This is a genomic window from Mariniphaga sediminis (assembly GCF_003573545.1).
Taxonomy (GTDB): domain Bacteria; phylum Bacteroidota; class Bacteroidia; order Bacteroidales; family Prolixibacteraceae; genus Mariniphaga; species Mariniphaga sediminis.
Genome location: NZ_QWET01000014.1, coordinates 1 through 57,671, shown reverse-complemented (window position 1 = coordinate 57,671; position 57,671 = coordinate 1). Strand labels below are relative to the sequence as shown.

The following is a 57,671-nucleotide window of genomic DNA, read 5'->3' as shown; positions in this document are numbered from 1 at the left end:
AACTGGTTGTATTACTCGAAAGAGAATACGGTGTTGATATTGAGGTAGATGACTTGCGTATTTTAAAATATCATTATACGGGAACCATCAAAAATGAAACAATCATTGAAATTCTTGAGATAATCAAAAATACCCTGCCTATTGAATACAATATTGAGGGACAAACAATTCACATTCAAAACAAGGGGGTAAAATGATTTTAACTTGACCAAAAAAGCCGGAAAATGCTGTCACATCAACCGGCTTATACGATTTAATAAATGGTGCTGATACACCAAATGTTTAATTTAAAAAACGCTTAAATGTATGAAAAAAAATGAACATGGCCGAATCCCGGTTGATCGGGATTGGCGAAAAATTGGACGAGTAATGAAACTAACGACGATTATTTATTTTGTCTGTCTGATGCAGGTTTCTGCAACGGTTTATTCCCAGTCTACCAAATTTACTTTTCATGTGGAAAACATGAAAGTGGTGGACGTCCTCAAAAGGATAGAAGATAGCAGCAAGTTCCGTTTTTTTTATCAGAACGAGCAGGTAGATGTAAATCGCAGCGTAAGCATTAAAGTCAATGATGCTACTGTAGAACAAATCCTGGATGAAATGTTTGCAGGCAAGGATATTGGCTACAAAGTTATGCGCGACTTTTTGATACTGCTTAGTCCCAAAGATTTACAGGCGGGGCCGTTAGGAGCAGATGCTGTTCGTGCATTCCAGCAAAAATCGGTTTCCGGCAAAGTTACAGATTCTGATGGGCAGCCGCTGCCTGGTGTAACAGTAGTGGTTCAAGGCACCACCCAGGGAACGGTAACGAATGCGGATGGAGAATACTCTCTGGCCAATATTCCGGATAATGCTGCGATGGTGTTTTCTTTTGTAGGGATGAGAACTCGGGAAATACTGGTTGCAGGTAAAACCAATATTAATGTAATAATGGTCGAGGAATCCATTGGTTTAGAAGAGGTTGTGGCTATTGGTTATGGTGTGCAGAAAAAAGCAAACCTTACAGGGTCTGTTTCATCAGTAGGTATTACGGCAATAGAATCGAGAGCTGCGACGACCAGTGCTGCGAATATATTGCAGGGCAGGGTTGCAGGGTTGCGGGTTACTCAACCGGGAGGACAACCCGGAAGGGATGATGGTGCAATGGAAATAAGGGGTATGGGCTCTTTTGGCGCCTCTTCAAGCCCCTTGGTTCTGGTAGATGGTGTGACAGGTTCGATTACCAACCTCTCTCCAAATGATATTGAAAACATAACCGTACTGAAAGATGCTGCATCTGCTTCAATATACGGTGCCAGGGCTGCCAACGGGGTTATTCTGGTAACTACAAAAAAAGCCAAGACAAAAGGGTTTGTTATTGAATATAAATTGGATATGGGATCTCAATCTGCTACGAGATTGCCAGATCTTATTTATAATTCAGCAGAGTATATGGAAATGTATAATACTGCCTATGAGAGGGTTGGACTAACTCCTTTATATACTCAGGATATGATTGATGCATATGCCAATGCTAACAATGACCCTGAATATCCGAATTTTAACTGGATGGATTATTACTTCCATTCAGCTCCTACTATTAATAACTATCTGAGCATTTCCAATGTAACAGATAAAACCTCCTATAAGTTCTCGTTGAACTATTTAAATACAGATGGTATCGTTACAAATAACATCAATTACAAAAGATACAACGCTCAGTTAAATTTTGACAGCCAGTTAAACAAAGCAATTAAAATAGGAACCAACATAGGTATGGTGTTTAAGGATAATCATGAGCCTCCTGGCTGGGAGGAGTCATCCATCCTTGCCGTTATTAGGCTAGCTCCTAATTTTAGCCCGTTCTTGCCTGACGGTAGTGGTAGGAAAGCCGGAATGGCTTATCCTAACGAACCGCATTACGCTGCGGGACCATATTTTGACAATGGTGCAAGGTATACAAAAAACTATGGGCTTAATGCACAGGCATATGCAGATGTGGAAATATTTAAAGGATTGGTATGGTCTTCAAAATTCGCGGTTGACTATTCAGATAATACCGTGAAAGACTGGGGGTATAATACACAGGAGCACTATTATTTCCATAAGCTTCCCGGTGAGACAGATTATACTATAAGCCTTGGTGATGATGGTCCAACAAAAACCGGAGTTACGGATAATTACTGGAAATCCATTACACCAACGATTTATTCTACGCTGGCGTATAATACTACAATTGCTTCGAATCATAACATAAATGCCCTTTTGGGTTACGAGCAACAATCCGGGAAGACACAAATACTTCAGGGAAGCAAAAATGTATTTCCTATTACATACCTTAAGGAACTTGATGCAGGAGGTACTAGTGGTCAGACGACTGCGGGAACAGCTTATGAATGGGCACTGAGATCGTATTTTTGTCGATTGTCATATAATTACAAAGGCAAGTATTTACTTGAAGCTAATGCCCGTTATGACGGAACTTCACGCGTGTCGGAGGATAACAGATGGGGGGTTTTTCCTTCTGTTTCTGGTGGCTGGAGAATATCAGAAGAAAGTTTTATAAAGAATATCTCCTGGATAGATAATTTGAAGTTACGCGGTTCGTGGGGTATACTGGGAAATTCGGAGATTGGCAACTATCCCTACCAAAGTATTTATTCGCTTAGCCAATATGCATTTGGATCCAGCCCAACGGTAGGTGTGAGATCGACACGTTTGACGGATAAAAATCTAAGTTGGGAATCTACTAAGGTCATAAATTTCGGTATGGATGTGGATCTTTTTAAGAACCTGTTCGGCCTGACTTTCGACGTATTCAAGAAAAACACCTATGATATACTGGCCACATTACCTGTCCCAAATAGTCTGGGTTTAAAAGGACCAGTAACCAATGACGGAGAATTACAAAATACGGGATGGGAATTAGAACTCAGACATGCAAATAAAGTGGACGATTTTTCATATAATGCCAATTTTATAATTTCTGCGTTTAAAAATGAACTTTTGTCTATTGTAACTCCGACAAAAGGGATTAGAGAAGTAGGATTACCTTATAATTCATTTTACCTCTATGAAATGATTGGCATTTTCCAGAGTCAGGAAGAAATTGACAATTCTCCTACCCAAACACTGTATCCGCCATTTCCTGGATCTATCAAATTGAAGGATCAGGATGGAAATGGTGTTGTGGATGCGGATGACCGGGTGTCATATTCCCCGTTCCCGGATTTTACCTATTCATTTTTCTTTAATGCCGGATGGAAGGGATTTAATCTTTCTGTTTTTTTGCAAGGAGTTGAGGGGATGAATACAAGGATATCGAGTTGGGGATGGGACCCATTTAACCAAGGGGATCCGCCCAGTACCAGGTTTAGGGATGCCTGGACTCCTACAAATCCAAGCAATACCATTCCGGCAATCTATTACGGAGGTAATAACGGAGGTGCAGGTCAGAGTACTTATGATCTACAGGACGCCTCGTACATGCGTATTAAGAGTGTAAAATTATCCTATACACTTCCCCAAAGTGTAACCGACAGGATTAAGTCAAAAGGCATCACTGTATATATTTCTGGTGACAACCTGTTCACATTTACAGATTATCCGGGGATGGATCCTGAAAGAAGATCAACTGGTCCAGATGCCCAGCGGGCATTTGTCTATCCTCAAGTACGTACTTTGGGTGCCGGGATTGATGTTAAATTTTAAAATAAAAAAATATGAAAAAATATAATGTAATTAAAATTTCAGGGGCCATATTTATTTTATTGCTGTTCTTTTCCTGTGAAAAAGATTTCTTGGACAGGCAACCTCTGGACAAGGTTTCGAGTGAAACATTTTGGAATACTGAAAGTGATTTGCTAATGGCATTGGCAGGTTGTTATGATATGTTGAACAATGATGGTTGGGGTGGTGGACCTCTAAATTATCAAAGGGGGTATTCGGAGGGATTGACCGATATCGGCTTTGTTTATTGGAGTTTGTTTTCCATCCAGCCTATGAGCAGAGGCATTATTGAGGCTAGTGACGAAGGTAATTGGGCAGCAAATATCTATCGTGGATGTTATAAAGGAATTGCACAATGCAACCAGTTTCTTGACAATGTAGATAACGCTACAAGTGTGCCTGAAAGTAAAAGAAATGCATATAAAGGGGAAATTAAATTCCTTAGGGCAATGTTCTATTTTGAGCTAACTAAGATGTTTGGAGGCATTCCTCTCTACAAGGATACACCTGCAAACCCGGATGCATCAAAGGTTGCTAAAAGTTCCCAGGAAGAGGTATATGCATTTATTCTTGAAGACCTGGATTTTGCCATTGCAAATTTGCCTGATGAATCTTATACCGGACATGCGGTGAAAGGCAGTGCACAGGGAATAAAAGCAAGAGTACTATTAACTCAGGAGAAGTGGTCTGATGCAGCAAATCTGTTGCAGCAAATCATGGACTCAGGTAATTTTAGCCTTTACAGTGATTTCCCGAATATATTTCTTAATGCGGGACAAAATGATGCTAATAATACGGAAATAATGTTTTCATGCAATTATATTACTCCTTATGCAGCATTTCCATATGGTTATAATATTGAATATTGCGCCCATATATTTATAAGGTCAAATTATCTGGATTATTTTGAATGTACAGATGGATTACCTATTTCTGAATCGCCTTTGTATGATCCTTCAGATCCCTGGTCAAATCGCGATCCCCGGTTTTATCACACCATTAGGCAACCAGGTGAAGAATGGGAAGGATTTTATAGTCAAACCCAATTCGATCCTACAGGGGTAATGAATAGAAAGTATCTTGATGTTACTATCCCTGGTAATTATGCTAATGTTTATTTGAACGACTGGAATTTTGTACTCCTTCGTTATGCCGACATATTGTTGATGTATGCAGAAGCCAAAAATGAGGCAAGTGGTCCGGATGCAAGTGTTTATGCAGCAATTGATGAAGTTCGGGCGAGGCCAGGAGTGAATATGCCTCCGGTAGATCAGTCAAAATACAATTCCAAGGAGTTGGTAAGGGATTATATCCGTAACGAAAGGGCTGTTGAACTGGGAATAGAAGGTGTAAGGTTCGATGATTTAAAACGCTGGAAGATTGCTCATACTTTATTACCGACAATAAATGACATTGACGGTACACCTTTAGTATTCGAGGACAGGCAGTATCTGTGGCCATTCCCACAAAGCGAACTGGATAAAAATCCTAACCTTGTTCAAAATCCTGGTTATTAATTCATAAAGTACCCTGTGATCTAAGAAAATAGTAATCCACACCTACCCGGTTTGGGTGTGGATTATTGTTTTGTGTGACTGCCACCAGGCAAAGCTTTTCAATGAGGAGGGTGCTCCGGGATGGAAGGATACAATTTGCATAAAGATGATGGACTAACAGTTCAAATGAAACGATAATCTTTAGGCGTTTCCCCAATGGAGTAAAAAAGTATTCAAAACAGATGGCTTCCATGAAATACAAATCAGAACATCTGCCATTTTCAATCATAATTATCCTGATAATTATTGAATTCGTTTTTTTCCTTTCAAACGATTGGGGTAAAAATTGCAGGAATACGGTAAGAGGCATCACATCTATGCAGGCTGCAACAAGTAATTATGCAGCTTCCAAAAGGTACTGTCTTACTTTAAATCTAAAGGATGATCCTGATCTGATTTCTGAATATAAAAAATTGCATGAACATGTCTGGCCTGAAATTACAGCCGGCTTTGCAGAGGTTGGGATAGTCGATATGGAAATCTATATTCAAGGGAATAAATTATTTATGATTCTGGAAACAGTCAAGAATTTCGATCTAAAGAAAGATTTTGAGAGGATGGGGAAACTTCCCAGTCAAAAAGAATGGGAAAATCTTGTTTCCAAATTTCAGGATACAGATAATCCAGAGTCCATCGAAAAGTGGCAAACAATAGAACGAATCTTTAGGTATAAAAAATAAACCATGCTAACACGCTTTTAAAAACAAGAAAAATATTGAAACCCTAATGTAGTCGGATAATATGAAGGAAACAAAAAGGAGAACATTTTTGAAAAGAGTAACAGCAGTATCAGCGATTACGATCCTGAACCCAAATATAACACTTGGGACGATTAAAAAAGAGCTGCAAGGACATCCTTCTGGACAGATTATTCTAGACTCCAACCATCTTTCAGTAGCCCAACGCTCCCGTCGTATTGTAGTCAATCTGGATACAGGTTGGGGATTACCCGGAGTAGAGGGATTAGAGCCGAAAGAGTTTGTTGATGCATATATGGAATATCTTACAGGTATAGATGGAAGCCAAGTAGATAGTATCTGGTGGTGTTGGGGTGAAATGAATTACGCTCCATATCCCAGTAAGATATTACCGGCCAACCTGCAATATCAAAAATGGTTACAACAAGGCAAGGATCCTCTACCTATTGTAATTGAAAGTAGTAAGAAAAAGGGGATAGAAGCGTTTTATTCTTTCCGGATCAACGATTCCGGACTGGGAGGAGCAGGAACTGTCCTACCTTCGGAAGGTTGGATAAAGTGGTCTATGATCGAAAAGAATCCTCATTGGGGGCAACCATCACCGTTTTGGCCTTCACCATTCTATCACTACAATTTTGCTGTACCAGAGGTTAGGGAGTATAAACTAGCAATAATAAGGGAAGTAGTTGAAAATTATGATTTTGACGGTATTGAAATAGATTGGCGTTGCGGGTACGGGTGTTTGCCGTTTTATCATAAGTGGGAGAACCGGGAGCATCTCACTGAATTTATGCACTCAGTTAGAGAGATGCTACAGGAGAGAGCCCGGAAAAGAGGACGACCATTTCTGCTCGCAGTGCGGATACCGGAAAATATTGAAGGTTGTCATTATGATGGAATTCACGTTGAAAGATGGGTAGAAGAAAACCTGGTTGATATACTTGTCCTTGGGTGTAAAAACTTTGACGTTGATTTGGATGCTTTCAAACGTTTGACAGCAGGAACGCATATTAAACTCTATCCCTCTATGGACGATCACCATCGTGCCAGTGGCTATGAGCAACCTTCAATTGAATTGTATCGTGGTGTAGCTTCTACGTTTATACAACAGGGAGCGGACGGGATTTATGCTTTCAACTGGTATCCGGTTCCAATAATCCTGGACTCAAGAGCCAATCCGGAACAGGAGCAATTACGCCGTACTGCTCTTTGTGAAATGGGCAGTACAGAAACATTAAAATTCAAGGATAAAATATTTGTAACAGGACGACGTGGCGGTGGTGGTTGGCCTGAGACTGCTGAGTACTTTTATAAAAATACATGTGCTTTCGCCCAACTACCCAAAGAATTATCAAATAATCAGTCTGAGGAAGCATATATTTTCCTGAGGATAGGCGATGATATAGATACCTCTGCAGATAAGATTGAACAGATAAGTTTAAGGATACTTCTTTCAGATGTTACTGCAATTGACTTGCCATGGGAAAAGCGGATTAGTAAACCAGTCTGCATCGCCAGGCTTAGCAGCCGGGATTTTAACGAACCACCAACCATAGATCTTATTAGCCAACTCCGAATAAGAATTAACGGGGTAATTCTGGAACAACCGATTATTAACGATGGCTGGATAATATACCCAATCAAGGCAGTTCTGCTAGCACAGGGTAGCAATGTTATTGCATTTAGATTGAATGACAGAAATCCACTGGAAAAAGGACGAGTTACTATTGAAAAATTGGAATTAGATGTACGATACACAAATTGATAAATATGAAGAGGTAATGCGCACTTTTTCAAAAGAGCAAAGAAACTAGGAAAAAATGGATTTGGGACACATATGACCAGAGTCCATAGATAAATGGAATGAGATGGAGTGTATTTATAGGTTTAACCGAAAGGATATTAGCAGATAAAAAAATGGTATTAGGCTTGCCGGACATTATTGTTGTAGTTGTATTCCTTGCTGTAATACTCGGTACCGGGGTATATGTAGCTACAAGGGAAAAGATGACATCGGGCAACTACTTTCTTGCAGGACGTTCGCTATCGTGGCCGCTAATCGGCGCTTCATTGTTTGCCGCCAACATCTCGACAATCCATTTGGTAGGGCTTGCGGCTTCAGGCTATACCGATGGTTTGGTATGGGGCAATTTTGAATGGGGTGCTCCCTTTATTCTTATTATCCTGGGCCTGGTATTCGCCCCTTTTTACTTTAAAAACAAAATCTCCACTTTGCCTGAATTTCTCGAACGGCGTTATAGTGGCGCATCCAGAACATTTTTGGCAGTAATGGGGCTTTTTACCGCCCTGATGGTGCATATTGGATTAAGCCTTTATGCAGGGGCTGTTGTCCTTGAGCAGTTTTTTGGGATCAATATTTTCCTGTCCCTTTTGGTTATTTCGGTTATTGTTGTGATTTATACTGTCCTTGGGGGGCTAAAATCAGTCGTTATGCTCGATGCCATACAGTCAAGTATTCTTTTAGTGGGCGCTGTTATCATGACCGTTTTTGCCCTGTTGGAACTTCCCAAACACGGCATTCATAAATATACCGATTTGGTACATGCTGTACGCCCCGGGCAACTGGATATGCTTCAGTCCGGCGATCAGGCCAGCGGAGGTCTTACCTGGTATGCTGTTTTATTGGGGTATCCCATCCTCGGCATTTGGTACTGGTGCGGGGACCAGACTATTGTCCAAAGGGTGTTGGGGGCAAAATCGAAACGTGATGCTATGACAGGGCCTGTTTTTGCCGGTTTCCTTAAAATACTCCCGGTCTTTATAATGGTTTTCCCCGGAGTGTTGGGATATGTCCTGTTTAAAGATATTATTGGGGAGAACAGCAACGATACCCTCCCTGTTTTAATCAATCAGTTATTGCCGGCGGGACTTAGGGGTTTAGTCGCAGCTGCTCTCCTTGCCGCAGTGATGAGTACGGTATCATCTGCCCTGAACAGTTCCGGTACTCTTGTGGCTATCGATATATTCAAGCGAATAAAGCCAAATCTTTCCGGGCGTAGTCAATTACTTATTGGAAGGGTTAGTACCTTGTTTGTTATGGTCCTGGCAATGCTTTGGTCCACGCAGGGTGGTAAATTCACCAGTATCTTTGAGGCCATTAACACTGTTTTGTCCATGGTTTCTCCCCCTATTGCCACGGTCTTTATTCTCGGCGTATTCTGGAAGCGTGGCACCCGGCAGGCGGCATTCTCTACCCTGGTCCTCGGTTTTGTTTTGGGGGTTGTCGTGTTTTGTATTAACTTTTTCAAAACATCAGGAGACGGTATATATTTAATCCAACTCATCCGCGACATTCATTTTCTGATGCAGGCAGTATTCCTTTTTATAATATGTACAGCAAACTTTGTTGTTGTGAGCTTTCTTACACCGCCACCTTCCCCTAAAGCCATTTCAACATTAACTTTAGAAAAGCCCATGTCATTTATTACAAAGGGAAAACTGACTGGTTATACAGACCCGCGGTTACTGGCGGGTTTATTAGTGGTTGTAATGGCAATATTGTACTTGATATTTGGATAAAAAGATAAGGAAATGAAATTGAAGAATGATAAAAAAACAGCTTTGGTAACAGGCGCGGCACAAGGGCTTGGCAAGGCAATTGCTCTTGCCCTTGCTTCTTCCGGAATCACGGTTGTTGCAGCGGATATTAATATGCCGGCGTTGAAAGACCTGGAAAAGCAATTAACAGGCTATACACCGGGAAGTATGGTTTTCGGGTTAGATGTTTCAAAAATTCAGGAAGTAAAAAAGAGTGTAGAATCCCTGATATCCAGGTATGGACATGTGGATATTCTGGTTAACAATGCCGGAATCTGCCCCCGGACTGAGTTTGATAAAATTGAAGAAGAAGAGTGGGATCGAGTCCTTGCCGTCAACCTTAAAAGTGTCTTTTTTCTTTCACAATCAGTGATGCATTACATGAAACAGAACCGGTATGGCAGGATTGTCAACATCAGTTCAGCAGCCGGAAAAACAGGAGGCCTCCAGGTAGGCGCCCATTACGCTGCATCAAAAGCAGCCATTATATGCCTGACAAAAACCATAGCACGGCAGGGAGCAAAGTACGGTATTCTCTGCAATGCAATATGCCCGGGGGTAATTAATACAGAAATGACAACTGCTATATCGGGGCCGATGAGCAGTAATTATTTGGATAAGATACCCCTTGGAAGAGTGGGAAGTGCCGAAGATGTTGCAGGGGCAGTAAACTTTCTTGTTTCCGGTACCGGGGACTACATTACCGGTGAGATTCTGGATATAAACGGTGGGTTTGTAATGGATTAAAAAGGGAAAAGGACATGATTATTGATGCACATATTCATTTATGGGACAAGATCAAAGGCCGGTTGGGAGGAGAGGAAGTCTGTCCTGTTAGGGACGGGATAATCCGCGTAGGTGAAAAAGAAGTACAGGGAATGCCCACATGGTTTACCAATTGCCGTAATCCGGTAGAACTGGTTATTGCGGCACAGGAGGATGCAGGTGTCGATAAAGCAGTTGTCACGCAGGAATACCTTGACGGAAACCAGAATAAATACCTTTTACAAGTCATCCAAAAATACCCTGATCACTTTTTTGTCCACGGCCTCCTCGATTTTACCTATCCGGGGAACCTTAAGCAGGAGTTTAATGAAGTTGTTACAATGGGCTTTAAAGGGATAAAATGCCCGGCGATGTCTCTCCCTTTTTTAGAAAAGCCGGTCAGGCTTGATCAACCTGAGTTACAGTTTGTATGGGAGCAAATGTATGAAAGGGAGATGGTGCTATCCATCGACCTTGCCGAAGGTAGTATCCAGGTTCCTGAAATGAAACGGGTATTAAAAAGGCTACCTGGACTGAAGGTTGCAGTCGGCCATTTTGGGATGGCGGGCAGAAAAGACTGGATGCATCAGGTGCGGTTGGCGAAGTATAAAAATGTGTATATCGAATGTGGGGGCATTATTTGGTTATTCCGCCGGGAGGGTCCTCCTTTCCACACCGCACAGTTAAAAATCAAACAGGCAGTAAAAGCTGTAGGTGCCGATAAGATTATGTGGGGGTCAGACTACCCCAGGACGATGGTAGATTTCACCTACCGTCAAAGCCTGGATTTTGCCCGGTACGGGTGTGATTTTTTTTCACAGGAAGAAAGGAACCTGTTTTTAGGAGGGAATGCCGCCCGGCTTTACAGGTTCAGCTATTCAGCCAGGAAAAAAAAGCCGGCAACGCTGATAACGGAATTTTAATGCATAGAAATTAAAACAAAGGAATAATGAGGTTAAAAGGAAAGGTCGTAATTATCACGGGTTCGAGCAAGGGAATAGGAGAAGGTATAGCAAAAGTTTTCCACAAGGAAGGGGCAAAGGTCGTAATTGTTTGCCGGGACGAAAAAGCCGGAAGCAGGATGGCCCATGAATTAGGTACAGAAGAAGGCCGGTCACTATTTATTAAAACAGATATGACTAACAGCTCGGAGATCCGCAGAATGATAAATAAAACAGTTGAAGCTTTTGGGAAAATCGATATTCTTGTAAACAATGTAGGTTATCACCTCTCAAAAGATGCGCTTGCCACATCCGAAGATGAGTGGGAATTTATTCAGAACACCAACCTCAGGAGTACTTTCCTGTGCTCAAAATATGCCATCCCGCACCTGCAGAAAACAAAAGGTAACATCATAAACATCAGTAGCATGGTGGGTTTGGTCGGCCAGCCCAATGCAGTGGCTTATTCTGCTACAAAAGGGGGGCAGATTGCCATGACAAAGAATATGGCCATTGATTTTGCACCGGACGGTATCCGGGTTAATGTGATTTGTCCCGGATGGATACAAACTCCGTTGGTAGATGACTGGTTCAATCAGCAACAAGACCCTGAGGGTGCAAGGAAATATATATTTGGACAGCATCCCCTTGGCCGGATTGGTACAATAGAGGAATGCGGTTACCTGGCTGCATTCCTTGCCAGTGACGAGGCTGCTTTTATAACAGGTTCCGTCTTTAATATAGATGGAGGTGTGACTCTTGGTTATTAGGTTGAATTTAAAAAGAGATTGGATGATTTACGGATTACATTGCGCTGTCAGCGTATCAGATATGCAAAAGTCCCTGGAATTTTACAGGGATTTACTGGGGATGGAAGTAATAATGGAGCTTGACATGGAAGATGACCGGATTGGTCTTGTCATAGGAGAAACCGAAGCGAAGTGCCGGATAGTCCACCTGTCATCAGGCAGTGCGTTCCTCGAGTTGTTTCAGTACGTTCAGCCCCCGGGTAAAAATAGTGCATGGGAAATGAAACAGTATGATGTTGGAATAACCCATATAGGTCTTGAAGTGACAGGCTTTCATGAACTGCTAAAAAAATTAGAACAACATAATATCACGTTTCTGGGAAAACCTGTTGAGTTTCGTCCAGGTGTCTGGGTTGCCTATTTCAGGGGGCCGGATGGTGAAGTTTGTGAGATAAGGGAGCGTAATAATTTTAAAAAGTAAGAGCATGGATATACATAATAATTTTATAAACGGAAGATGGGTGCCCTCTGTTGAAGGGAAAACCTATCCACAGAAGAACCCGGCTGATTTGACCATTGTAACAGGGATATGGCAGGAATCCGGTGTCAAAGATGTTAAGAATGCAGTTGATTCGGCACAACAGGCTTTTAAAAACTGGAGCAGCCTTACCATTTATAAGCGGGCTGAGTATTTAAAAGTTGCCTTGACACTGATGCGTGAGAGGGCAAACAAAATTGCTGAAATTTTAACGGCAGAAAACGGGAAAACCCTGGCAGAGTCCAAAACAGAAATTAACTCAGCCATTAAGGAAATGGATTTCCAGATAAATGAGGGGCTTTACCGTCCGGGAGAAGTCGTTCCTTCGGCACAGGAAGGAGTAATGGCCTACAGCATAAGAAGGCCTTTGGGCGTTGTCGGTGTAATTGCCCCCTGGAATTTTCCATTCAATGTACCGGCCAGGAAATGTGTTCCGGCCCTGATTTCCGGAAATACCTGTGTGCTAAAGCCGGCATACCTCACTCCCGGGACAGGGGCAGCGTTTGTCAGGTTGTTTGAAGATGCCGGTTTACCTGAAGGGGTGTTGAATTTTGTTACAGGAAATGGTTCCGTTGCAGGGAATGCCCTTGTAACTTCCCCAAATGTAAAGGCAATTAGTTTTACGGGATCCACTAATGTCGGTATGGGTATTCAAAAAGCTGTTGCAGAAAACCTTGTCAGGACACAGCTGGAAATGGGAGGGAAAAATGCCATGGTCGTATTAAGCGACGCTGCCTTGAAAAAAGCTGCCAAAGAAGCTTCCCGGGCTGCATTTGCCTGTTCCGGGCAATGGTGTACTTCCACAAGCAGGGTCATTGTTGAGCAGTCTGTTTTAGAAGAATTCTTGTCAATGTTGATGGAGAATGTGAAAAAAATCAGAGTCGGGAACGGGGCCGTTTCAAATGCAGGGATGGGACCCGTTTGCGGAGAAGCTCAATTGAAAAGTGTATTGGAGGATATTGAAAAAGGGAAGTCAGAAGGGGCAAAAATACTCTACGGAGGAAACCGGTTGGAAACTGGTGATTATAAAAACGGTTGTTTCATTGAGCCTACAATCTTCACGGAGGTAACACCGGATATGTATATTGCCCGGGAAGAGATTTTTGGTCCGGTGCTTTCTGTCATGGCTGTTGCTGATTTTGAACAGGCCATTGCCGTTGCCAATAGTGTTAAATACGGTCTTTCCTCTTCCATATTTACCAACGACCTGCAAAAAGCCCACATGTTCATTGAACAAACAGATGTTGGGATGACCCATGTGAATATGTCAACAGCCTATAAAGAACCGCAGCTTAGTTTCGGAGGAGTGAAATTATCCGGTTTCGGTATCCCGGAAGCCGGGCACACAGGGATAGAATTTTTTACAGAGCATAAAGTCATTTATATAAAAAATAATCCGTAAGCAGGATGAAATTTTTAAAAGTAACACCAGAACTGGATTACAAAAAGATAATTGTTTCCCAAAATGATTATGAAGGGACAGACTCAAACCTTCTTGCAGGCATGGCCTTTGAAATCTTTCTTATCAGGGAATTTGAGAATATGTTGCTAACCCTTGCAGATGGTGGGTGTATTCACGGTCCTGTCCATACCAGTATTGGACAGGAAGCCTGTGCTGCCGGGGCAATGTCTGTTTTAAACCCAACAGACAAGATAGCTTCTACACACAGGGCCCATCATCATTACCTGGCAAAATTAATTGGTTCTTATTTTTCTGCCGGTTTTAATATTTTAAAGGATAAAATTCCTGAAACATTAACTGAAGGGGTAACACAACTTCTGGGAGAAGTAATGGGCTTGTCTGTTGGGTGCTGTGGAGGACGTGGAGGTTCCATGCATTTAAGGAATAAGGAAATTGGGTTTATTGGGAGTAATGCTATCGTGGCAGGAGGTGTCCCTCTGGCAACGGGCGCTGCATTTGCCTCTAAATTTAATAAAAAAAAGGAGGTAACCGTCTGTTTTCTGGGCGATGGCGCGGTACATCAGGGGGCATTCCATGAAGCGATAAACCTTGCAGGGATATGGGAGTTACCCATTATTTATGTTATCGAAAACAACCAATATGCTGTAGGGACTTCTGTAAAAGCAGCAGCAGGAATGGATGACCTGGCCCAAAAAGGAAGTGCCTACCGGTGTGTCAGCAGGATTGTTGACGGAATGGATCCTTTAGCCGTAATGCTTGCGGTAAATGAAGCAAAAGAAATAATCGAAAAAGTAAAAAAGCCCGTTCTGATAGAGGCAAAGTGTTACCGGTTTCCACACCATGCCGGACCAGTCTCAGGAAGCAATTTCGGATACCGGACCAAAGAGGAAGAAGAGAAGTGGAGAAAAAAAGACCCCTACACTGCTTATCCTGATAAACTGGCAGAGTATAACCTTCTCAGTGATGAGCAAATAGAACAAATCAAAGAAAAATCAAATGGAATTGTACAAGCCGCTGTGGATCATTGTACTATTCTGGAAGGCAAAAACTTTATTGTAAAAGACGGGCTTTGGCCAGACATAAAGAAAGTAGAAGACGGACTAAGAAGTGAAGGGACAGAATTTAATGATATTCTTTTTAGAGAAAAGGAGGATTTTAAAACGTTTGAAGAAATAATTTATTCGGATGCCATTGCTGCCGTAACGGGCAGAAATATGGAAAAAGACAATAATGTTTTTGTCCTGGGCGAAGAAGTCGCCCATTTTGGTGGAGGTCCGTACGGGGCAACCAAAGGGTTATTTCAGAAATATCCGGACAGGGTATTGAATACCCCCATTTCAGAGGCGGGTTTCACCGGTCTTGCCGGTGGGGCGGCAATGGATGGCCTGTATCCTGTTGTCGAGATTATGTTTGCGGATTTTACACTGGTCGCTGCAGATCAGTTATTTAACCAGATTGGTAAGTTGCGGCATATGTATGGCAATACAACCCACATGCCCGTTGTAGTGAGGATTAGAATTGCCACCGGCTGTGGTTATGGAGGGCAACACTCCATGGATCCGGTGGGTCTTTATTCCCTGTTCAGTGGATGGCGTATTATTGCCCCTTCCAATGCATTTGATTATGTCGGGCTTTTCAATTCTGCCATAAGATCTACCGACCCGGTTTTGTTGCTGGAACACAACAAACTTTACCCGCAAAAATTTGATATTCCTGCAGGTAACCTGGATTACTTCGTAAAGATGGGGAAAGCTAATGTAATCCGTTCTGGGAGCGATGTAACTGTTTTAAGTTATTCTTCCGGAATAAAATTATGTGCGGAAGCAGCAGAAGAGCTGGTAAAAGAGGGAATTGAGACAGAAATTATTGATTTGCGAACGGTAAGTCCCGCGGATATTGATTATGAACTGATAGGACAATCGCTGAAGAAGACCGGTGCTATCCTTGTTGTGGAACAGGCAGCTAAAAGCCTGGGAATAGGAAAGGCGATTGCATACGAATGCCAAATGCGTTTTTTTGACTATCTGGACAGTCCCATCGCATTGGTCAATGGCCTGGATATTCCTCCTCCTGTTTCGAAACCGCTTGAAGAAGAATGTCTTCCTGGTATAACCCAGGTCCGGAATATGATTTTTAGAGTAGCACGGAGGCAGGTGTAAAATGCACTTTACCCTGAATAGAAATGTGATTTTCAGGATTTGTTGAACAAAAAATTAGACAGAAAAAAAGATAGTATGGCAGTACCGGTAATTATGCCCCGCCAGGGGCAATCAGTGGAGAGTTGCATATTGGGAGAATGGTACAGGCAGGTTGGTGAGCAGGTGAAAACAGGCGACATCCTGTTTTCGTATGAAACAGATAAAGCCACTTTTGAAGAAGAAGCAAAAGCAGATGGTGAATTACTGGCTGTTTTTTACAGGGAGGGGGATGAAGTCCCTGTGCTGACCAATATTGCTGTTATCGGAAAGAAAGGCGAAAATACAGATGAATTTCGCCCGGCTGGGGAAACTCGTGAGGCCCGGAATAAAAATGAATCATTTCAAGCAGAAGTTAATGAAGCTGAAACGCAGGAGAATAAAGCTCTAAAGGGAACCATGGAAAACGATGAATTTCTTTTTCCCGGAGAGGAAGTACGAATAAAAATATCCCCTCTTGCCAAAGCAATTGCCAAAAAGTCGGGAGTTTCTTATGAAAAGATAAATGGTACAGGACCCAATGGCCGCATTATAGCAAAAGACATTGAAGCAATTATGAAATCCGGACCTAAACAATCCAGGAAACAGGCACATACAACACCGGAAAGTTTTGTCCCGGAACCCGGAAACAGGGAAGCTGAGATGAGCATTGGCCGGGGGAAAGATTCTGTTCCGTATAATCTGTTTTACGGAAATGACTATGAAGAGAAAAAGATTAGCCGGGTCCGCGGATTGATAGCTAAAACAATGCATACGTCCTTACAAAACTCGGCACAACTAACCCACCACATGAGTGCAGATGCAAGGAATATATTGTCTGTTCGCAAACAATTGAAAAAAGATTTCGTAGACGGAAGGAACCCGGAAAATATTACCATCAATGACCTGGTTTGTTATGCTGTTATCAGGGCTTTGGGAAAATGGCCGCAGGTCAATACCCACTTTCTGGGTGAAAGTATGCGTTGGTTTAAAAAAATCCATTTGGGAATTGCTGTTGATACGGAACGCGGGTTAATGGTACCTGTTGTCCGGAATGCAGACGACCTCTCCGTTAGGGGACTTTCATCCAGAATAAGTACGCTGGCCGCACAATGCCGGAAAGGAAGTATTAATCCGGAACTGTTGGAACCTGAAGCTGCAACATTTACCGTTTCAAACCTTGGCAATTACGGCGTGGAAATGTTTACTCCCATTATCAATCTGCCCCAATCGGCTATTCTGGGAGTGTGCGCTGTAACGCTGCGTCCCGGGGATTTGGGAGAGGGTGTCTATGGTTTTGTTCCCATGGTGGGTTTGTCGCTCACATACAACCATCAGGCTTTGGATGGTGGCGAGGCAACTTTATTCCTGCGTGAGATGAAAGAACAGATTGAAAATATAAACGATTATTTGCTTTAAGGAATATAGTTCTGTTAATAGTGTGAGCTACAATAATTAAGTGTAAATTAATACTAAATATCTATGAACATGAATAAAATGCTAATTATAGCTTTTCTTGTTTTATTGAGTTGTTCCCCGGGGACAGAGAAACAAAGTAAGAAACACAATCATGAAAGCAGGAAGGCCGGTGAAGTAAGAGGTAAAAGTGAATTTGAAGGGTATTTCCCCAATTCCCGGATATGGTCAGAAGCATTTGCTTCCGAATGGTCGGAAGGATACCCGGTAGGGAACGGAAGGATTGGAGGGATGGTACTTGGCGTGCCTCATCGTGAACGAATAGCATTAAACCATGACTTGCTGTGGAGGCAATACTGGACATACCAGAAACATAACACAGCCGAAGATATTGAAAAAATAAGGGATCATTGCCTTCAAAATGAATGGAATGAGGCTGAGGCCCTGGCGACACAAAAAATTGCTGTTACAGGGAAGCCCATTTATGTAAACCCTTACGTCCCTGCAGGGGATATGTATATCCATATGAATAATCAGGGAAGCAAGGTCTCAGATTATGTCCGGATGTTGGATATGGACAAGGGGATCGTGGAAGTCAGCTATAACTCAGGGGGCGTAAAGTATAAAAGAGAAACATTTTGTTCGTGGCCGGAAGGGATTATGGTAGTACGCTTGTCTGCCAATAAAGCAGCGGCATTGACAGGGGAAATATCATTGTCGAGGCTGGCCGACCCTGAATGCAGGGTTACAGGGTATTCAGATTTGGACAAGGTAATTATGGAAGGACAATTTGAAGAGGGGAAGAAGTTTGCGGTTGTTGCACAAATAATACAGCGGGGGGGACGGTTAACCGCCGGCAAAAAAGAATATCAGCAGGCAGGCGTAGAAATGCCGGAGAAAAGTTTCGGGTTAAAATACATATACCGGCAAAATCAGGAATCTCCGGAGAATAAAGGAGCCTCAACTTTTTTTGATTCTTCGGATGAAGTTTTAATTTTTTTAGCCATTACTGTGGATGATGAAGTTGAAAACGGGAAAAATCTGGTAGAAAAATGTTATGAAAGGCTTGAAAATGTGAATCCCAGCTACGAGGTTTTAAAAGAAAAACATATTGCCAGTCACCAGGAATTGTACAGGCGTGTTTCATTGGAGCTTGGGGTAGACGACCCGATGGTTGCCACAGACTCATTATTGAAAGAATCGATTGATAGTAATACGGTATCCCACTCTTTACTGGCGAAAATGTTTAATATGTCCAGATACCTTGCAATTTGTAGCGGACGCCCTCAGCCGGAAGGGCAACCTGCAAAAGCTCCAATTAACCTCCAGGGTATCTGGAACCAGGACAGGAGGCCCGCCTGGGATTGTGATTACCATCTGGATCTCAATGTTGAAATGTGTTACTGGCCTTTAGATATGGTTAGTTTGGGAGATCTGATGGAGCCACTAATGGATTGGGTCGAAGAACTTATTCCCCAGGGGAGGATAGCTGCAAAGGATTTATACGGATGTGACGGTATTTATTTCCCTCCTACCTGTGATTATAACAATATTGGCAATGTCGATAATATCGGTTTTTACTGGTCGGGAGGTGCGGCCTGGATTGCCCAGTTGCTATGGCAGCATTGGGAGTATAGCTGTGACCAGGAATTCCTGAAAGAACGGTTATACCCCTTCATGTTAGAAATAGGTGATTTTTATGAAGACTTTTTGTTTGAAAATGAAGAAGGTTTTTTAATCCCTTCATTGAGTACATCGCCTGAAATGCCTATCGCAGGAAGAGGGGGTACTTATAGTTTCCTTTCGTCTGCTTCTACAATGGATTTGGAATTAATCAGGGACCTTTTTACGCACCTGATTGAAGCAGGCAATCTTTTAAAGGTTGAACAAGGGGTACTTAACAAGTGGACTAACATCCTTGAAAAAGTGCCTCTCCCGAAAATTCATGATGATGGTTATCTGACTGAGTGGCTGGAAGACCATATCCCTGGCGATCCGGGGCACAGGCACAGATCACAGTTTGTCGGGTTAAGCCCTGGCGACCGTATTTCTTTTGAAAATACGCCAGATTATGCTGAGGCCGCTTACCTGGCATTAAAAAAGAGGCATGATTACGGAGTTAAAATGACTCAATCACTAACATATGTTTGGGATGCTCAGATTTTGGCAAGGCTTTACAGGGGAGATGAAGCTTATGGACAATTGAAGAGTATGCTCCCCATTCATGTATTGGATAACCTGCTGATTACTTGTAATGACTGGGGGGGGAAAGGAGGACTTGCCTGGTTTGAAGGGATTAAATTATTCCAGGTTGAAGCGAATATTGGATTGGCATCATCAATTATCGAGATGATTTTTCAGGATCGGCAACATTTATTAAAGTTTCTTCCGGCGCTTCCATCCGCCCTTCCCAATGGAGAAGTGAAAGGATTAAGGGCAAGAGGCGGATTTGAGGTTGGTTTGAATTGGAACCAGGGAAAAATTAATTCAGCAAATATTATTTCGGTAAGTGGGAAACAATGTCAGTTTAAAGACAATGGATTCAATAACATCAGAATTACATCAGAGGGGAAAGATGTGAAATTCAAAAGGGATAATGAAAAAGGAATTATAAGCTTTGAAACGGAAAAGGGAAAAGAATATCAGTTAGTATTTTAGAAAAACAATGTCCCTGCAATATTATTGAAAGGCGTATTAATTTCTTAATAAGATTTTTGGTAGAAGTTATCTAATATGAAATGAGCATGGAATTTACACAAAACGAAATGATTAAAATCGAATGCAAATTCCATGTGTTGCCTTAATTAATAAAAAAATTAAACACATGAAAAAAAACATTTTTATCTTTTTCGCTATACTTTGTATATGTTTTAACCACTCCTCATTATCAGCACAGCTGGCTATTAAGTCAGATGTTGCTAAAGGGGGTGACACTTTTGTTCCGGACAGGAAAGCGGGAATAAGTACTGCATTTGATCCTCAGGCAGCAGATTGGGACATATCCTGGCCCGGGGTTGTATCACAATATGACCTGGTTTATAAAAGCCCGCCGATTGACCCCATGCAGGGCATCCCTCTGGGCAATGGAGAAATTGCTGCCCTTTTTTGGTGCGAAGGTTCAAAAATAATTGCAGTAGTCAATAAAAGCGATTTGTGGGACGATGCAAAACCAGATACCCTTGATAACTGGGGAAATGAAAATTGTGATCAGTATACTACCCAGCGGCATGCCTGTCGGATAATTATCGATTTTCAGTTCCCGGTTTTTAATACCCTTTACTTATCCGGTTTTAATGCCCGGCTCAACCTGGCTGATGCTTCCATGACAATGGAAGCGGCCAGCCCGTTTGGGGAAGTAGGGCTAAAGGCATTTATCGACCATAAAACCGGAACCCTTTTTTATGAACTGAATAGTGATTTAAACGAAGACGTACCTGTGGAGGTTGCTGTTGAAAGGTATGGTTCCCGGACCTTTTCAGGGTGGTATCACCAAATAAACAGGGATGCTGCTATCGGGTTATCCGGGACGGATTCGTTTGCAGGAGATGAAAGTATTTTTATAACTCAAAAGCTCTCAAGTGGGACATTTGCAGTTGGAGGGACTGTCATCCGGGATAACGGGCTGGAAGTAAGTTATTCCCGCGAACATTCACGGAGGGTTTTAACCCGGCTATCCGGGAATAGTAAGAAGAATGTGCAGTTTGCCTTCGTTGTTACCTCTCCCGGCATTGACAATCCGGTTATCGAAGTAAAAGAATCTCTCTTTTCTATAAAGCAAAAAGGGGTTGAACCGTTCCGTAAATCCAATACAGAAGCCTGGAAGACTATTTGGGACAGGTCGTTTATGGATTATGGAGATGATTACCTGAATAACCTGTGGTATCTTACCATGTATTACGCCAATGCTTCGCAGGGTGGTAAATACCCCGGGCGTTTTAACAATGGATTGTGGGGCTGGAGCCACGATGTACAAAACTGGAATTTTTATTTCCACTGGAACCAGCAGCAGTTATGCTGGCCGTTGAATGCAGCCGGATTCCACGAACTGGTAACTCCATACCTCGATTTCAGGTTCAATTCATTACCACAGGCAAAAAAGGATGCGAAAAAATTCTTTGATTCCGGGGGGGCTTTTATCTCGGATGTAACCAACAGGAATGGGTATAATTCGCCACATACATTGCTTAACCATACACCCGTAGCAGAAATTGCCCTTGATTTTTGGCGGCAATACCAGTATACAGGGGATAAAAAATTCCTGGAAAAACAAGCCCTTCCATTTATTCTGGAAGCCGCCCGTTTTTTTGAATCGCTTTTGGTTAAGGAGGATGACGGATTGTACCATGCTAAAGAAGGGACTGGGTATGAAGGATGGATAAGGCTAAAGGATGGACTTACAGAACTGGTGTATGCAGAAGTATTGTTCTCAACGGCTTTGGAGGCTGTGAAAGTAGCCGGGGCTAATTTGCCTGAAGTAAAAATGTGGGAAGATATATTGGGGAATTTAGCCCCTCTTCCGGTTGTAAAAGCGAGTAAAGGGTTAATTGCCCGGGGAAAAGAAAAGTTGAATATTGCCCAAGGTATTTTCAAAGGGGCTTCTGTCTCAACTGATGATATTGTTTCGGCTGGTTGGGGTATCAAAGAAAAAAAATGGCTGGCTACATATTTTGACACAGACGATCCCGCCTATTCGTTTTTTTCGGAAGACAGTCCTGCCTATTCAATCCGAAGTAAAAGAAACGGATTAAAACTCCTTGATGGGATTTTCCCGGCTGTCCCTAACTCTCCTGTTTTTCCATCCGGATTGGTCGGGCTGTCGCAAAAAGATAGCAACTTGTTTGATGTTATGACAGCCACCACACTTTTATACGGCACTGAGTGCACGGGCTGGGATCCTGTCCCAATAGTTTTGGCACGTTTGGGGCTCTCCGAAGAATTGGCTGTTGATTTAGATAATTTTCCTTCGCGGTGGCAAATATACTGCAATGGCTGGGGGCATTGGGGGATGGAAGGCTTAATCAATGAGGACGCAGAACTGTTTTTTAAAACAAATACTGTAAAGGATATAAATAGCGATGAAAAGCTCCCGTTGCGTATGTGGCCATTCCGCCACATGTCGATGGAGTCCATGTCGGTATTGTCAACGGCAATGAACGAATCGTTGCTTCAAAGTTATGATGGTATTCTGCGGGTTTTCCCGGCATTCCCTGATGATAAAACCGGGCGGTTTACACTCCATGCTGTTGGAGGTTTTGTTGTCTCTGCCGAAATCAGGGAAGGGGAGGTACAATGGGTGTCTGTTAAAAGTTTACTTGGGAACCCGTGCCGGTTGGAATTACCCTGGAGTGAAGCTTTTGTCCGGTCAACCCTGAAAAAAAGGGTTAAAACAGTTAGCGGGGAAATAACAGAGGTAAAGACAAAAGCAGGTGAAGTTATTGTGTTTACCCAGGAAGAAGAAAGCCTCCGGTCGTGGACTGTTGAGTCGGAAAAACCACAATCCAATGAAAAAGTAAAATACCATCCTTCCGGTAAAACACAGTTGGGGATACCAAGGATGTTTTGACAATAAACAGGATGATTATAGTCTTTTCCCTTTTAATGGGAAAGATTATAAATAAAGAAACTTGGTCTGAATAAAATAGTAAGAGTTTAAATAGAAAAGAAATCATTATGAAAAGGAAAAATTTGATTATCGTTTGTCTACTAATTTTATGTTTTTTTCATTTATCTGCAAATTGCAAGCGAGAGGATAAAACTTCCACAACAGAAAAGTATTCAAGGTTTAAGCCTGGTCAACTTTGGACTGATGAAGACGGAGTTCCCATTCAATCTCATTTTGGCAGTGTATTTTACGATGATGGTGTTTATTACTGGGTTGGGCAAAATTATATTGGGGGACCAACAATTCCAAGAGGTTCATTTCCAAATCAACCATTTACATGGAATTTTAACACGGGAATATCAATTTATTCCTCAACTGATTTATATAACTGGAAGCTTAAGAATATAGTTTTAAATGAGACAAGTTTCGAACCTCAGAGCCTTCTCCAACCATTGAATTTAATTGGGCGTGTTAACATTATCAAAAATGATATGACAGGTAAATATATTTTGATGGGTGTTTTACTGAGTCCTGATTTTTTAACCATTAACGATGTGGTTTATGCAATATCTGATTCTCCGGTTGGACCTTTTGAATTTAAAGGGAAATTGAAATGGAAAAATGCACCAAACTTAACCGAAGATATATGGGATAGTGAAAAATTAACAGGAAAGAGAGACTCGCCGGAACGAATAAGAGGATGGGATATGGAACTTTTCAAAGACGAAGACAACAGAGCCTATCTTATTGTTGGCCATGGCGCTAATTATATTTATGAATTAAGCGATGATTATACCTCTGTGTTGAAAGGGGCATTGATGGAAGGAGTTGAAGGGGAGGCTCCGGCAATGATAAAGGATAATAATACCTATTATATTTTTGAATCGCAGCTGACCGGATATCAGGCGAATAGTAATACTTATTTTACTTCGGATAATATATGGGGGCCATGGGAGCCCAGAGGTAAATTTGCCAGAGGTAAAAATGAGGAAACCACGTTTGAATCTCAGGTTGCCCATGTGTTTCCATTAGTAAATTGCCCTGGGAAATTTATTTTTATCTCAGGCAAATACAATGAAGTATCGGGTGGAGATATTCTCGATCTTCAGGAAATCAAGCATATCTGGTTGCCTCTGGATATAGACAGGAAAAGCAAATCGGTACAAGTAAATTGGAGGGATGAATGGACTTTAGATGAATTAGAGTAATATTTAAAAATCGGTTATAAAATTACAGCAAAAACCATTGTGTTTTAAAGTATCTGTTTCTCTCTATTTAATAACCAAATCATTTTAAACATTAAATGCATTATATTAATATCATTCGAGTGGAGAAACTTACAATAATTTTATTGTTATTATTATTCGGTCTTAAGGCAAATCCGCAAAAAATAGATTTGATTACCAGGCAGGGGGCTATCCATGTTTTATACGAAGGGAAAGAACGAATATCAGGAGGTGTCCCAATATTCCAGGGGTCTCCCCCTGGGGCTCCTTCTATCATACAATCAGTAGAAAAAGATAGCGTTCTTCTTTTATCAATCCGAGCAGATAATCAGCGATTTATAAAAGGTGATGAGTTTGTTGGTGTTTTTTTCGATAAAATAAATGATTACCAAACAGGTATTTCATTATGGCGCTATGGCCCCTATTTATCATGGACAAAGCCCATCCGTATTGATCCTTTGGGACAAATGGCTGAATCAGATATACAATTTTATTACTGGAAACATTCTGATGGTTTATATGGTGCTGCCTTACCATTGAGTGGCAATGGATATCGCAGTACTTTAGGAAATGACAATAACAGGTGGGGATGTAAAGCATTAACATATAAAAGCCATTATCAGGATAAAGATATTCCATGTATTGCAATTGCATTTGGGGAAAATCCGTTTGAACTTTTTAGCAGGATTTACCGTGTTGCCCTTGAATCGATGGGAAAAGGGGAAAATATACAGGCTAAAAAAATACTTCCTGAACCATTCAATTATATAGGCTGGTGTTCCTGGAATTCCTCTAATTACGGTAAGAAACTTAATGAAGACCTGTTGATTGATGCAGCAAAATCATTTTGTGAGAACAACTTCCCTTTAGGTTGGATTTTGATTGATGATGGGTGGATTCAACATAGGGAACTTATGTTGACATCGTTGGAGCCCCCAAAAGAAAAATTTCCAAACGGGTTTCATATGGTTGTTGACAATTTGAAAAAAGATTTTCGTATAAAGTATATTGGAGTTTGGCATACAATAAATGGTTACTGGCATGGGATTGATTCTATATCTGAACTTGGTAAACGATATCGATCAGAAATGTTTTCGTGGAAGCATAAGGAAAACACAGAAATCAAGGATTCCCTTTTATGTCCCTTTTATTTTATTAGACCCGAAAGTGATTCTTTGTTGGCTTTTTATGAAAGTTGGCACAAATATTTTAGAAGTCAGGGGATTGATTTTGTAAAAGTAGACTACCAATTAATAACGGAACTTATGGCTATTGGTAATTATCCTGTTTTTCAGTTTTCAGAATCAATATACGAAGCAATGAATAAATCAGTGAAAGATAATTTTGATAATGCAATTATTCATTGTATGGACATGACACCTCAGGCATACTTAAATTTTGGGGAAACTGCCGTGGCAAGGTGTGTTGAGGATTATGTCCCATATAAACCAGAAGAAAACTACAATCTTGTACATGGAAATGCTGCTGCACATATAGTTCAAGCACTATATAATTCGATCTATTTTTCACAAATGGTATTTCCCGATCTGGATATGTTTCAATCTCACAATCCAAATGCCGTATTTCATGCCATTGCCCGGGCACTGAACAATGGTCCCATTTATATTACTGATAATGTAGGGAAACAGAATTTCGATGTGCTTACTCCTTTGATTTATGCTGATGGAAAAATCATCAGGTCTCAAACTTCGCTTCTTCCTACAGAAGACTGTCTGTTTACTGTTCAGGATGAAGTGCCGTTTAAAGCCTTCTCAAAGGTTGGCAATAAAGGATTACTGGCAGTGTGGAATGCTGCCGATGCCGATAAAGTTGCGGGGCACATCAAAGTGGCTGATATCAACGAAATTAATGGCAAAGATTTTTTACTATATGAATACTTTTCTAATAAAGTAAGAATGATAAGGAGAGAAACAAAAATCAATATTGAGCTGCTTAGGATGGGATTTAAACTTTTTTATGTTATCCCTGTAACAGATGGTTTTGCTGCAATTGGGCTGACCAACAAATACAATGCTCCGGCAACAATTTTAGCTGAAAATAAAAATGGGAGGTCAGTAAAAGTTAAGGTATACGAAGGTGGAACTTTCAAAGCATTTGTTGAAACAAAACCAAAACAAATAAAAGTAGACGGGGAATTGATTTTTGAATTTAGATACCTTGATCAAATACTTATATTGGATGTTTTGCAGAAAAATTCAGGCGTACATCCTGAGATTGAAATATTATGGTAAAATATATAAATGGTTCATTATGAAAAGGGAAATTACAATTATTATTTGTTCATTTATTTTATCTCTTATTGTTTTTACTATTTCTTGCAAGAGAGAAGTGTTGATTCAGGATAACAACAAAGCCTATGTCTCTTTCCGGATTGGCCCGGCCCAGTCATTGCCGGGGCAACGTTTTAACGAGTTACTGGATTTGTTTGACAAGTACCAGGGGGTAACGGATGAGATTACTTTTTTTACCCATGTCACGCATGCGCCACTACCACTTGAAAAATTCAGTGAACATGTTACGATTTTAAAGCAACGTATGGAACAAGCCAGGCAACGGGGTTACAAAACGGGTATCAACATACTGACGACCATCGGGCACCATAATGAAGACCTGGAAAATTCACTGAAAGGGGATTATACCTTTATGACCGGTATTGATGGGAATGTCAGCCACGGTTCTTTCTGCCCGAATGATGATAATATGCGTGAGTATATCCGTACTATTTACGAGTTAACCACAGAAGCAAACCCTGATTATATCTGGATTGATGATGATGTGAGGCTGGGGCATATGCCAATTGGCTATGGTTGTTTTTGTGACAATTGTCTGAAGATTTTTGAGCAGGAGACAGGAGCCAGGTATACCCGTGAAAGTTTAAAAAAAGCGTTTAATGAAGGGACAAAAGAAGAGAAACTAAAAGTCAGGGAAGAGTGGTTGCAACATAACCGGAATACCATTGCCCGGTTATTTACACTGGTAGAAGAAACAGTGCATGGAATCAGGCCGGATATGCCGTTGGGGTTTATGACGGGTGACCGTTTTTTTGAAGGCTATGATTTCGACAACTGGGCAAAAATACTGGCAGGCGCAGATAATGCCCCGGTGATGTGGCGACCGGGTGGAGGCTTTTATGGCGATACAAACACAGATGGATTGGCAGGTAAGTCACATGATATTGGCAGACAGGTATCTGTATTGCCCGAAGATATTGTTTCTATCCAGTCTGAGATTGAATGTTTCCCTTACCAGCGGCTAAAGAAAGCAGCCAATATTGTAGCGCTTGAAGCCTGCTCGCATATAGCTTCAGGTTGTACGGGCACAGCTTTTAATGTTCTTTCGATGTATGATGAGCCACTGGATGAGTATGAACCGCTAATGGCGCGGTTACAAGAGTCGAGGCCATTCTTTGACTTAATGGCAAAATCACTGGGGCGTTCTGCCATTACAGGGGTTAATACATTGTGGAACAAGGATAGTTATATTACCGGAAACCTGGAGGATGGAAATTGGGTAAGCGCCGGAAATCCTGTTACAGGGCATGATATGTATACTATCGGAATACCAGCATGTTATTCTGTAAACAATGGGCAGGTAACCATACTTGGTAAAGACAATGTTTATGCCTTTTCGAAACAACAGATTGAGGAATTGCTTTCGGGAGGGGTGTACATGGATGCTGAAGCTTTGCAGCAATTGAATAAGATGGGTTTTGGAGAATTGACCGGGTTCGAGGTGGAAAGCTCAGCTGATGTGGACCGGATAGAGAGATTTGCTACCCACCCACTCAACGGCAGCTTTGCCGGGAGGGAACGCGATAACAGACAGTCCTTTTGGAAATCCTTAGCTTACACACTTCGCAAAACCGATGAAAAAGCCCAGGTCCTTTCCAGACTGATTGACTATACAGGAGAGGAAGTATCGGACTGTACCATGGGGGTATTTGAAAATAAACTTGGCGGGCGTATTTGTGTGGCAGGTTATTATCCATGGAATTTCATGGAAAACCTGTCAAAAAGTTCACAGATGAAATCCGTTTTCAGGTGGCTTTCTAAAGATAGCCTACCAGGATATATAGCTTCTTTCCATAGAATGAACCTTTGGATTAGGGAACCGCAGGATGGTAAAATGGCATTGGCATTTTCTAATTCTTCATTCGACCCTGCAAAAGATGTAACCCTGATGTTACGGACAGAAAGCAAAGAAATAAAGGTGTATGATATGGAATGCAGGGAAACTGTGATCCGCTCATCAGGAGAAGACGGGCCTTATCAGAAATTTGTTATCCCGGAGGTTGAGCCCTGGCAAATGAGGTTGGTCGTAACCCAATAATAAAAGAACAATTACTAATGAAAAAAGAGGAAAAAAGAAGTAATGGAAACCCGAGGGTTAAAATAGGGATTACCTTCATTTTAATCACTTTAGGATTTGCAGAAGTTACTAATGGGCAGCAAAGACCTGTTGCCCAAAACAATATTGATGTACAACAATGGCTCGAAGAGCATTTTTCAGAAGGGGTTGTACCTCCTTTCTCTTTTGTTTATGATGGGGAAAATTCGAATAATTTCATTAAAAACTGGCAATTCCAGGCAGAAAAGTTAAAATCGGATAATCCTGATATAGACTGCTCGGTTTTTAAATATTCAGACAATAGGAGTGGCTTGACAGTAAAATGTTTTGTTAATTGTTATAAAGATTTTCCTGCCATTGATTGGGTGTTGAAATTCTCCAACCGTTCGGGGTCAAACACGCCATTAATCAAAGACGTTAGGGTCATTGACCATATATTCCCATATTCTCAGGGCGGGAATTTTATTCTTCACCATGCAAAAGGGAGCAATGCGTCGGCAGGTGATTTTATGCCTTTGCTCGATACATTGCAAATAAACCACGAGATCCGTATGATGCCTGATGGCGGAAGAGGTTCTTCAGATAATACGGCTTTCCCGTTTTTCAATATAGAAAGCCCTTCAAACGAAGGAATTATGGTTGCTGTAGGTTGGACTGGGCTGTGGTATGCCAACGTGGAAAAAGTTGACAACAGATCCGTTTCTTTGGCATCGGGCATGGTTCGTATGAATTTGACTTTATATCCTGAAGAAGAGATCCGTACGCCAAAAATTTGCCTGCTTTTCTGGAAAGGAGAAGACAGGATGGTGGGACATAACCAGTTCCGCCAGTTTGTTTTAGCGCATTATACCCGAAAAATTAACGGGCAATTTGTCGATTTACCCCTGTCAGCAGGGGTAAGCAGAGGGGGGCCTTCTCCATGCAACGAGTTTACCTGCCTGAACGAATCGTATGCGATAGCCACTATAGAACGGTTTAAACAATTTGACATAGTACCTGAAGTATGTTGGATTGATGCCGGATGGTATGAAGGAGGAGATGGCTGGTGGGAAGGTGTTGGCAATTGGAATATCGATAAAGAAAGGTTTCCAAATGGGTTGAAACCAGTCTCAGATGCAGTTCATTCAATTGGAGCAAAATTCTTATTGTGGTTTGAATTGGAACGCGTGCGAAAACATACATGGTTCGAAAAAGAGCATCCTGAATGGTTACTTGAATACCCGGCTACATCCAATAAAGATGACATTTATAATTATAATACCTATCTCTTTGATCTTGGAAATACAGAAGCGCGTTTATGGCTGACCGATTTTGTTTCAGATTTTCTGGAAAAAGAAGGGGTTGATTACTATCGTCAGGATTTCAACTGGGTTGATGGTGAAGGAAGTTGGAAAATGAAAGATAAACAGGGAAGGGAAGGTATCTCTGAAATCCGGTATATCGAAGGGTTGTATTCTTTCTGGGACAGTTTATTGGTTCGGTTTCCTGAATTAGTAATAGATAACTGTGCCAGTGGCGGGCGTCGTATTGATTTGGAAACCATATCCAGGAGCTCTCCCCTTTGGAGGTCTGACCATAGTTTTGGAAAACCCGATGGTTGTCAAAACCACACTTACGGGTTGAATTTTTACTTTCCCCTTCATGGAACTGGTCTTTTTGAGAGTTCGGCATATGATTTTCGATCCAGTATGAGTAGTTCGATGGTGCTTTTCTGGGATATACATAGTTCGGAAAGTTCTATTCCTCAAATGCAAAAATGCATGAGGGATTTTAAACGATTACGCCCATATTATTATGGCGACTACTATCCTCTGACCGGCACCGAGAACCTTATAGGCGATGCTATTTGGTTAGCTTATCAACTAAACCGGCCTGAACAAAAAGATGGGGTTATTCTGGCTTTCCGCCGGGAAAACTGTGAAGAAGAATCCTTGCAGGTCAGATTAAAAGGGTTGGACCCGCAGGCAGATTATGAATTAATTGATGAAGATTCTCAAATTAAGGAAATTAAAAACGGAGAAGAGCTGTTAAAAGGCGTAACCCTCAAATTAAAAGATAAGCCCGGATCCCTTTTGATTTGGTATAAGAGAATTCCATAAAACAGTTTAAAGGAAAAAAATGATAATCCATTCCCGCTATAAGAACAAAAGCAGCATTGTTCTTGAAAACATAAAACTGCGTGCAGAGTTCATCCCGGCCCCCGGTGGCAAACTGGCTTCGCTTATTAACAAAGAAACGGGATACGAGTACCTTTTACAACGGGCAAACAAGCATTACCGTGACCAGTCCTTCGCAGGCGTATATGTTGACGGGGAATGCAGCGGTTTCGATGACATGTTCCCGACCATAGATGCATGCAGGTACGGAAACGAGCCATGGGAAGGAGTTGAAATGGCCGACCATGGCGAAGTATGGTCATTACCCTGGAGGTACTTGGTTGATAACGATACGCTGCGCATGTCGGTTACAGGGGTGCGGTTCCCTTATACCCTTGAAAAGGAAGTTTATTTCACCCATGAAGATTCATTGCGGATAGACTATACCTTAACCAACAACAGCCCCTATGATTTTGAGTTCCTGTGGGCAGGCCACCTGATGCTGAATATGGAAGAGGGGACCAGGGTAGAGGTGCCGGAAGGATGCAAACAGGTTGTAACGGTTTTGTCCAATGGGGGCAGAAAATTTGGAGACGTCAGCCACTGGCCTTTTTTGAAAGATAACCTTGGGAACACCTGCAGGGCTGATATCGCCAGGGCAAAAGCTGTAAAAGGGTTTGAAAAATACTATTTCACGGGCAGGCTTACAGAAGGATGGTGCAGGCTGAAATACCCGGACAATAAAAATAGTTTAAAGATATCGTTCCCTGAAAGTACCGTCCCGTACCTGGGGATTTTAATGAATGAAGGAGGCTGGGACGAATTATACAATATAATTATTGAACCGTGCACGGTTTGTTACGACCGCCCGGATGTTGCAAAGGAGCATGGGCAGGTGAGCAAAGTGGGGGCAAAAGGCACTTACAAGTGGTACATCGAAATTATGGCTTAACATGAAAAACATAGAATAATGGGAAAAAAATTGGAAGGTAAAAAAGCCCTGGTAACCGGTTCCGGTACCGGCATCGGGCGGGAGATAGCCCTGGAGTTTGCCCGGCAAGGGGCGTCCGTTGTCCTGCATTATGCCCACAGTGCGGATGGTGCTGAATTAGCGGTAGCCGAAATCCAATCGGCTGGTGGTAAAGCAACAGCAATAAAAGCAGACCTGGCAGATGTAAAGCAGGCACAAAAACTGTCACGGGAGGCTATTGGTTTTTTAGGGGGGCTTGATATACTGGTAAACAACGCAGGAATTACGATGACCCTCGAATTTGAAAAGGTAAGCCCGGAACAGTTTGATATGCTCTATCAGGTTAACGTCAGGGGGCAATATTTTGTAACCCAGGCAGCTTTGGGGCCATTGGTTGAAAATAGGGGTGCCATCATCAACCTTTCCTCAGTGCACGGAATAAGGGCATGCAAAGGTCATTCTGTATATGCCGGTACCAAAGGTGCCATTATTTCGTATTCCCGTGAGCTGGCTGTCGAGCTGGCGCCTTTGGGTGTACGTGTCAATGTACTTGCCCCGGGGGCTGTGCCGGTCGAAAACCATTATAAAGCAGCAGGGACAGACGATTTTCGCGGACTGGGGCAGTTAATCCCCTGCGGGTTTGCAGGTACGCCGGGCGACATTGCCAAAGCAGCTGTTTTCCTGGCTTCCGGCGATGCAAGGTATATTGTAGGGCAGACAATAGTAATTGACGGGGGGACTACTTCGTGGATGTCATTCAGCGAAGGGTACCATGAAACAGGGCTCCGGCTGGGGAAAGGGTATGTCCCGGGGCTGTAGCTTATATTGAAATCAGGAAAAAAAATCAGAAAAAATGAAAGGTTTAACAGGAGAATTAAAAAAGCGGGTAAGGGAAAAAGATACCCTTCTTGCAGGGTGTGTTATGGATAGCCGTTCAGGGGCTGTTATTGAAATGTACCATGAAACAGGGTTCGATTTAATTATGGTAGACAGGGAGCATAGTGGATTAAACAATGAAACCATACTTGAGCATATCCGCCTGGCAAGGGCTTTAGGTATCCCATGTATGGTCAGGGTTGCAGAACCCGGTTATGCCGAATTGAACAGGACCATGGATTATGCCCCCGACGGAATATTTGTTCCGCGTATCCGCACAAGGGAAGAAGTTGAGAATATCATAAAGATGATAAAATTTCCGCCGAAAGGAGTTAAAGGTTATGGGGCCAGTACCTGCCCTGCCGGGAAATACGTGGGATGGGAAAATCCGTTGGAACAGCTGGATTTTTTCAATAAAAACTTTGTTGTCGGGATACAAATAGAAACGGCAGAGGCACTTGAAAACCTCGATGATATACTTTCAGTGCCGGGGATTGATATTGCCGTTGTAGGAAACGATGATTTATCCCTGGGGATGGGGATACCCACTCAATTTGACAGCCCTGAATACATTGCGGCAGTAAAAAAAATAATCTCAACCTGCAACAAGTATGAAGTACTGCCGGGGATTGCCTGCGGCGACCCTGTCAGGATAAAATTCTGGAAAGAGCAGGGAATGCGCGTTTTCTGGGCAGCTGCCGATATTATGAGTATGTGGCTGTACACGAAGCAGAGCTATAAAGCTATCCGGGAAGAATTGGCAAAAATATAATCAGATGAGACTACCCGAAAAGATGGAACATTTATCGGTTGGTACAAACCAAATTGCCCTTTTTTATCTGGGACAGGCAGGGTTTTGTATAAAAACCCCGGGGAATAAGTTAATCGTAATTGATGCTTATTTATCAGATGCCTGTGAAAGGATGTTTGGTTTCAAAAGGATGATACCACCGGTATTGGAAGCTGAAGAAATGGATGCTGATTTATACCTTTCCACCCATTCCCATGCCGACCACCTCGACCCGGATTCGCTGCCTGTTATTGCAAAAAACGGGAAAACATTTTTTATTGGCCCACCAGATTGTGAAGAGGGTTACATATCAAATAACCTCCCGGGAAGCAGGTATAACATATTGAAAGAAGGAGAAGAGTGGGAAGGAAATGGAATCCGTATAAAGGCGGTATTTGCAGATCACGGCGAACTTGCACCGGATGCAGTTGGCTTGTTGATAGAAACAGGAGGTGTTAAAATATACCATTGCGGGGATACTTGTTTTTCTCCGGATAAAATTAAAACCTCTTTAAATTCGGATGTAGATATCATGATAGCCCCAATTAACGGGCAGTATGGGAACATGAATGCAAAGGAGGCATGTTCCCTGGCGGCAATCGTAAAGCCCAAATTAGTGATTGCCTGCCATTTCTGGATGTTCCTTGAACATGTTTGCGGCGGGGGTCTGGGCGACCCGGCCACTTTTATAGCGGAATCGGCCGGTCTGCCTGAGACTGTTAACGCAAGAGTTATGGCGCCGGGCGAACTTTTAATATATCCCAAATAGGTTTGAATATGGAAAAAAGACCGGTAGTTGCGCGATTGAATGCAAGCACTTTCCCCATGAGCAGTGAAGAGAAAAAAATACTGTCCCGGGTTAATGCGGATATTATAGAAATAGAGGGGGAGACGGATGAAGAGATACTGTCACTATGCCGTGAGGTTGATGCCATAATGATTGTGTCATCCTATTTGAGAGGGGCTGTTATAAAGGCGATGGAAAACCTTAAAATTATTTCACGCCTTGGTACCGGGGTAGATAAAATTGATATGGATGAAGCTACCAGGCAAGGTATCATTGTAACCAACCTCCCGGATTTTTCGACAGACGAAGTTGCTGACCATACCATGGCCTTGCTCCTTTCTGTAGCAAGGCGGTTGAAGTACTATGAGGCCATGATGCGTAAAGGGCAGAGACCCGGATTGATAAACGGAATGCACCGTTTGTCAGTACAAAAACTGGGGGTCATAGGGTTTGGGCGTATAGGCAGGGCAGTGGTAAAACGGGCCAAAGGATTCGGGATGGATATATTGGTTTATGACCCGGCGGTATCATCTGAAGATGTACAAAATGAAGGTGTCAGGAAAGTGGATTTTGAAACCATCCTTACGGAGCCTGATTACCTGTGTTTACTGTGCCCGCTGACAGACAGGACAAGGGGGATGATAAAAATGGAAGAGTTGAAAAAAATGAAACCAACGGCTGTCCTCATCAATACCGGCAGGGGGGAACTGCTCAGCGAGCATGACCTTTCTGAAGCATTGAGGACAGGGGTTATCCGGTATGCAGCAGTGGATGTTTTTGGCGGGATAAATGTGTTTGCAGAAACCGGGTTCCCGGTTAACCACCCTTATTTTTCCCTGGATAACATTTTGCTGACCCCGCATGTGTCTGCTCTTTCGGAAGAGTCGTTAAAGGATGCAAGAACCGGGGGGGCAGAAGCAGTTGTAAAAACCCTTTCCGGAAAATATCCGGCACATATTGTCAACCCCGGGGTACAGTCAGGAATAAAGTTGGTACAGGGATAGAAATGTTTAACCAATTTTCCGTCACCTGTTTTACAGGTCCGGGAAAAAATAATGGATAAAATGGGGATATTAGCAGGATTGTTATTGGTAACCTTCTCCGGATTAGGGACAGGGACAGCCGCCTGGCCTTTTAAAAGGATAAAGGATATACACTTCGGTGAGTTCCTGTTTGTCAGTATGCTTACGGGGTTAATCATCTACCCGTGGGCTGTTGTTTTGTTCAATGTGCCAGACCCTGCCATGGTTATCAAAAGTGTTGGGTTTAAAACATTGCTGGCTTCTAACCTGCTATCGGTAAGTTGGGGCATAGCCAATATACTGTATATGGTTTGTGTCATAAGGATAGGGGCGTCGCTTGCCGGTGCCATCCTGTCTGCATTGGGGATGTCGGTTGGGGTTTTAATCCCTATGATTTTTAAGGGGAGTGGATTATTCAGTAATGCACCAGGCCTTTTTTCAAATACCGGGGGTGCAATCCTTGTTGGGCTGGCTACCCTGATAACCGGTTTAATATTCATAAGTAAAGCCGGATTTGGGCGGGAAAAAGTATTGTCCTCTGGTGAAAAGCAGGAAAAAGGGGAACAATCTTCAAAAAGTTTCTCCGGGGGGTTAATTCTTGCAGTGCTTGCAGGGATACTTTCCGGCGGTATATCCCTGGCATTTGTTTACAGCCAGGAGCCAATTATTGCAGCCGTAAAACAACAGGGGGCAGGAGAAATCACAGCAAACTTTACGGTATGGGCATTAGGGATGTTTGGAGGCGCTTTGGCAAATGTTTCTTATGGGGCTTATCTGATGATAAAAAGTAACCGGCGCGGACAATTTCCTATTCGGAAAGGAGAGTTTTTTTGTGGCGCTTTGGTCGGTTCGCAGTTTATTATTTCTATTGTCCTTCTGGGTAAAGGTATGGTTATGCTGGGGGTGCTGGGTGCATCGGTAGGCTTTGGCATACAACAATCATTGCAGGTTATAGGGAACCAGCTTGTAGGGTTTATTGGCGGTGAATGGAGGGGTATACGTGGCAAGCCTGTGAGATTAATGTATGTAGGACTAATCATTTTACTTGTGGCAGTATGTATTTTTGCATTTAGTAATGCAATCTATTCGATAACTTAATCAATAATAAAACGGGTTTAGGGGATTTTTTAGATGTGATAAAAATATTGCTAACGGGTATCAAAAATTAATATTTAAGGAAAGCAGTAACTTTTCTTTTAATTAATTCATATACAAAAGTTAATTTCTTATTTTTAGACAACTCTAGAAGAAGTGTTTACAAGAATAAAAATGAACTAAAAATAAAATAACCAATAACCAGCGAATTTCAAGTGTCTGTTTATGACAATTCATTAGCCTTTAACAAAACATTTCTGAGATATGAAAAAACATTCAGTTTACTTATTAACCGGTTTACGGATTTTGATAGGGTGGCACTTTTTATATGAAGGAATAGCAAAGTTAATAACTCCCGGATGGAGTGCCCAATCATATCTGTTGGGATCCCGATGGTTTTTTGCGGACATTTTTCACCAGATGGCATCCTCCCAGGGAGTTATGGAAGTGGTTGACTTTCTGAATGTATGGGGCCTTATACTCATTGGGTTATCGTTGTTTACTGGATTGCTGGTTCGCTGGTCGTCCGTTGCCGGATCCATCCTTTTGTTTTTTTATTTTGTGGCCTATCCGCCCATTCCGGGTTACTCCTTTGGCACTGTTACTGAAGGAAGCTACCTGTGGGTAAACAAAACCCTGATTGAGTTTTTTGTTTTACTTGTTTTCGTTTTTCTCCCTGCCGAATCTTTTTTCGGGGCTGACCGGTTAATCAAAAGGTGGAAGCAGGAAAAAGCTCATGCTCCCGTACCCCGGACAAAAAAAGAAAAAACATCTTTGCAACGACGTGAACTGCTGCGCGATTTGATCAGCATCCCGTTCCTGGGAGCTTTTGCCTATGCGGCCTACAAAAAACAGAAGTGGGACAGTTTCGAAGAAAAATTCCTCACCGGCAAACCGGATGCAACAACCAGCGCAACCCTTAAAAGTTTCAATTTTTCTTCACTTAACGAATTAAAAGGACAAATTCCAAAAGGCAGGATAGGGGATATAGAATTGAGCCGGCTGATAATGGGCGGCAACCTGATAGGTGGTTGGGCTCATGCCCGCGACCTACTCTATGCTTCCGAACTTGTAAAAGCGTACCATACCGATGAACGGGTAATGATGACCCTGCAACTGGCCGAAAAATGTGGCGTTAATACAATCCTGACAAATATTGCAATGGCAAGGATAATAAACAAATATTGGCATGAGACGGATGGGAAAATCCAATTTATTTCCGATTCCGGACAAAATGAAGAGAATATTATTAAATCGGTTGAAGCAGGAGCCTCCGCCATTTATTTCCATGGTGGAGTTGCTGATAGATATGTTCAGGAAGGAAAATTTGATGAGATTTCAAAATCATTGGAACTCATCAGAAGTTATGGCAAGCCGGCTGGCATAGGCGGTCATCTGTTAGAAACCATTCAAGGATGTGTAGAACAAGGTATCAAACCCGATTTCTGGATGAAAACGCTGCACCACCACAATTACTGGTCAGCACAGACTGATTCAGAACAAAAAAGGACTGTAGATGAAGGATACAAAGACAATATATTTTGTTTTAATCCCCAGGGAACAATTGATTACATGAACAGTCTGGAAGAACCATGGATAGCTTTCAAAATTATGGCAGCCGGGGCTATTCACCCGAAAGATGCGGTGCCTTATGCATTTAAGAATGGGGCTGACTTTATCGTTATGGGTATGTACGACTTCCAGGTAGTGGAAGATTGCAATATTATGCTGGATGTGCTTGATTCTGATTTTTTAAAGCACAGGCAAAGGCGCTGGCTTGCCTGAAAGCAGGAGACATAGAATGATAAAGTGGTGGTGAAAAAATGTTTTCAACGTGGTTTGTCTGTCCATTGAACGAGTTTCTGCAATTATAGAAAATTGGAATGGGCTTAAATTGCTTTCCCAGACTATTCCCTTAAGTTATAACAGAAGGATAAATTGATCGTTTTTTCTGCTTTGATTTTATCTTGAATTGCTTTTTTACATCCGGAGAATAAGGCCTGAGATTGGATGGGGTTAATAAATATGATTCAGCAATTTGGTCATATGTAGAAAGAGTAAATCAGTGTAGGGGAACTTTTCTGTTTATCCCGCCTGGAGCAAGGTTTTTTTTGTTTTTCAAATAAACAATGTTTGTCAAACTTAAACCCAAATAGTTTGCTGGTTTGATAGTCGTGACATGATATCCCGAAATTTAGCTCCTGACAAAATGTTGTTATACTTTCAGTTTGGGAGAAGGGAGCAAACAGAGTTGCAAAATATGTATTCTTTTGTAATTTTGGATTTCTCTGAAAGTCTAAATCTAAATGAAAGGCAAGGTTAAAAAGCAAGCTGTTGATGAAGCCCTGGTAAAACGATTTACGGGGGGCGACATGCAGGCATTCGATGACATTTATGCTGCCTTTAGTTACAAATTACAGAAATTTATTTTTACGCTGGTAAAAACCGAAACTGATACAGAGGATCTCATCCAGGAAGTATTTGTGAAGCTCTGGGAAAACAAAAATAAATTAAAGAATACAGCATCTTTTGAGACTTACCTGTTTACCATAGCCTACAATACAACCATTAGTTTTTTACGAAATAAAGCAAAGGATATTCAGTACGTTGAATATGTGAAGTCGGTTCAAATTGAGTTAAGTGATTTTAGTTTGATAGATGAGATTAATAAAGAAGAAGTTTACGAAAAAATTCATCTGCTCATAGAGAAAATGCCTCCCCGGCAACGTGAAGTTTTCAAGATGAAACATTTCAAAAACTATTCCTACAAGGAAATAGCCGAAGCATTAAATATTTCTGTCAATACAGTCGAAAATCACATGGTAAAAGCGCATAAATACCTTAAAGAGAGTTTAGGGAAAGCTTATTTGCTGGCTCTTTTTTTTGTGCATCTTTTTTTGTGAAAAAAAGTTATCATGGAATAGTGGTTTTTTGACTTTTGTCGTCTAACATGTAGTTATTTCAAAAATTTATCGTGGGAAGTACCTTGTTTGCAAATTTATTTTTATTGAACGTGAGGTACATAGAATAGCAAGTCAAAAGGAATGGACAAAAATCTTCTGAATAGGTATACAGCGAATCAATGTTCACCAAAAGAAATTGATGAATTTTTTAATTGGGTGGAAAAACATCCGGAGGAAAAGGCGGAAGGAAATCCATTATTTAGAAATTATTGGAATAACATTGAAATGGCAGATACTCCTGACATCGAATCATCTCAAAAGCGTTTGGACAGGATTCATCATATCATTAATCTAAATCAAGCCAGGCAAAAAGCAGCAAAAGATTTTGCCGGGAGAAAGGTTAAGTTAACTTCATGGTTTTCAAAAGCAGCTGCGATTCTTTTAATTCCAGTTTTAACATTGTTTGTTTATACCCGTTTTTTTCAATCAGGCTCCTATTTGTTATCAGATCTATCTCAGGATATTGAGATTGTTGCTCCTCCCGCATCCCGAATTCAGTTTGAATTGTCTGACGGGACAAAAGTCTGGCTTAACCAGGGGAGTAAAATGATTTATTCGCAGCCTTTTACCGGAAAAACCAGAACGGTGAATTTAGTCGGAGAAGGATATTTTGATGTTGCGCCGGATAAAACAAAACCCTTTATTGTTGAAACACAAAAAATGGCAGTAAAGGCAGTTGGCACCTCTTTTAATGTAAAAGCGTATGCTGACAATCCTTATTTTGAAACGACTTTGGAATCCGGTAAGGTTATTATATCCACAGAGGTAAATGGAAGTTCAAAAGAGGTTTGTACCATGAGCCCCAATGAGCAATTTGTTTTGAATGAAACGACAAATAAGTATTCACTTAAAAAGGTAAATCCGGAGAAGTATGTTTCCTGGAAAGACGGACTGCTAATGTTTCAGGACGACAGGTTGGATGAAGTTGCAGAACGATTATCCCGTTGGTATAATGTAAAAATAACACTCAAAGATTCGGAGTTAAGTTCTCTTACTTATACTGCAACTTTTATTGACGAAACACTCGAGCAGGCATTGGAAATGATGAAATTTGTCCTGCCTGTTTCATTCACTGTTTCAAACAAGTACAAATTGCCTGACAGCACATTCTCGGAAAAAGAAATATTAATCTATAAAAAAGGAGGTAAAACGAATTAAGAATTCTAAGAGTAGGTTATATAGAAAAGCAGGGCAATGCGCCACATTACCCTGCCTGTCAAATTTTAAAAAAACTCTTTATAAAAGAGTAATTTCTAACTATTAAAAGCAAAAGTATGAAAAAAACTGTTCACCCCGTCCAATGGGTGGGAAATGTGTACTTTGTACAAAAATTTTTATTGATTATGAGACTAACTGTCTTTCTAACGTTGTTTACTTTCCTCCACACTTTGGGAATAGAGACCTATTCTCAGGAGACAAAAATTTCTTTGAGCTTTAAAGATGCTCCTTTAAAAGAAGTTTTTAGATCCATTGAAAAAGAAACAGATTTTCGTTTCATGTACAGTTCTGCAATGATTGATGTGGACAAGAAAATAAACGTCAATTTAGAAAGAGAATTGATTTCAGAAGTACTGGAGGAAATATTGAGAGATACCGAAATCCAGTATAAAATTAATGGACGACAAATTCTTCTTTCTTTCAGAGATGAACGACTTAATTTGGGAGCCGACAGCCAACAACCCATATTGGTTGAAGGGAAAGTGACTGATAGTAGTAATCAACCCCTGCCCGGCGTTGCCATTGTAGTTAAAGGAACTACCCAGGGAACAGTTACCGATGCCAATGGTGGGTATTCGTTGCCAAACATTCCGGAAAATGCCACGCTGGTGTTCTCTTTTGTGGGGATGAGGATGCAGGAAGTAGTTGTCGGCGATAAAAAAAGGATTGATGTGGAGATGCAGGATGAAACCATCGGAATTGACGAAGTTGTAGCCGTTGCCTACGGCGTACAAAAGAAAACATCCGTGACGGCGTCGGTCTCTTCATTGAAAGCAGAAGAAATTGCATCAGAACCTGTCAGTAACCTCACCAACAGCCTGGGGGGGAAGTTATCAGGTGTTATTGTAAGACAGGTTTCCGGTCAGCCTGGTTCTGATGGCTCTAATATTTATATCCGGGGTATTGCTACAACAGGTTCAAGTAGCCCATTAGTAATTGTTGATGGGATTCCCAGAAGTTTTGATGAACTGGATCCGAATAGCATTGAAAATATTACGATTTTGAAAGATGCTGCAGCAGTCGCTCCATATGGAGTTGCAGGAGCCAACGGGGTTGTTTTGGTAACTACAAAAAGGGGATCAAGTGGGGAACCGACAATAAAATACAATGGTTATTATGGTATCCAGAATCCCACCTTTTTACCTGATTTTGTAAATCTGGAACAATATGCTCAGTTGAGAAATCGAATCGCAACAAATGCCGGTCAACCCATACCATGGACAGATGAAAGGCTGCAACTACATTTGAGTGGCGATGATCCGGAACGTTATCCGAATTGGGATGTTTTAGGGACAATCATTGAAAAAAATACGCCCATTACAAATCATAATATTGAAGTCTTTGGTGGAAATGAAAAGGTAAAATATTATGCAAGCCTTGGTTTTCAACGCCAAAATGGGATGTGGGAGACTGATTACGAAAACCGGTACTCTTTAATCATGAATTTGGATGCCAACGTTACCAACACCACTAAAGTTTCGTTTAATGTGAACGGAAGGATACAAAAACATATTGAACCAGCTGTTGGTGAAATGGTAAATCAGGGACCGGAATGGATTATGCAGTTGCTTTCCTATGCTCATCCGGATATGCCGCTTTTTTTTAATAATGGCCTTTATGGAACGTATATTACTCCGGCTGTTTATGCCAGTGGAGAAAAGAAGACAAACACAACGGCAATCTATACGCAATTGTCATTGGAACAGGAACTTCCCTTTATCCCAGGGCTTAGTCTTAAAGGGACATTCGCGTACGACCCAACGTTTATTTTTGCAAAAGCATGGCAAAAGGTAATGCACATTCATACGCTGGATGTTTCAACGGACCCTTATTCCTATATTGACGGAATATGGGGGCCTTCAGAACCTATTCTCAATGAGAGGTTCAGGAAATTTGATCAGTACACCTGGCAGGGGAGTTTAAATTATAATCAATCTTTTGGGAAAAACAACATATCAGCGCTTGCCCTTTTTGAAGGTAAAGAAAATACATACCATTATATGGCGGCAGGCAGAAGGAACTATAGCATTTTAATTGATGAATTGAATATGGGAAGTTCCGCAGCTGCTGATATTTCCAATTCAGGGTCAAGTACATTGGCCAGACAATTAGGGCTGGTTTATCGCTTGAGTTATAATTACGACAACAAGTATTTGATTGAAACAAGTGGAAGGTATGATGGGCACTATTACTTTGCACCCGGTAAAAAATGGGGATTCTTTCCCTCGGTAGCAGTTGGATGGCGACTGTCTGAAGAGAATTTTATTAAACAAAACCTGGATTGGGTAAACAATATTAAGCTGAGGGCATCATACGGTGAAGTAGGGGCCTTGGCAGGAAGCGCATTCCAGTACTTAAGTGCCTATAATGCATACGGACCCGCTCATGCATTTGATGGCAATGCTGTAAATGCAGTGAGAGAAAGTGCAGAAGCCAATAAAAATATTACATGGGAACGGGCTAAAAAGACCGACATTGGATTGGAAGTCAATTTGTGGAAAGGAATGCTGCATTTTGAAGCAGATTATTTTTATGAAAAAAGATCCAATATGCTTGTAAATCCAAATGTTGTTGTCCCGAGAGAATACGGAATCGGACTTAGCCAGGTAAACCAGGGAGTTATGGAAAACAGGGGTATCGATTTAAGCCTGGGCTCGAATTATAAAGTGTCAAATGACCTTGAAATATCTCTAAACGGGACCTTTACATATGCCCGAAATAAAATACTTGAAGTTTTTGAAACATCCGCTACATACGATAATCCAAACAGGCGGTTGACAGGAAAACCTCTGGGCGTTATTTTTGGTTACAATGCCCTTGGTTACTTTACGGCTGATGATTTTGATGCGGAGGGAAATCTAAAACCGGAAATTGCTACTCAACCATGGGGGGCAGTTCAACCCGGAGATCTCAGATATGAAGATGTAAGTAAAGACGGAAAAATTGATAACAATGATATTGTACAAATAGGAAAATCCAGAATCCCGGAAATTATTTACGGAATTTCACCAAATGTTCGGTACAAAAAATTCAATTTAACCCTAAACTTTCAGGGGGCAGGTAATGCAAATTTCAGGTTGCATGGTGCTGGCGCCTGGCCATTTTGGGGAAACCGGGCAGCTTATGTATCGCATCTGGACAACTGGACACCTGAAAATACGGATGCAAGGTATCCTCGTCTGGTTGCCGGACAGACTACCAATAACCAGCAGGTTTCAACATGGTGGGTTGAAAATACAAGCTATCTGAGATTGAAAAGTGCAACATTAAGTTACAATGTTCCTTCATTTATCTGTAATAAGATCGGTATGCAAAATGCCAGGATATTCCTTGCCGGGCAAAATTTATACACATGGACAAGTGTAATCAATTTTGATCCTGAGATGAACAACTCACAATCGTGGGACTATCCTCAGCAAACGGTTTACTCTGTTGGTGTTAATTTAACTTTCTGATATGAATTATAATCTAATGGAATTCAGATAATTTGATGAAATATAAAAATATTGGAAATATGAAAACACGAAAAATACATTATAAAAGCATAATAGCCTTTTTGATTCTCTTTGTAGGATTTACTTCTTGTGAAGATTATTTGGAAATTACCCCGAAAGACAAGATCTCAGACGGCGTTCTTTGGAGTGATATCAGCCAGACAGAACTATTTATAAATGATATTTATGCTGCTTTACCAAGCGTTGTCAACAGGTTTGACCCCTGGGAAAACTGGTCAGACGATGCGATGGATGGTATAAATGGTGCGACTTCGAGAAATGTATATGCAATAGCAGCCTATACGCCTGAAAATGCGGAAAATCAATGGGGGCAATATAGCAACATAAGAAAATGTAACTTGCTTATTAAAAACTTGTCAGGCAGCGATTTGCCGGAAGATTGGAAGGCTTTAAGGTTAGCAGAAGTAAGATTCTTGAGAGCCTACTTTTACTCCCTGCTTTGGACCTGGCATGGCGGTGTTCCAATTATTGAAGATGTTCTCAATTATAGTGAACAGGGGGATGAAATTTTCAGACCGAGAAATAGCTCAGAAGAAACATTTGATTTTATTACCAGAGAGTGCGATGCCATTGCAAATGACCTTCCGCTTGTAGCCAAAGAGAATGGCAGAATTACCCGGGGGGCAGCGCTTACTCTGAAAGCCTGGTGTGAGCTGTTCAATGCAAGCCCGCTGCATAATCCTGCAAATGACAAATCGAAATGGACGTTGGCAGCTTCAACCTACAAAGAGGTTATGGATTTAGGGGTGTATGATTTATTTCCCAATTACGAAACGTTGTTTTACGAAGAAAACAATTTCAACCAGGAAACAATTCTGGCCAAACCGCATGTGGGAGGAACGAATATTGGAAGAAGTACGGAAGGACTTGCCGGTCCCCATTTTTCCGGGGGGTCTCAGACTGCATATGGGATGTTAAATCCTACGCAGGAAATAGTGGATGAATATTTAATGGAGAATGGCCTGCCGATAACGGATCCTGAATCTGGTTATGATCCGCAAAATCCATATGCCGGGAGGGAAAAAAGATTCTATCAATCAATTGTTTATGATGGGTCTATGTGGAATGGCGCAGTATTCTACTCAAGGCTTGGTGTAGAAAGTAACAATGAGCTTGATCTGGGAATCTCAACAGGTGGAACAAACACGGGTTATTCTTTCCGGAAAGGGTTAAAAGAAGAATATGCCGTTAATGGGAATAACAGGCTAAGCAGTGCCAACTCAATTTTGTTTCGGTATGCTGAGGTCCTTCTGAGCTATGCTGAAGCGCAAAATGAAGCGGCAGGTCCCGATGCCTCGGTTTATGATGCCATAAATGAGGTAAGGACTCGTTCTGAACTTCCTTCTTTACCGGAAGGATTAACGCAGGAAGAGATGCGCGAAGAAATAAGAAGAGAACGCAGAATTGAACTTGCTTTCGAAGAACGACGCTGGTACGATTTAATTCGCTGGAAGATTGCCGAAGAAAAGTTAAATGGAAAGCTTCATGCCATGAGGATTGAAGAGGTGGACGGCAATTTGACTTATACGGTGATACCGGCGCCAGGAGGCGAAAGGATGTTTTATGCGGATAGGAATTATTATTTGCCTATTCCGCAATCAGCCATCGACCGGAATTCAAAATTGGAACAAAACCCTAATTACGAGTAAAGCTTATTTTTTATGGGCACCGACCTGAGATGAACCTGTTGAGGCATGTCGGTGCCCTTAATCTTCGTCTTATTAAAAGTAAAATATTCTGTTATGAAAATTTTTCTTCCCAAGATTTTTGTCATTTTTTTAGCATGGGTAATAATTTCATGCCAAAAAGAAAATGTGGAGTACGATTTGGTGATTTATGGTGGAACTTCAGCTGGTGTGACTGCTGCTGTTCAGGCTGCCAGATTGAATAAAAGTGTTCTAATTATTGAACCCGGAACCGAACAGCAACTGGGAGGGCTTACGACCGGCGGTCTTGGTAGGACTGACTTTGGAAATAAAAGGATTATTGGAGGAATTTCTCTTGAGTTTTATAAAGAGATAAACAAATATTATTTGAACGACAGTAACTGGACCTGGCAAAACAGGAGCGAATATTTTAAAAACCAGACATACCATCCCGGAGCCACGAATATTGAGGAAGAAAGCATGTGGTTTTTTGAACCTTCTGCCGCGCGTTCGATTTTCCAACACTGGATTCAGAAATACAATATTCCGGTTTTATACGGCGAGCGGATTATTCGCGAAGGCGAAGGAAAAGCTATCGAAAAAGAAGGTGGCTGGAAGGTTGCTGTTCCTGGCAGCGTTTCAGACGGTGTCGTGAAAAAAGATGAGAAGATAACAGAGATTGTTATGGAATCAGGTACCCGGATAAAAGCCAGATACTTTATTGATGCAACCTATGAAGGCGACTTGCTGGCAGGTGCCGGTGTTTCATTTACTGTTGGCCGTGAAGGATTTGATATTTATGAAGAATCTTTGAATGGAATCAGGACGAAGTTATCTATCCCTGACAGCGGTATGCCGGCCTGGAGGCACCACCAGTTTGAACCTGCCGTTGATCCTTATGTCGTTCAGGGCAACCCGGATTCAGGATTATTGCCAATGATTAAGTCCAACGGGCCTGGGACCGAAGGTAAATCGGACCATAAGATACAGGCATATTGTTTCCGGATGTGTTTGACGGATGTACCCGAAAATCGCATTTCTTTTGAAAAACCGGAAGGATATAATGAACTCGACTATGAATTGTTATTGAGAAATTATGAGGCTGGTTTCTCCCGGTTACCCTGGATAAATTCTCCTATGCCAAACCGTAAAACAGATACCAATAACCAGAGTGCATTTTCTACCGATTTTATCGGGGCCAATTACGATTACCCGGAGGCATCGTATGCTGAACGGAAAAATATTGTCGATGCGCACCTTCAGTATCAGATGGGATTGATGTGGACTTTGGCAAATCATCCGCGTATCCCTGATGACATTCGAACCGAAATGTCACGATGGGGGGTGACGAAAGACGAATTTGTTGAAGGAAATGGCTGGCAGGATCAGTTGTACATCAGGGAAGCACGGCGTATGATTTCTGATGTGGTAATGACACAGCATCACTGTCAGGGAAAAGTAGTTGAGAATGAGAGTATCGGCATGGGAGCTTATGGTATGGATTCGCATCATACACAACGCTATGTTGACGAAAACGGGTATGTTAAAAATGAAGGGGATGTGCAAATTGGACTGCGCAAGCCTTATCCGATTAGTTACAAATCGATTTTGCCAAAGGAAACAGAGTGTGCCAACTTATTGGTACCCGTTTGTTTATCTGCGTCGCATATAGCTTTTGGTTCCATACGCATGGAGCCGGTATTTATGGTACTGGGGCAGTCAGCTGCTATTGCTGCCTGTATGGCCATTGACAAGGATTGTTCCCTTCAGGAAATACCGTATGCAGAGTTAAAGCAAAAATTGCAAAGTGCCGGACAAATATTGAATCTCGAAGATATTCCCCAACAAAAATAGTACTGAGATATTTAATCTTTGGATTAGAATAAAAATGAAGAGAAGAGAATTTATAACATCTACCGCCCTAAGTTCCACGTTGCTGGCCAGCGGAGGGTTTCTATCGGCATTTAGTTCATCGCAATATGATGAAAAAGATGATAGTTTGATAAATCCTATCGTTCCTATTCAAATATTCCCTGGGTTTGAGGACAAAATAAAGTCAGATATTATTCATCTAAAAGAAAAGTATGGGCTGAAAAGGTTTTTAATTGTAGGTCCTTCAAAAGAATATCGTTACACAGGATTTCCCAAAAAACAAGTATTTGTTGGCCTTGGAGAGTTGGTCGTACACTTTAAAGAAGAACTGAAAAAATATGATATAGAGATTGGTTGGTGGTGTACAACAACTATCAGGATAGGTAAAGGAAAATTTCAAAGTATCATTAAGAGGGATGGCACGGTGGCAGAGGAGGCGTGTTGTCCGCTTGATGCAGATTATAAAGATACTTTTAGCGAATATGTTGCTACGGTGGTAAAGATTGCACATCCGTTTATGATTAATTTTGAGGATGATTATCACCTGAATGGAGGGTGCTTTTGCCCGTTGCATCTGAAAGAATTTTCAGAAAGAGAAGGCCGGTATTATTCACGGGAAGAGTTGCAAACTATTTTTAACAGTAAAACTGCCGAAGGATCCAGGTTGAAAAAAGCATGGGGGAAGTTGAGCAGGGATTCACTTGCCGGCCTGGCAAAATCAGTAAGAGAAAAAGTTGACAAAATTGCTCCTGAAACCCGTTTATGCCTTTGCCAAAGCGGGGCAAGCGAACATGATGGTAATTTTACAGAGGCTGTTGCCAAAGCTTTTGCAGGCAATACCCGTCCGATGGTTCGTGTTTATGGTTCAAGTTATATGTCTGACGAACCATTAAGTCTTCCCCGTTTCATTTTCAATCCTTTGTATCAGAGGCAACATTTACCGGAAAATTTTGAATTACTGCACGAGTCAGATTCTTTCCCGCACACACGGTTCTTTATGTCCAGCTCAAAATTGAAGACTTTCATGACAGCTGCATTTGCATACGGACTGGATGATTCTTTGTTTTATACCAATCAGTATCTTGAAAATCCTCTGGAAGAAAAAGGGTACAGGGAAATGTTCCTGAAAGAGTCTGAACGTTTTGCCGCACTTAAATTAGCTGTCCGGGATTGCACTGTGGGTGGTTGCGAAATATTCAGAAAACCGGGCACTTCTTTTAACTGGATAAATATAGCCGGTCGTCACGGAATCCCATATACTTCAAAAGGTGGCAAGGTGAAACTGCTTTCCGGCAATATTGTAGAGCAAATGGATCACGACGAAATCGTAAAATTATTGAGTGGGAGTGTTTTTCTGGATGGGGATGCTGCACGTCTGTTGTGTCAAAAAGGATACAGTAACCTGATTGGGGCAGAAATATCATCAAGGGAGGATACGCTACTCCCTCCTTTTTATGAAGGCGTTGTTAATCCGGAGCAGTTTCCGAATATCAAAAACCGGTTAATGTATAACTACGCGTGGGCTTTTAATAAAAGGAATAAGGATTGCTTTTATCAGATGAAACCTTTGGCTGGTGCTGAGGTGGTCACCGAATTTTTGAATTCCAGAAACGAACCTTTTTATCCGGCAATGACACGTTTTGAGAACAAACTTGGAGGAAGGGTTGCGGTTATGGCTTATAGTCTCGACGACGGTTATATTAATACCCGTTCTATATCCTTATTCAATTATTCCAAAAAAGAACTCATTCGCTCAATGATAGAATGGCTGGGAAAAGAGCCGCTTCCTGTTTATGTAAAAGATGTGCCAAATGCATTTTGCATATTCAGCCATTCAAAAACCAAAGATTATTCAGTAGTAGTAGTTACCGGATTAAATTCCGATACATTTGACCGCTTTACACTGGCAGTTGCCCCGGAATGGCAGGGCGCAAAGGTGCAGTTACTGAATAATGAAGGTATTTGGGAAACAGTGAAAACAGCAAAACACAATCAGGATTTTAGAATAGAGGCGAAGGTGTCAGTAATGAATCCGGTGGTGTTAAAACTGAACAAAGTGTAAAATGCAAAAAAGTAGATTTTGTGAGAAAGATAATTCATAGAAAGGGGAGCGTAAGTATTATATTCCTGTTGTTTTTATTTGGTCCGTCGCTGTTGGCCATTTCCGCCGGTTTAAAACTACCTGCTGTTATCAATAACAATATGGTGCTTCAACAGCAAAGTTCATGTAACTTCTGGGGGTGGGCAGAACCTGAAGACACAGTTCATGTAAGATTAGGATGGAACGGAGAAAATAAGTTTTGCGTGGCAGATGTTTCAGGTAAATGGAGAACCGATTTTACAACACCTTCGGCAGGTGGCCCTTATGAAATTATGATAAAAGCCGATACAACATATGCCCTTGAAAATATCCTGATTGGAGAAGTTTGGGTATGTAGTGGCCAGTCGAATATGGAGATGCCACTTCAGGGTTATATTTCAATGCCGGTAATGGGAAGCAATGATTTTATTGCTCATTCCCGTAATAATAACATACGGTTATTTACTGTGGGCAAAAAGGTTAGTACAACACCAGAAGATAATTGCAGTGGAAAATGGGTTGTTTCAGAACCCAAAGAGGCCGCCGGATTCAGTGCAGTGGCTTATTCTTTTGGGAAATACCTGGAAGAGGTACTTGACATTCCCATTGGATTAATTAACACTAGCTGGGGAGGTACGCCGGCAGAAGCATGGACAAGCGAAGCAACTCTTTTATCCGAATTTGGGACGTTGAATGCCACTGGTTTTAAAACGGATGGGTTAACTTCAAGTTCGCCTTCGGTTCTTTTCAATGGGATGATTCATCCTCTTTTAAACTATACGATTCGGGGAGTCATCTGGTACCAGGGAACGTCTAACCGGAAGCGTCCGGAACAATACTCCCGGCTATTCCCTGCGATGATAAAAAACTGGAGAAGGAGTTGGAACCAGGGGGAATTTCCATTTTATTTCGTTCAGAATGCACCTTATAGTTTTAGGTTTGACGAAAATACCCAATCTGCATTTTTACGTGAAGCCCAGTTGAAAACAATGCTTACAGTGCCGAATACGGGGATGGCCGTTACCATGGATGTAGGGGATTCACTCAGTAATCACCCTCCCGAGAAGATTATTGTAGGCAAAAGGCTGGCATATTGGGCATTGGCTAAAACCTATAATACAGAAGGGATTTCATATAGTGGGCCGGTTTATAAGTCCATGAAGGTAGATGAAAATAGAGCGATTCTTGCTTTTGATTATGCAAAGTTTGGTTTAACCAGTTTTGGGAAAGAACTGAGGCACTTTGAAATTTCAGAAGATGATAAAACGTTTTACCCTGCCCAAGCCGCTGTAAAAGATTCAACCGTTGAAGTTTGGTCTCCAAAAGTAAAAAAGCCTGTTTCCGTTCGTTATTGCTGGGATAATTATGTTGAAGGAACTTTATATAATAATGCCGGACTTCCAGCATCATCTTTCAGGACAGATGAATGGAAGTGAACCATAATATGTATAATAATCATGAAATGAGGATTTTTTATCAGTGTAGCAGCTTGTTTTTGTTGGTATCATAGGGGTGATCTGTTTCTCATTTGTAATGCATTTTTTCTGTATCATGGAGTATTATAATCTAATTGCTATAAAAAAATGTCAACCGACAATTACTGTATTGCTGACCAGAGAAGACTGTTTATTTCGTAACACTCACTATTCCCTACTGGCTTGATTTTTTCACGCGGAAAGAATATAAAATTGAAAGTGTACAATTGAAAATATGTTCTGAATTAGGCCGAACAGGGTGCCATTCAAAAAAGAAAGGGGCAAATCCTAAAAACAGATTTGTCCCTTTTGTTGTCCTGCCAGGGCTCGAACCTGGACTCTTCTGATCCAGAGTCAGACGTGTTGCCAATTACACCACAGGACAATTTCGCTGCAAAAGTATAAAAAATTTTAATGAATGTACCGGATATTCGATAAGCAGTTTTTACTTTTGATAAAGCAATCTAAAATGGCAATAGAAGAATCGAAATTTTATCATTTAGCGGGAATACTTGTAGCGGATGGCGGTGCAACCAAAACGAGTTGGTGTTTCTCCGGGAAAGGGAGCTCAACGGAACGGTTTTCTACCGGGGGGATTAACCCGTTTTTTAGTACCACAGATGATTTGATAAAGGAGTGGAAACAAAGTCCGGTAGCCCGGCTTTCAGGCAAGGTTGACAGGATATTTTTTTACGGAGCTGGTATCATAAACGAAGATAAAGCGCAAGGTATCAAAAAAGCGCTGGAAATATTTTTCCCGGAGGCCAAAGCAGAGGTGCAAGGCGATTTGCTGGCTGCCGCCCGAGCCACTTTGGGAAATAAGAGCGGCATTGCCTGTATTTTGGGAACAGGTTCTAACTCGTGTCAGTACGATGGAGCAAAAATTACGGCACACGTACCTCCTTTGGGATTTGTTCTGGGCGACGAAGGCAGTGGTGCTGATTTAGGGAAACAGTTGGTTGCCAGTTATCTGAAAAAGATAATGCCGCAGCCTCTCAGGGAAGAATTTTTTCAGAAGTATCCATTAGAGTATCCCGAATTTTTAAACCGGGTGTATCATCATCAAAATCCCAACCGGTTTCTGGCCGGATTTGTCCCCTTTTTAGCAGAAAACATCGGAGACGAATTTTGCGCGAAGTTGGTGGAAAATGCTTTTGATGCTTTTATTTCCCGGAATGTGGAACAGTATTCAACTGCCCGTAGTCAACCCATTTGTTTTGTCGGTTCAGTAGCTTTTCATTTTCAGGAACAACTAAAAAAGGTACTCTTGAAAAGGAATCTGAGCCCGGGAATTGTGTTAAAAGAACCATTGGAAAAGCTAGTGGATTACCATTTACAATTTCCCAACGGATAGACAATCTCAGTAAAATATAGTGACCTCAAAAAATGAGTTTCCGCTGTTTATATAAGGTTTACTCAATGGTGCTCTGGTCACGGGTCACTTTGAAAATCCGGTGGAGTAAAAAAGTAATCACGCTTAACCTTCAATATTCATTTAACTTTTTTTCTACCTTAAAATTCTCCCAAAACTAACTTTGAAGGTGTGATCAGATCTCACGAAACAATGTGAGTTCAATGCAAGAAACTTTACCTGCAAAACCCTATTCATAGTAACAGACTGGTTATCCACTTGTTTGGGGCTTTGCCCCAATCCCCACTTCATTTTTCTCCTTTGGATGAGAAAAACGAAGCACGAGGAAGGCATTTCCGAGCATCATGTCAAAATTAACCTTTGCGTTTTTTCAATCTGGCGAATTAGCCCGACTGACGGAATTTTGACATAGCCCGCATCAGGTATAGCTCACTTATAAATCAAAGTCAGGAATTGATAGAATAGGCCGGTTCACATATAAACATTTATGGCTAACACATCGGAGCGATGGCCTCGGTCGGTGAGCCGGAAAACAAGTGAAGACGGCGTTAAAAAATTACTGCTGTTTGAGGAGGTACGACGAGTTTCAGTAATTTTAGCCGGCAACACGTAGTTTTTCCGAGTGAAGCGAACGCAGCCTTGGGTTTTCTGTTTACTCTTTGGGCTAAACCAAAGAGTAAAATCGGCCTGATAAGGCATAAAAATATTGATGAGAAATGTATCTGAAAACAGATTACTCCACCGGATTTTTCGGGTGAGCCTTGGTCACCTGAAAAGTGTTGAAGAAGGATTCAGTGGGTAAATCGTAACCTGCCGGTTTTCAACTTATTTTATCTGAAGAAAATATTAATATCTTTGTTTCGTAGAAAAATACGGAAAGCAATAAAATAAAAATAGTAACTTGCGCGCTGATTAAGAAAGAAAGATATTTAAGATAATCATCAAACTTGCCGGAATGGTAAGTTTATGGTTTATTAGGTTTAGTTGGTTTAGGTTTTCCCGACTTTGTCGGGAATAAAAAGGCTGTCAAAGGACAGCCTTTTCTTTTATAGATTTATACAATGATTAGAATGGCGATAAAAAGCAGAAGTAACATGAGAAGCACAAACTGGTTGCGCACAAACAGTCCAAGCAGGATAAGTATTTCTGTGTCATCGTTCAGGGTCGTGAATAGTTCTATCTCCCCTTTTTCTTTGGTAATGAATTCATTGGAAGTGTAAGTGATAATTTCAGTACCATTAAATTTCCAGGACCAGCGTGACTGCCAGAAATTTTGGATTTCAAGCCCAAAACATTTCCCGTTAATCACCACATCGCTGCGGGGGTTGAAAAGGTTGATCATTACCATACCGAGCAACGACTGGTCGTTGGCATCGTAAATTTCGAGTTTAGACAGAAAAAATTCACGGTTCAGAACAAATAGTTTTCCGTTAATCATAGCCTGCGCTCTGGAACTCAACATATTTTCCCATCGTATATTGCCAATAAGATTCCCGTCTTCTCTGAGTTCCAGTTTCGACCCAAAAATATCTTTTGTCCAATGTAGCTTGTCCATCACACCTTTCAGACTAAATAGAAGTGCAATTTATGAATTAATAGTGAGATTAAAGGATAGATTTTAAATCATGTTATGCAGTGCTGTCGTTTTCTGTAAGCTCATTTATTATCATTGTAATGCAACAAAACTAACAGGCATCTTATGCTGGTATGATGAGTATATGTTTTGGACTGCCTGGCTCGTTTAAATAGGCGGATGTAGAGTCAGGAGGGGATAACGGTTTCAAAAAAAAATAATGGCACAATAAGTTAATCCAAGATGAATTCAGCTTGTTTCCCTTTCACATCAGATACAATTTTTTCACCGTCATAAGCCAATTCCCCGTTCACAAAAGTAGAGACCACACGATGGGAGAATTCCTCTCCTTCAAATGGCGACCATCCGCATTTGTAGAGTATGTTTTCAGGTGAAACAACCCAACTTCGGTTCGGGTCTATCAGAACAAGGTCGGCATAATATCCTTCGCGGATATAACCCCGGCGATCGATACGAAACAGGTCAGCAGGTGCGTGGCACATTTTCTGAACGACTTTTTCCACCGAAATAACACCTTTTCGGCTCATTTCGAGCATGGCAACCAGCGAGTGCTGTACCAGTGGTCCACCCGACGGCGCGTTGAAATAGGTATTGTTTTTTTCTTCCAATGTATGCGGGGCGTGGTCGGTGGCAATCACGTCAATTTTATCTGAAAGCAATGCTTCCCAAAGGGCTTCTTTGTCTTTCATCGTTTTTACAGCCGGGTTCCATTTTATAAGGTTTCCTTTTGTAATATAATCGCGATCATCGAACCATAAGTGGTGTACACAAACCTCCGCAGTAATATGTTTGTCTTTTACTTTTCCCGGAGAGAACAACTCCATCTCTTTTCCTGACGAAAGATGGAGAACGTGCAGCCGGGTGTTGTATTTCGAAGCCAGCTCCACTGCTTTTGAGGATGATTTGTAGCATGCTTCAACACTCCGGATGTGGCAGTGCCTTGAAACCGGTACATTCTCTCCGTACCTTTCCCGGGCAATTTTGGTATTTTCCTGAATGGTTTTTTCGTCTTCACAATGGGTTGCAATCAATGTGGGGGCGTTTTTGAAAATTTCAGAAAGTGTTTCTTCGTCATCGACCAACATGTTGCCGGTTGAAGAGCCCATAAAAATTTTGATGCCGCATACTTTTGAAGGATCGGTTTTCAACACTTCATCCAGGTTGTCATTGGTGGCGCCCATGTAAAATGAGAAATTGGCAGGCGAAACCCTGGCTGCCCGCTGGTATTTTTCCTGGAGTAATTCCTGGGTTACTGTTTGCGGTTTGGTGTTGGGCATTTCCATAAATGTAGTTACACCACCTGCCACAGCAGCCCGGCTTTCGGTGGCAATTTCACCCTTGTAGGTGAGGCCCGGTTCGCGAAAGTGCACCTGATCGTCGATAACTCCGGGAATAAGAAAGAGACCGGAAGCATCCACAATTTCAAGTCCATTCAAATCAAGATTTTCGGGAATCTTGTGTGGGAAAATATTCTCAATTTTATCCTGACTGATTAAAACACTTCCCTTGAATTTCAATCCTTCGTTGATTATAGTAGCGTCTTTAATAAGCCTTTTCATATTCTTCCCTTTTAATTATGGTATATTATTTCTTTCCCCGTATAAAGTCGTACCTGCAAATTGTTGCTGCTGTTTTTTGCAACGAATTACTTCAATGGATTATTGCCGGTTGTAATTCCTGAACCAACTTCTGATTTTCATTTTCATTACCCCCCAAAGCGCTTCATTAAAAATTCCACCGCTCATTTTCGAAGTTCCTTCTTTGCGGTCGGTAAATACAATCGGTACTTCTTCAATATTAAATCCAAACTTCCAGGCGGTAAATTTCATTTCAATCTGAAATCCGTAACCGATGAGTTTTATTTTTTCAAAGTCGATGGTTTCGAGTACTTTGCGCCGGTAGCATTTAAATCCGGCAGTGGTGTCCATTATTTTCATGCCGGTAACAATTCGTACATACATCGACGCGAAGTACGACATCAGCACGCGCCCTAGTGGCCAGTTAATGACGTTAATTCCTGAAATATAACGAGAGCCGATGGCTACGTCGGCACCGTTATTAACCGCTTGGTGCAAACGTTCCAGGTCATCCGGATTGTGTGAAAAATCGCAATCCATTTCGCAAATGTATTCATAACCATTTTCCAGCGCCCATTTAAACCCGGCAATGTATGCGGTTCCGAGCCCCAGTTTCCCTTTCCGTTCCAAAATATGTAGTTGTTCCGGGAACTCCTCCTGCAATCTTTTTACAATCGCGGCTGTTCCGTCAGGCGAATTGTCTTCAACTATTAATAAGTGGAATGGCGTTTTCAGTGAAAAGACTTTGCGGATCATTTTCTCCACATTTTCCTTTTCATTGTACGTAGGAATGATAACCAGATTCTTCGACACGTTGTTTCATTTTTATTAAAAAAACGAAAATACACTTTTGATTACAATTTTTATTCATCTCTACCTTTAATATTTTTTTTATTATTGAAATTAAAATGAATAAAACCATCCTTAAAATGAAGCAGAAAGAGTTTATTAAGGTCGATTTGAATAATGAAGTACACTGCAGTAACCTGCTGAAGTTATTGAACGATTATATGGAAGATGATATAGGTACAGGAAAGCCGATGCCCAAAGAACTGGGGCCGCAAATTATTGACGGATTAAAAGAGCATCCGGTCTACCTTGGTTTTTTTGCCTGTGTGGAAGATGAGTTTGCTGCGCTGGCCAACTGTAACCTCAATTTTTCTACCTGGCAGGCCAAACCACTTATTAATATCCATGATTTTATTGTTTCTCCGGATTTTCGCAAGCAGGGTGTCGGGCTTTTTCTTTTAAAAGAAATTGAAAGATATGCGACTCAAAAGGGGTACTGCCGGATAAACCTTGAAGTGCGACACGACAATTACAATGCACAGAATCTTTACCTGAAGGCAGGATTCAATGAATGTGTCCCACGCAATTATTTCTGGGAGAAGCGTATGTTAACTTAATTTCAAAAAAGATAGTATTTGGTATTCAGGGTGTTGAATAATTTTTGGGGCGAAAGGTAAAAAAAGGGTTAAAAAAAGTTTGCAGGAATTAAAAAGGCTTATACATTTGCAGCCGCTTTGAGAGCGATGTTCATTGTAAGGATTGAGGGGAGAAGGATAGGTTTGGCAGTTGGAAGGCGAAAGATTTTTAGGGATTAAAAAAAAGTTTGAGCCGGGATAAAAAAAACCGAAAAATTATTTGGTTAAAGAAAAAGAGTTATTACCTTTGCCGCCCCGAAATAAAGGGAACAGTTCCGGCAGGGATGCAAGAGAGAGAGGAGAATGGGTTAGAGGCTGCCGGTAAAATTAGGAAAAAGATGAAGGGTCAGCATTTAAGATGAGGTGCTGATTTTTTATGGAAAGATACAAAAAGAAGAGTTCTTTAAAATTTTGAAATAAAGCATTAAAAAAAAGCAAGGTGTACCAACTTTGTTGATTTCTGAGAGAATCATATCTGAGCGAAAGAGATTTTAAACTTTTTATAATTACAACGGAGAGTTTGATCCTGGCTCAGGATGAACGCTAGCGGGAGGCTTAACACATGCAAGCCGAG

38 protein-coding genes, 1 tRNA gene and 1 rRNA gene (1 of these 40 running past the window's edge) are annotated in these 57,671 nt (G+C 41.5%); 36 read left to right on the top strand and 4 right to left on the bottom strand.

Annotated features, from left to right (window positions below):
- The 33 genes from D1164_RS16800 to D1164_RS16640 form a co-directional block, all read left to right on the top strand.
- Positions 1-197, top strand: the end of a protein-coding gene (locus D1164_RS16800; RefSeq protein ID WP_119351055.1) for a FecR family protein. It extends 814 nt beyond the left edge of the window; the window shows 197 of its 1,011 coding nt (coding positions 815-1,011); the start codon falls outside the window, past its left edge; the stop codon is at positions 195-197.
- A gap of 109 nt (positions 198-306) precedes the next feature.
- Positions 307-3,693, top strand: coding sequence for a TonB-dependent receptor (locus D1164_RS16795; RefSeq protein WP_119351054.1), 3,387 nt, complete (start codon positions 307-309; stop codon positions 3,691-3,693).
- Between the two features lie 11 nt (positions 3,694-3,704).
- Entirely contained in the window at positions 3,705-5,228 is a 1,524-nt protein-coding gene (locus D1164_RS16790; RefSeq protein ID WP_119351053.1) for a RagB/SusD family nutrient uptake outer membrane protein, read from the top strand.
- A gap of 230 nt (positions 5,229-5,458) precedes the next feature.
- The gene (locus tag D1164_RS16785; protein WP_206611045.1) at positions 5,459-5,947 is read left to right on the top strand and encodes an L-rhamnose mutarotase; all 489 of its coding nucleotides are present in this window, start codon (positions 5,459-5,461) and stop codon (positions 5,945-5,947) included.
- Positions 5,948-6,260: 313 nt separating this feature from the next.
- Complete coding sequence (locus tag D1164_RS16780) at positions 6,261-7,730, top strand: family 10 glycosylhydrolase (protein WP_172594499.1); 1,470 nt, start codon at positions 6,261-6,263, stop codon at positions 7,728-7,730.
- Between the two features lie 98 nt (positions 7,731-7,828).
- Positions 7,829-9,505, top strand: a complete 1,677-nt coding sequence (locus tag D1164_RS16775; protein ID WP_206611044.1) for a sodium:solute symporter — start codon at positions 7,829-7,831, stop codon at positions 9,503-9,505.
- Positions 9,506-9,517: 12 nt separating this feature from the next.
- On the top strand, positions 9,518-10,270 hold the full coding sequence (locus D1164_RS16770) for an SDR family NAD(P)-dependent oxidoreductase (protein WP_119351051.1): 753 nt from the start codon (positions 9,518-9,520) through the stop codon (positions 10,268-10,270).
- Between the two features lie 14 nt (positions 10,271-10,284).
- Complete coding sequence (locus D1164_RS16765) at positions 10,285-11,211, top strand: amidohydrolase family protein (protein WP_119351050.1); 927 nt, start codon at positions 10,285-10,287, stop codon at positions 11,209-11,211.
- Positions 11,212-11,237: 26 nt separating this feature from the next.
- Positions 11,238-11,999 (top strand): SDR family NAD(P)-dependent oxidoreductase, encoded by a 762-nt coding sequence (locus D1164_RS16760; protein WP_119351049.1) that lies wholly within the window; start codon positions 11,238-11,240, stop codon positions 11,997-11,999.
- A gap of 22 nt (positions 12,000-12,021) precedes the next feature.
- On the top strand, positions 12,022-12,459 hold the full coding sequence (locus D1164_RS16755; RefSeq protein WP_119351048.1) for a VOC family protein: 438 nt from the start codon (positions 12,022-12,024) through the stop codon (positions 12,457-12,459).
- A gap of 4 nt (positions 12,460-12,463) precedes the next feature.
- The gene (locus D1164_RS16750) at positions 12,464-13,918 is read left to right on the top strand and encodes an aldehyde dehydrogenase family protein (RefSeq protein ID WP_119351047.1); all 1,455 of its coding nucleotides are present in this window, start codon (positions 12,464-12,466) and stop codon (positions 13,916-13,918) included.
- 5 nt (positions 13,919-13,923) lie between these two features.
- Complete coding sequence (locus tag D1164_RS16745; RefSeq protein ID WP_119351046.1) at positions 13,924-16,098, top strand: dehydrogenase E1 component subunit alpha/beta; 2,175 nt, start codon at positions 13,924-13,926, stop codon at positions 16,096-16,098.
- A 75-nt stretch (positions 16,099-16,173) separates the two neighbouring features.
- A complete protein-coding gene (locus tag D1164_RS16740; protein ID WP_119351110.1) occupies positions 16,174-17,532 on the top strand; it encodes a dihydrolipoamide acetyltransferase family protein in 1,359 nt (452 codons plus the stop codon).
- A gap of 69 nt (positions 17,533-17,601) precedes the next feature.
- Positions 17,602-20,187: a glycoside hydrolase family 95 protein gene (locus D1164_RS16735; RefSeq protein WP_172594498.1), complete on the top strand. Its 2,586-nt coding sequence runs from the start codon at positions 17,602-17,604 to the stop codon at positions 20,185-20,187.
- Positions 20,188-20,353: 166 nt separating this feature from the next.
- The gene (locus tag D1164_RS16730; protein WP_172594497.1) at positions 20,354-23,092 is read left to right on the top strand and encodes a glycosyl hydrolase family 95 catalytic domain-containing protein; all 2,739 of its coding nucleotides are present in this window, start codon (positions 20,354-20,356) and stop codon (positions 23,090-23,092) included.
- Between the two features lie 107 nt (positions 23,093-23,199).
- Complete coding sequence (locus D1164_RS16725; protein ID WP_119351043.1) at positions 23,200-24,339, top strand: family 43 glycosylhydrolase; 1,140 nt, start codon at positions 23,200-23,202, stop codon at positions 24,337-24,339.
- 119 nt (positions 24,340-24,458) lie between these two features.
- The gene (locus D1164_RS16720) at positions 24,459-26,609 is read left to right on the top strand and encodes a Sip1-related alpha-galactosidase (protein ID WP_172594496.1); all 2,151 of its coding nucleotides are present in this window, start codon (positions 24,459-24,461) and stop codon (positions 26,607-26,609) included.
- Between the two features lie 19 nt (positions 26,610-26,628).
- Entirely contained in the window at positions 26,629-28,707 is a 2,079-nt protein-coding gene (locus D1164_RS16715) for a hypothetical protein (protein ID WP_147372209.1), read from the top strand.
- Positions 28,708-28,724: 17 nt separating this feature from the next.
- The gene (locus D1164_RS16710; protein ID WP_119351040.1) at positions 28,725-30,824 is read left to right on the top strand and encodes an alpha-galactosidase; all 2,100 of its coding nucleotides are present in this window, start codon (positions 28,725-28,727) and stop codon (positions 30,822-30,824) included.
- Between the two features lie 19 nt (positions 30,825-30,843).
- Positions 30,844-31,773, top strand: a complete 930-nt coding sequence (locus tag D1164_RS16705) for an aldose epimerase family protein (protein ID WP_119351039.1) — start codon at positions 30,844-30,846, stop codon at positions 31,771-31,773.
- A gap of 18 nt (positions 31,774-31,791) precedes the next feature.
- Entirely contained in the window at positions 31,792-32,610 is an 819-nt protein-coding gene (locus tag D1164_RS16700) for an SDR family NAD(P)-dependent oxidoreductase (RefSeq protein ID WP_119351038.1), read from the top strand.
- A 34-nt stretch (positions 32,611-32,644) separates the two neighbouring features.
- Positions 32,645-33,439: an HpcH/HpaI aldolase family protein gene (locus D1164_RS16695; RefSeq protein WP_119351037.1), complete on the top strand. Its 795-nt coding sequence runs from the start codon at positions 32,645-32,647 to the stop codon at positions 33,437-33,439.
- Positions 33,440-33,443: 4 nt separating this feature from the next.
- Entirely contained in the window at positions 33,444-34,226 is a 783-nt protein-coding gene (locus tag D1164_RS16690) for an MBL fold metallo-hydrolase (protein ID WP_119351036.1), read from the top strand.
- An 8-nt stretch (positions 34,227-34,234) separates the two neighbouring features.
- The gene (locus tag D1164_RS16685; protein WP_119351035.1) at positions 34,235-35,248 is read left to right on the top strand and encodes a C-terminal binding protein; all 1,014 of its coding nucleotides are present in this window, start codon (positions 34,235-34,237) and stop codon (positions 35,246-35,248) included.
- A 60-nt stretch (positions 35,249-35,308) separates the two neighbouring features.
- Positions 35,309-36,364 (top strand): L-rhamnose/proton symporter RhaT, encoded by a 1,056-nt coding sequence (locus D1164_RS16680; protein ID WP_172594495.1) that lies wholly within the window; start codon positions 35,309-35,311, stop codon positions 36,362-36,364.
- 261 nt (positions 36,365-36,625) lie between these two features.
- On the top strand, positions 36,626-38,146 hold the full coding sequence (locus D1164_RS16675) for a DoxX family protein (protein WP_119351033.1): 1,521 nt from the start codon (positions 36,626-36,628) through the stop codon (positions 38,144-38,146).
- Positions 38,147-38,667: 521 nt separating this feature from the next.
- Positions 38,668-39,264, top strand: coding sequence for an RNA polymerase sigma factor (locus D1164_RS16670; RefSeq protein ID WP_119351032.1), 597 nt, complete (start codon positions 38,668-38,670; stop codon positions 39,262-39,264).
- Between the two features lie 141 nt (positions 39,265-39,405).
- Positions 39,406-40,482, top strand: coding sequence for a FecR family protein (locus D1164_RS16665; RefSeq protein WP_119351031.1), 1,077 nt, complete (start codon positions 39,406-39,408; stop codon positions 40,480-40,482).
- A 185-nt stretch (positions 40,483-40,667) separates the two neighbouring features.
- Entirely contained in the window at positions 40,668-43,997 is a 3,330-nt protein-coding gene (locus D1164_RS16660; RefSeq protein ID WP_172594494.1) for a SusC/RagA family TonB-linked outer membrane protein, read from the top strand.
- Between the two features lie 59 nt (positions 43,998-44,056).
- Positions 44,057-45,706 (top strand): RagB/SusD family nutrient uptake outer membrane protein, encoded by a 1,650-nt coding sequence (locus tag D1164_RS16655; RefSeq protein WP_172594493.1) that lies wholly within the window; start codon positions 44,057-44,059, stop codon positions 45,704-45,706.
- A gap of 93 nt (positions 45,707-45,799) precedes the next feature.
- Positions 45,800-47,557, top strand: coding sequence for an FAD-dependent oxidoreductase (locus D1164_RS16650; protein ID WP_119351109.1), 1,758 nt, complete (start codon positions 45,800-45,802; stop codon positions 47,555-47,557).
- A gap of 34 nt (positions 47,558-47,591) precedes the next feature.
- Positions 47,592-49,637: a hypothetical protein gene (locus D1164_RS16645; protein ID WP_147372208.1), complete on the top strand. Its 2,046-nt coding sequence runs from the start codon at positions 47,592-47,594 to the stop codon at positions 49,635-49,637.
- Positions 49,638-49,657: 20 nt separating this feature from the next.
- Positions 49,658-51,091: a sialate O-acetylesterase gene (locus D1164_RS16640; RefSeq protein ID WP_147372207.1), complete on the top strand. Its 1,434-nt coding sequence runs from the start codon at positions 49,658-49,660 to the stop codon at positions 51,089-51,091.
- A 351-nt stretch (positions 51,092-51,442) separates the two neighbouring features.
- On the opposite strand, the gene D1164_RS16635 is transcribed toward D1164_RS16640, so the two are convergent.
- Positions 51,443-51,515 (bottom strand) — tRNA-Gln (locus D1164_RS16635).
- Positions 51,516-51,548: 33 nt separating this feature from the next.
- On the opposite strand from D1164_RS16635, the gene D1164_RS16630 reads away from it, so the two are divergent.
- Positions 51,549-52,484 carry an ATPase gene (locus tag D1164_RS16630; RefSeq protein ID WP_119351026.1) on the top strand — a complete coding sequence of 312 codons (936 nt, stop codon included), beginning with the start codon at positions 51,549-51,551 and terminating at the stop codon, positions 52,482-52,484.
- A 1,072-nt stretch (positions 52,485-53,556) separates the two neighbouring features.
- Here D1164_RS16630 and D1164_RS16625 read toward each other — a convergent pair.
- The 3 genes from D1164_RS16625 to D1164_RS16615 form a co-directional block, all read right to left on the bottom strand.
- Positions 53,557-54,057, bottom strand: a complete 501-nt coding sequence (locus tag D1164_RS16625; RefSeq protein WP_119351025.1) for a hypothetical protein — start codon at positions 54,055-54,057, stop codon at positions 53,557-53,559.
- 251 nt (positions 54,058-54,308) lie between these two features.
- Complete coding sequence (locus D1164_RS16620) at positions 54,309-55,655, bottom strand: dihydroorotase (RefSeq protein ID WP_119351024.1); 1,347 nt, start codon at positions 55,653-55,655, stop codon at positions 54,309-54,311.
- A 99-nt stretch (positions 55,656-55,754) separates the two neighbouring features.
- Positions 55,755-56,486, bottom strand: a complete 732-nt coding sequence (locus D1164_RS16615) for a polyprenol monophosphomannose synthase (protein WP_119351023.1) — start codon at positions 56,484-56,486, stop codon at positions 55,755-55,757.
- Between the two features lie 116 nt (positions 56,487-56,602).
- Between D1164_RS16615 and D1164_RS16610 the strand changes: the two genes are divergently transcribed.
- Both D1164_RS16610 and D1164_RS16605 read left to right on the top strand, forming a co-directional pair.
- Positions 56,603-57,079, top strand: coding sequence for a GNAT family N-acetyltransferase (locus tag D1164_RS16610; RefSeq protein WP_172594492.1), 477 nt, complete (start codon positions 56,603-56,605; stop codon positions 57,077-57,079).
- Between the two features lie 526 nt (positions 57,080-57,605).
- Positions 57,606-57,671: ribosomal RNA gene (locus D1164_RS16605) — 16S ribosomal RNA — on the top strand; the annotation flags it as partial.

Bases quoted from the DNA above. Each gene is read 5' to 3' on its own strand.
- D1164_RS16795 (WP_119351054.1), top strand. From the start codon at position 307: ATGAAAAAAAATGAACATGGCCGAATCCCGGTTGATCGGGATTGGCGA.
- D1164_RS16790 (WP_119351053.1), top strand. From the start codon at position 3,705: ATGAAAAAATATAATGTAATTAAAATTTCAGGGGCCATATTTATTTTA.
- D1164_RS16785 (WP_206611045.1), top strand. From the start codon at position 5,459: ATGAAATACAAATCAGAACATCTGCCATTTTCAATCATAATTATCCTG.
- D1164_RS16780 (WP_172594499.1), top strand. From the start codon at position 6,261: ATGGAATATCTTACAGGTATAGATGGAAGCCAAGTAGATAGTATCTGG.
- D1164_RS16775 (WP_206611044.1), top strand. From the start codon at position 7,829: ATGAGATGGAGTGTATTTATAGGTTTAACCGAAAGGATATTAGCAGAT.
- D1164_RS16770 (WP_119351051.1), top strand. From the start codon at position 9,518: ATGAAATTGAAGAATGATAAAAAAACAGCTTTGGTAACAGGCGCGGCA.
- D1164_RS16765 (WP_119351050.1), top strand. From the start codon at position 10,285: ATGATTATTGATGCACATATTCATTTATGGGACAAGATCAAAGGCCGG.
- D1164_RS16760 (WP_119351049.1), top strand. From the start codon at position 11,238: ATGAGGTTAAAAGGAAAGGTCGTAATTATCACGGGTTCGAGCAAGGGA.
- D1164_RS16755 (WP_119351048.1), top strand. From the start codon at position 12,022: ATGATTTACGGATTACATTGCGCTGTCAGCGTATCAGATATGCAAAAG.
- D1164_RS16750 (WP_119351047.1), top strand. From the start codon at position 12,464: ATGGATATACATAATAATTTTATAAACGGAAGATGGGTGCCCTCTGTT.
- D1164_RS16745 (WP_119351046.1), top strand. From the start codon at position 13,924: ATGAAATTTTTAAAAGTAACACCAGAACTGGATTACAAAAAGATAATT.
- D1164_RS16740 (WP_119351110.1), top strand. From the start codon at position 16,174: ATGGCAGTACCGGTAATTATGCCCCGCCAGGGGCAATCAGTGGAGAGT.
- D1164_RS16735 (WP_172594498.1), top strand. From the start codon at position 17,602: ATGAATAAAATGCTAATTATAGCTTTTCTTGTTTTATTGAGTTGTTCC.
- D1164_RS16730 (WP_172594497.1), top strand. From the start codon at position 20,354: ATGAAAAAAAACATTTTTATCTTTTTCGCTATACTTTGTATATGTTTT.
- D1164_RS16725 (WP_119351043.1), top strand. From the start codon at position 23,200: ATGAAAAGGAAAAATTTGATTATCGTTTGTCTACTAATTTTATGTTTT.
- D1164_RS16715 (WP_147372209.1), top strand. From the start codon at position 26,629: ATGAAAAGGGAAATTACAATTATTATTTGTTCATTTATTTTATCTCTT.
- D1164_RS16710 (WP_119351040.1), top strand. From the start codon at position 28,725: ATGAAAAAAGAGGAAAAAAGAAGTAATGGAAACCCGAGGGTTAAAATA.
- D1164_RS16705 (WP_119351039.1), top strand. From the start codon at position 30,844: ATGATAATCCATTCCCGCTATAAGAACAAAAGCAGCATTGTTCTTGAA.
- D1164_RS16700 (WP_119351038.1), top strand. From the start codon at position 31,792: ATGGGAAAAAAATTGGAAGGTAAAAAAGCCCTGGTAACCGGTTCCGGT.
- D1164_RS16695 (WP_119351037.1), top strand. From the start codon at position 32,645: ATGAAAGGTTTAACAGGAGAATTAAAAAAGCGGGTAAGGGAAAAAGAT.
- D1164_RS16690 (WP_119351036.1), top strand. From the start codon at position 33,444: ATGAGACTACCCGAAAAGATGGAACATTTATCGGTTGGTACAAACCAA.
- D1164_RS16685 (WP_119351035.1), top strand. From the start codon at position 34,235: ATGGAAAAAAGACCGGTAGTTGCGCGATTGAATGCAAGCACTTTCCCC.
- D1164_RS16680 (WP_172594495.1), top strand. From the start codon at position 35,309: ATGGGGATATTAGCAGGATTGTTATTGGTAACCTTCTCCGGATTAGGG.
- D1164_RS16675 (WP_119351033.1), top strand. From the start codon at position 36,626: ATGAAAAAACATTCAGTTTACTTATTAACCGGTTTACGGATTTTGATA.
- D1164_RS16670 (WP_119351032.1), top strand. From the start codon at position 38,668: ATGAAAGGCAAGGTTAAAAAGCAAGCTGTTGATGAAGCCCTGGTAAAA.
- D1164_RS16665 (WP_119351031.1), top strand. From the start codon at position 39,406: ATGGACAAAAATCTTCTGAATAGGTATACAGCGAATCAATGTTCACCA.
- D1164_RS16660 (WP_172594494.1), top strand. From the start codon at position 40,668: ATGAGACTAACTGTCTTTCTAACGTTGTTTACTTTCCTCCACACTTTG.
- D1164_RS16655 (WP_172594493.1), top strand. From the start codon at position 44,057: ATGAAAACACGAAAAATACATTATAAAAGCATAATAGCCTTTTTGATT.
- D1164_RS16650 (WP_119351109.1), top strand. From the start codon at position 45,800: ATGAAAATTTTTCTTCCCAAGATTTTTGTCATTTTTTTAGCATGGGTA.
- D1164_RS16645 (WP_147372208.1), top strand. From the start codon at position 47,592: ATGAAGAGAAGAGAATTTATAACATCTACCGCCCTAAGTTCCACGTTG.
- D1164_RS16630 (WP_119351026.1), top strand. From the start codon at position 51,549: ATGTACCGGATATTCGATAAGCAGTTTTTACTTTTGATAAAGCAATCT.
- D1164_RS16625 (WP_119351025.1), bottom strand. From the start codon at position 54,057: ATGGACAAGCTACATTGGACAAAAGATATTTTTGGGTCGAAACTGGAA.
- D1164_RS16620 (WP_119351024.1), bottom strand. From the start codon at position 55,655: ATGAAAAGGCTTATTAAAGACGCTACTATAATCAACGAAGGATTGAAA.
- D1164_RS16610 (WP_172594492.1), top strand. From the start codon at position 56,603: ATGAAGCAGAAAGAGTTTATTAAGGTCGATTTGAATAATGAAGTACAC.